56 protein-coding genes (1 of these 56 only partly in view) are annotated in these 54,735 nt (G+C 63.8%); 28 read left to right on the plus strand and 28 right to left on the minus strand.

The window, feature by feature from the left end; genetic code table 11:
* On the minus strand, positions 1-762 hold the 5' portion of the coding sequence (locus ACYG9Y_RS24655; RefSeq protein WP_023701969.1) for a cation diffusion facilitator family transporter. The gene continues 192 nt to the left of window position 1, outside the view; only the first 762 of its 954 coding nucleotides appear in the window; it begins with the start codon at positions 760-762; the stop codon falls past the left edge of the window.
* Between the two features lie 110 nt (positions 763-872).
* Positions 873-1,682: a transglutaminase-like domain-containing protein gene (locus ACYG9Y_RS24660; RefSeq protein ID WP_023739792.1), complete on the minus strand. Its 810-nt coding sequence runs from the start codon at positions 1,680-1,682 to the stop codon at positions 873-875.
* Positions 1,683-1,895: 213 nt separating this feature from the next.
* Here ACYG9Y_RS24660 and ACYG9Y_RS24665 point away from each other — a divergent pair, with 213 nt between their 5' ends.
* Complete coding sequence (locus ACYG9Y_RS24665) at positions 1,896-2,021, plus strand: hypothetical protein (protein WP_006200611.1); 126 nt, start codon at positions 1,896-1,898, stop codon at positions 2,019-2,021.
* A 206-nt stretch (positions 2,022-2,227) separates the two neighbouring features.
* On the plus strand, positions 2,228-2,542 hold the full coding sequence (gene sugE / locus ACYG9Y_RS24670; RefSeq protein WP_023681326.1) for a quaternary ammonium compound efflux SMR transporter SugE: 315 nt from the start codon (positions 2,228-2,230) through the stop codon (positions 2,540-2,542).
* 86 nt (positions 2,543-2,628) lie between these two features.
* On the opposite strand, the gene ACYG9Y_RS24675 is transcribed toward sugE, so the two are convergent.
* Positions 2,629-3,057, minus strand: a complete 429-nt coding sequence (locus ACYG9Y_RS24675) for a DUF6481 family protein (RefSeq protein WP_023673205.1) — start codon at positions 3,055-3,057, stop codon at positions 2,629-2,631.
* A 236-nt stretch (positions 3,058-3,293) separates the two neighbouring features.
* On the opposite strand from ACYG9Y_RS24675, the gene ACYG9Y_RS24680 reads away from it, so the two are divergent.
* From ACYG9Y_RS24680 to pmtA, 7 genes are all read left to right on the plus strand, one after another.
* Positions 3,294-4,355 carry an LLM class flavin-dependent oxidoreductase gene (locus ACYG9Y_RS24680; protein ID WP_023739793.1) on the plus strand — a complete coding sequence of 354 codons (1,062 nt, stop codon included), beginning with the start codon at positions 3,294-3,296 and terminating at the stop codon, positions 4,353-4,355.
* 110 nt (positions 4,356-4,465) lie between these two features.
* Entirely contained in the window at positions 4,466-5,635 is a 1,170-nt protein-coding gene (locus ACYG9Y_RS24685; RefSeq protein ID WP_023739794.1) for an AI-2E family transporter, read from the plus strand.
* 82 nt (positions 5,636-5,717) lie between these two features.
* A complete protein-coding gene (locus tag ACYG9Y_RS24690) occupies positions 5,718-5,921 on the plus strand; it encodes an arylamine N-acetyltransferase (RefSeq protein ID WP_023739795.1) in 204 nt (67 codons plus the stop codon).
* 22 nt (positions 5,922-5,943) lie between these two features.
* Complete coding sequence (locus tag ACYG9Y_RS24695; protein WP_023673201.1) at positions 5,944-6,942, plus strand: LLM class flavin-dependent oxidoreductase; 999 nt, start codon at positions 5,944-5,946, stop codon at positions 6,940-6,942.
* Between the two features lie 371 nt (positions 6,943-7,313).
* Complete coding sequence (gene dnaK, locus ACYG9Y_RS24700; protein WP_023673200.1) at positions 7,314-9,230, plus strand: molecular chaperone DnaK; 1,917 nt, start codon at positions 7,314-7,316, stop codon at positions 9,228-9,230.
* Positions 9,231-9,449: 219 nt separating this feature from the next.
* Positions 9,450-10,580 carry a molecular chaperone DnaJ gene (gene dnaJ / locus ACYG9Y_RS24705; RefSeq protein ID WP_023681322.1) on the plus strand — a complete coding sequence of 377 codons (1,131 nt, stop codon included), beginning with the start codon at positions 9,450-9,452 and terminating at the stop codon, positions 10,578-10,580.
* Positions 10,581-10,697: 117 nt separating this feature from the next.
* A complete protein-coding gene (gene pmtA / locus ACYG9Y_RS24710) occupies positions 10,698-11,303 on the plus strand; it encodes a phospholipid N-methyltransferase PmtA (RefSeq protein WP_023681321.1) in 606 nt (201 codons plus the stop codon).
* 96 nt (positions 11,304-11,399) lie between these two features.
* Here the strand turns inward: pmtA and ACYG9Y_RS24715 are convergent, their stop codons facing one another.
* Positions 11,400-12,308: a LysR family transcriptional regulator gene (locus ACYG9Y_RS24715; RefSeq protein WP_023739796.1), complete on the minus strand. Its 909-nt coding sequence runs from the start codon at positions 12,306-12,308 to the stop codon at positions 11,400-11,402.
* A gap of 122 nt (positions 12,309-12,430) precedes the next feature.
* Between ACYG9Y_RS24715 and ACYG9Y_RS24720 the strand changes: the two genes are divergently transcribed.
* The 4 genes from ACYG9Y_RS24720 (at position 12,431) to ACYG9Y_RS24735 (ending at position 14,770) form a co-directional block, all read left to right on the plus strand.
* Positions 12,431-13,042: a LysE family translocator gene (locus tag ACYG9Y_RS24720; protein ID WP_023739797.1), complete on the plus strand. Its 612-nt coding sequence runs from the start codon at positions 12,431-12,433 to the stop codon at positions 13,040-13,042.
* Between the two features lie 120 nt (positions 13,043-13,162).
* Entirely contained in the window at positions 13,163-13,759 is a 597-nt protein-coding gene (locus ACYG9Y_RS24725) for an NADPH-dependent FMN reductase (RefSeq protein WP_023739798.1), read from the plus strand.
* A complete protein-coding gene (pyrF, locus tag ACYG9Y_RS24730) occupies positions 13,756-14,469 on the plus strand; it encodes an orotidine-5'-phosphate decarboxylase (protein ID WP_023739799.1) in 714 nt (237 codons plus the stop codon). The genes ACYG9Y_RS24725 and pyrF overlap by 4 nt, the downstream gene beginning before the upstream one ends.
* Before the next feature lie 13 nt (positions 14,470-14,482).
* On the plus strand, positions 14,483-14,770 hold the full coding sequence (locus ACYG9Y_RS24735; RefSeq protein WP_023739800.1) for a DUF1330 domain-containing protein: 288 nt from the start codon (positions 14,483-14,485) through the stop codon (positions 14,768-14,770).
* A gap of 18 nt (positions 14,771-14,788) precedes the next feature.
* Here ACYG9Y_RS24735 and ACYG9Y_RS24740 read toward each other — a convergent pair whose 3' ends face one another.
* The 8 genes from ACYG9Y_RS24740 to ACYG9Y_RS24775 form a co-directional block, all read right to left on the minus strand.
* Complete coding sequence (locus tag ACYG9Y_RS24740; RefSeq protein ID WP_031253429.1) at positions 14,789-16,042, minus strand: low temperature requirement protein A; 1,254 nt, start codon at positions 16,040-16,042, stop codon at positions 14,789-14,791.
* A 90-nt stretch (positions 16,043-16,132) separates the two neighbouring features.
* Positions 16,133-17,194, minus strand: coding sequence for a D-alanine--D-alanine ligase family protein (locus tag ACYG9Y_RS24745; protein ID WP_023739802.1), 1,062 nt, complete (start codon positions 17,192-17,194; stop codon positions 16,133-16,135).
* 95 nt (positions 17,195-17,289) lie between these two features.
* Positions 17,290-18,165, minus strand: coding sequence for an SMP-30/gluconolactonase/LRE family protein (locus ACYG9Y_RS24750; RefSeq protein WP_031253428.1), 876 nt, complete (start codon positions 18,163-18,165; stop codon positions 17,290-17,292).
* A complete protein-coding gene (locus ACYG9Y_RS24755; protein WP_023739804.1) occupies positions 18,165-18,806 on the minus strand; it encodes a 2-dehydro-3-deoxy-6-phosphogalactonate aldolase in 642 nt (213 codons plus the stop codon). The genes ACYG9Y_RS24750 and ACYG9Y_RS24755 overlap by 1 nt, the downstream gene beginning before the upstream one ends.
* 22 nt (positions 18,807-18,828) lie before the next feature.
* Positions 18,829-19,773 (minus strand): 2-dehydro-3-deoxygalactonokinase, encoded by a 945-nt coding sequence (locus ACYG9Y_RS24760; RefSeq protein ID WP_031253427.1) that lies wholly within the window; start codon positions 19,771-19,773, stop codon positions 18,829-18,831.
* Positions 19,774-19,778: 5 nt separating this feature from the next.
* Complete coding sequence (locus ACYG9Y_RS24765) at positions 19,779-20,546, minus strand: SDR family NAD(P)-dependent oxidoreductase (RefSeq protein ID WP_023739806.1); 768 nt, start codon at positions 20,544-20,546, stop codon at positions 19,779-19,781.
* A gap of 169 nt (positions 20,547-20,715) precedes the next feature.
* Entirely contained in the window at positions 20,716-22,065 is a 1,350-nt protein-coding gene (locus ACYG9Y_RS24770; protein WP_023681311.1) for a putative bifunctional diguanylate cyclase/phosphodiesterase, read from the minus strand.
* A 100-nt stretch (positions 22,066-22,165) separates the two neighbouring features.
* The gene (locus tag ACYG9Y_RS24775) at positions 22,166-23,962 is read right to left on the minus strand and encodes a GtrA family protein (RefSeq protein ID WP_460223142.1); all 1,797 of its coding nucleotides are present in this window, start codon (positions 23,960-23,962) and stop codon (positions 22,166-22,168) included.
* A gap of 127 nt (positions 23,963-24,089) precedes the next feature.
* Here ACYG9Y_RS24775 and ACYG9Y_RS24780 point away from each other — a divergent pair, with 127 nt between their 5' ends.
* The 3 genes from ACYG9Y_RS24780 to gshB all read left to right on the plus strand — a co-directional run bounded on the left by ACYG9Y_RS24780 (position 24,090) and on the right by gshB (position 26,562).
* Entirely contained in the window at positions 24,090-25,094 is a 1,005-nt protein-coding gene (locus ACYG9Y_RS24780; RefSeq protein ID WP_023710382.1) for a glycosyltransferase, read from the plus strand.
* A 4-nt stretch (positions 25,095-25,098) separates the two neighbouring features.
* Positions 25,099-25,473 carry a GtrA family protein gene (locus ACYG9Y_RS24785; protein ID WP_023739808.1) on the plus strand — a complete coding sequence of 125 codons (375 nt, stop codon included), beginning with the start codon at positions 25,099-25,101 and terminating at the stop codon, positions 25,471-25,473.
* 135 nt (positions 25,474-25,608) lie between these two features.
* Positions 25,609-26,562 carry a glutathione synthase gene (gene gshB, locus ACYG9Y_RS24790; RefSeq protein WP_023739809.1) on the plus strand — a complete coding sequence of 318 codons (954 nt, stop codon included), beginning with the start codon at positions 25,609-25,611 and terminating at the stop codon, positions 26,560-26,562.
* 92 nt (positions 26,563-26,654) lie between these two features.
* Here gshB and ACYG9Y_RS24795 read toward each other — a convergent pair whose 3' ends face one another.
* Positions 26,655-27,728: a glycosyltransferase family 2 protein gene (locus ACYG9Y_RS24795; RefSeq protein WP_023739810.1), complete on the minus strand. Its 1,074-nt coding sequence runs from the start codon at positions 27,726-27,728 to the stop codon at positions 26,655-26,657.
* Positions 27,729-27,912: 184 nt separating this feature from the next.
* On the opposite strand from ACYG9Y_RS24795, the gene ACYG9Y_RS24800 reads away from it, so the two are divergent.
* Positions 27,913-28,977 carry a glycosyltransferase gene (locus ACYG9Y_RS24800; protein WP_155924238.1) on the plus strand — a complete coding sequence of 355 codons (1,065 nt, stop codon included), beginning with the start codon at positions 27,913-27,915 and terminating at the stop codon, positions 28,975-28,977.
* Positions 28,978-29,227: 250 nt separating this feature from the next.
* On the plus strand, positions 29,228-30,760 hold the full coding sequence (locus tag ACYG9Y_RS24805) for a YifB family Mg chelatase-like AAA ATPase (protein WP_023701949.1): 1,533 nt from the start codon (positions 29,228-29,230) through the stop codon (positions 30,758-30,760).
* Positions 30,761-30,965: 205 nt separating this feature from the next.
* Here the strand turns inward: ACYG9Y_RS24805 and ACYG9Y_RS24810 are convergent, their stop codons facing one another.
* Both ACYG9Y_RS24810 and ACYG9Y_RS24815 read right to left on the minus strand, forming a co-directional pair.
* Positions 30,966-33,137 (minus strand): malate synthase G, encoded by a 2,172-nt coding sequence (locus ACYG9Y_RS24810; RefSeq protein ID WP_023739813.1) that lies wholly within the window; start codon positions 33,135-33,137, stop codon positions 30,966-30,968.
* 133 nt (positions 33,138-33,270) lie between these two features.
* Positions 33,271-35,292 (minus strand): hydantoinase/oxoprolinase N-terminal domain-containing protein, encoded by a 2,022-nt coding sequence (locus ACYG9Y_RS24815; protein WP_023739814.1) that lies wholly within the window; start codon positions 35,290-35,292, stop codon positions 33,271-33,273.
* Between the two features lie 195 nt (positions 35,293-35,487).
* On the opposite strand from ACYG9Y_RS24815, the gene ACYG9Y_RS24820 reads away from it, so the two are divergent.
* From ACYG9Y_RS24820 to ACYG9Y_RS24830, 3 genes are read left to right on the plus strand one after another with little or no spacing between them, the layout of a single operon-like run.
* Positions 35,488-36,465 carry a threonine ammonia-lyase gene (locus ACYG9Y_RS24820; RefSeq protein WP_023739815.1) on the plus strand — a complete coding sequence of 326 codons (978 nt, stop codon included), beginning with the start codon at positions 35,488-35,490 and terminating at the stop codon, positions 36,463-36,465.
* A gap of 8 nt (positions 36,466-36,473) precedes the next feature.
* A complete protein-coding gene (locus ACYG9Y_RS24825) occupies positions 36,474-36,854 on the plus strand; it encodes a nuclear transport factor 2 family protein (protein WP_023739816.1) in 381 nt (126 codons plus the stop codon).
* Between the two features lie 14 nt (positions 36,855-36,868).
* Entirely contained in the window at positions 36,869-37,468 is a 600-nt protein-coding gene (locus ACYG9Y_RS24830; protein WP_023739817.1) for a DNA-3-methyladenine glycosylase, read from the plus strand.
* A gap of 4 nt (positions 37,469-37,472) precedes the next feature.
* On the opposite strand, the gene ACYG9Y_RS24835 is transcribed toward ACYG9Y_RS24830, so the two are convergent.
* From ACYG9Y_RS24835 to ACYG9Y_RS24850, 4 genes are read right to left on the minus strand one after another with little or no spacing between them, the layout of a single operon-like run.
* Positions 37,473-38,609 carry an ABC transporter permease gene (locus ACYG9Y_RS24835; protein ID WP_023681282.1) on the minus strand — a complete coding sequence of 379 codons (1,137 nt, stop codon included), beginning with the start codon at positions 38,607-38,609 and terminating at the stop codon, positions 37,473-37,475.
* The gene (locus ACYG9Y_RS24840) at positions 38,606-39,526 is read right to left on the minus strand and encodes an ABC transporter ATP-binding protein (protein ID WP_023673289.1); all 921 of its coding nucleotides are present in this window, start codon (positions 39,524-39,526) and stop codon (positions 38,606-38,608) included. The genes ACYG9Y_RS24835 and ACYG9Y_RS24840 overlap by 4 nt, the downstream gene beginning before the upstream one ends.
* Complete coding sequence (locus ACYG9Y_RS24845; RefSeq protein WP_023739818.1) at positions 39,523-40,476, minus strand: HlyD family secretion protein; 954 nt, start codon at positions 40,474-40,476, stop codon at positions 39,523-39,525. The genes ACYG9Y_RS24840 and ACYG9Y_RS24845 overlap by 4 nt, the downstream gene beginning before the upstream one ends.
* Entirely contained in the window at positions 40,473-41,177 is a 705-nt protein-coding gene (locus tag ACYG9Y_RS24850; RefSeq protein WP_023739819.1) for a CerR family C-terminal domain-containing protein, read from the minus strand. Before ACYG9Y_RS24850 ends, ACYG9Y_RS24845 begins: the two co-directional genes overlap by 4 nt.
* Positions 41,178-41,269: 92 nt before the next feature.
* Between ACYG9Y_RS24850 and ACYG9Y_RS24855 the strand changes: the two genes are divergently transcribed.
* From ACYG9Y_RS24855 to ACYG9Y_RS24865, 3 genes are all read left to right on the plus strand, one after another.
* Entirely contained in the window at positions 41,270-41,767 is a 498-nt protein-coding gene (locus ACYG9Y_RS24855; protein ID WP_023739820.1) for a CYTH domain-containing protein, read from the plus strand.
* Between the two features lie 86 nt (positions 41,768-41,853).
* On the plus strand, positions 41,854-42,789 hold the full coding sequence (locus tag ACYG9Y_RS24860; protein WP_023739821.1) for a CHAD domain-containing protein: 936 nt from the start codon (positions 41,854-41,856) through the stop codon (positions 42,787-42,789).
* A gap of 41 nt (positions 42,790-42,830) precedes the next feature.
* Positions 42,831-43,658, plus strand: coding sequence for a C40 family peptidase (locus ACYG9Y_RS24865; RefSeq protein ID WP_023696064.1), 828 nt, complete (start codon positions 42,831-42,833; stop codon positions 43,656-43,658).
* A 50-nt stretch (positions 43,659-43,708) separates the two neighbouring features.
* Here ACYG9Y_RS24865 and ACYG9Y_RS24870 read toward each other — a convergent pair whose 3' ends face one another.
* Positions 43,709-45,085: an adenylate/guanylate cyclase domain-containing protein gene (locus ACYG9Y_RS24870; protein WP_023739822.1), complete on the minus strand. Its 1,377-nt coding sequence runs from the start codon at positions 45,083-45,085 to the stop codon at positions 43,709-43,711.
* A gap of 116 nt (positions 45,086-45,201) precedes the next feature.
* Entirely contained in the window at positions 45,202-46,002 is an 801-nt protein-coding gene (locus ACYG9Y_RS24875; RefSeq protein WP_023739823.1) for a helix-turn-helix domain-containing protein, read from the minus strand.
* Between the two features lie 115 nt (positions 46,003-46,117).
* On the opposite strand from ACYG9Y_RS24875, the gene ACYG9Y_RS24880 reads away from it, so the two are divergent.
* On the plus strand, positions 46,118-46,975 hold the full coding sequence (locus ACYG9Y_RS24880) for an NHL repeat-containing protein (protein WP_023739824.1): 858 nt from the start codon (positions 46,118-46,120) through the stop codon (positions 46,973-46,975).
* A gap of 18 nt (positions 46,976-46,993) precedes the next feature.
* On the opposite strand, the gene ACYG9Y_RS24885 is transcribed toward ACYG9Y_RS24880, so the two are convergent.
* Positions 46,994-48,715 (minus strand): SulP family inorganic anion transporter, encoded by a 1,722-nt coding sequence (locus ACYG9Y_RS24885; protein WP_023739825.1) that lies wholly within the window; start codon positions 48,713-48,715, stop codon positions 46,994-46,996.
* Between the two features lie 79 nt (positions 48,716-48,794).
* A complete protein-coding gene (locus ACYG9Y_RS24890) occupies positions 48,795-49,064 on the minus strand; it encodes a helix-turn-helix domain-containing protein (protein ID WP_023687514.1) in 270 nt (89 codons plus the stop codon).
* 79 nt (positions 49,065-49,143) lie between these two features.
* Between ACYG9Y_RS24890 and ACYG9Y_RS24895 the strand changes: the two genes are divergently transcribed.
* Positions 49,144-49,335: a hypothetical protein gene (locus ACYG9Y_RS24895; RefSeq protein ID WP_155923589.1), complete on the plus strand. Its 192-nt coding sequence runs from the start codon at positions 49,144-49,146 to the stop codon at positions 49,333-49,335.
* 16 nt (positions 49,336-49,351) lie between these two features.
* Here the strand turns inward: ACYG9Y_RS24895 and ACYG9Y_RS24900 are convergent, their stop codons facing one another.
* Positions 49,352-50,062 (minus strand): phosphatase PAP2 family protein, encoded by a 711-nt coding sequence (locus ACYG9Y_RS24900; protein WP_023687516.1) that lies wholly within the window; start codon positions 50,060-50,062, stop codon positions 49,352-49,354.
* A gap of 4 nt (positions 50,063-50,066) precedes the next feature.
* Positions 50,067-50,408, minus strand: a complete 342-nt coding sequence (locus tag ACYG9Y_RS24905) for a hypothetical protein (RefSeq protein WP_023681268.1) — start codon at positions 50,406-50,408, stop codon at positions 50,067-50,069.
* Between the two features lie 230 nt (positions 50,409-50,638).
* On the opposite strand from ACYG9Y_RS24905, the gene ACYG9Y_RS24910 reads away from it, so the two are divergent.
* A complete protein-coding gene (locus tag ACYG9Y_RS24910; RefSeq protein WP_023739826.1) occupies positions 50,639-50,863 on the plus strand; it encodes a hypothetical protein in 225 nt (74 codons plus the stop codon).
* A gap of 79 nt (positions 50,864-50,942) precedes the next feature.
* Here the strand turns inward: ACYG9Y_RS24910 and ACYG9Y_RS24915 are convergent, their stop codons facing one another.
* The 3 genes from ACYG9Y_RS24915 to ACYG9Y_RS24925 form a co-directional block, all read right to left on the minus strand.
* Positions 50,943-51,623, minus strand: a complete 681-nt coding sequence (locus tag ACYG9Y_RS24915; protein WP_023739827.1) for a GNAT family N-acetyltransferase — start codon at positions 51,621-51,623, stop codon at positions 50,943-50,945.
* The gene (locus tag ACYG9Y_RS24920; protein WP_023673270.1) at positions 51,620-52,105 is read right to left on the minus strand and encodes a MarR family winged helix-turn-helix transcriptional regulator; all 486 of its coding nucleotides are present in this window, start codon (positions 52,103-52,105) and stop codon (positions 51,620-51,622) included. The genes ACYG9Y_RS24915 and ACYG9Y_RS24920 overlap by 4 nt, the downstream gene beginning before the upstream one ends.
* Before the next feature lie 232 nt (positions 52,106-52,337).
* Complete coding sequence (locus ACYG9Y_RS24925; protein WP_023750799.1) at positions 52,338-53,540, minus strand: flavin-containing monooxygenase; 1,203 nt, start codon at positions 53,538-53,540, stop codon at positions 52,338-52,340.
* A 133-nt stretch (positions 53,541-53,673) separates the two neighbouring features.
* On the opposite strand from ACYG9Y_RS24925, the gene ACYG9Y_RS24930 reads away from it, so the two are divergent.
* Positions 53,674-54,705, plus strand: a complete 1,032-nt coding sequence (locus tag ACYG9Y_RS24930; RefSeq protein WP_023739828.1) for a phosphatidylglycerol lysyltransferase domain-containing protein — start codon at positions 53,674-53,676, stop codon at positions 54,703-54,705.
* Positions 54,706-54,735: the final 30 nt, after the last annotated feature.

Raw genomic sequence — 54,735 nt, forward strand, 5'->3', positions numbered from 1 at the left:
CGGGCCGAGATGGACGGTGAGAACGCCGTTGGCCCGCTGCACTGCCGGATCCTGCTGGGCGATGGCCAGCACCTTGGCCTGCACTTCCGGCGAGGCCGGCTCACCGATGAGCAATCCCTTGCTTTCGCGCGCCAGAAAGATGGCGGTGGCGCCGAGGATCATCGCGATGCCGATCGAGGCGACGCCGTCGAGCTCGGGCATGTCGAGGAGTTCGGCCGCCAATATGCCGGCGAAGGCGACGAACAGACCGAGCAGGGCGGCGCTGTCCTCGAACAGGATCGTGTAGACGCTCGGATCCTTGCTCGATTGCACGGCCTGCAGCCAGCCTTGCTTGCCCTTCTGCTGGCGGAACTCCTTCAGCGCCACGTACCAGGAGCTGCCCTCGAACAGCATCGAGAGGCCAAGCACAATGTAGTTGATTTTGGGATTGGCGACCGGCTCAGGCGCCATGATGTGGACGACGCCTTCATAGAAGGACACGCCAGCGCCGAGCGCAAAGACGAGCAGGGCGACAATGAAGCTCCAGAAATACAGCTCGCGGCCATGGCCGAGCGGATGCGTGCGGTCCGGCGGACGGGCGGCGCGGTGCATGCCGTAGAGCAGCAGCCCGCCATTGCCGGTATCCACCAGCGAGTGCACGCCTTCCGACAGCATCGCCGAGCTGCCGGTGAAGAAGGCGGCGACGAATTTGGTCACAGCAATAGCGAGATTACCGGCGAGCGCCGCGTAGATGACCGTCTTCGACCCGCCATGTGCTGCCATGCTGTCCCTCCAAGGAACCTGATGTAACGCCCCTGAGCTCCACAGGCATCACAACGCACGAATCGTCCGGTCGTTCAGGGTCTTGTAGGCCAGCTTGCGGAAAGACGCCCCTATTCGATGATCTCGTCCGTCCACACCTTGAAACCAGCCAGCGTGCCCGGTCCGAAGATGTGGGTCAGCGGCACGTCGGCGGCGTCGCGGCCGGAGGCGATCAGGATGCGGCCGATGCGTGGCGAATTGTTGCGCGGGTCAAAGACATGCCAGCGGCCACCGAGATAGACCTCCATCCAGGCTGCGAAATCCATGCTCGCCCAAGGTTTGGGCAGGCCGATGTCGCTGATGTAGCCGGTGCAGTAGCGGGTCGGGATGTTGAGCGCACGGCAGAAGGTGACGGCGAGGTGGGCAAAGTCACGGCAGACGCCGCTTTGCTGGCGATAGGCTTCCGCCGCGGTGCGGGTCGGCCGCGCATTGCCGTAGCTGAAGACGATGTGGTTGTGGACGAAGTCACAGACCGCCTGGACGCGCGCAATGCCAAGCGGCGTATGCCCGAACAGCCGCCAGGCTTCGCTGGCCAGCAGATCGCTCTCGCAAAAGCGGCTCGGCAACAGGAAGAGCAATGTGTCCGACGGCAGATCGCGCACCTCGTGCTGCCAGGCCATCAGGTCGCCCATCTCGAACGTGCCGGGGTCGCGGATTACCGAATCGGTGCCGAAGGTGAAGCGACCGGGCGGGGCGACGAAGCGGTTGCACCAATTGCCGAAACTGTCGCGGTAGCTCTGGATCGGCACCGGCGGGTTGGAGGTCAGGAAATCCGGGCGCTCGAGATCGGAGGCCCTGGAGTAGTGGACGTTGAGCATCGCGATCAGCGGCGTTTCCTGCGGAAAATCGAAACTCATCTCGCTGCCGATGCGGATTCGCATTGTCGTCCTGACCGCACTGCCTGATCATCGCCGGGCGAAGGCATGGCCGATGCTGCAGTGCGAAGGCAACCATGGCACGGACCGGAATGGTTTACGAGCAAATTAGAAACCGGTTGAAAGCGGCCCGACGGCGCCGGCGACAGACGCCCGCCCCCTTGCAGTCCGGCGTTTCTCTTGTTTCACTTGGCCTCCCAGCAACTGGAGGAACGAATCATGGCTAAAGGTGCGATGAAGGCGGGCAAGGAAGCTCGGAAGCCGAAAAAAGACGCCAAGAAGCCCGCAGCGGCTCCGGCACTCAAGGCGCCGCCCGTCAAGGCGATGAGGCTCAAGGAAAAGTAAGCCCGCCTCGGAAGATCTTGGACGGTTGAAATCCGGACAAACCGTTTCGGCGCAGATTTTGACACCGGCGGCATGAACGATGCGGCCGGTGTTTTTGTTGATCGCACCGGCGCAGCCGCTTGTGTCGAAGCGGCGAGGACGACCTCGCGCCTTCCCATAAATCGGCCGGGACGGCCCGCCATGCTCATGGAATGGAGTGCATCCCGATGTCGTGGATTTTTCTGTTTTTCGCCGGCCTGTTCGAAATCGGCTGGGCGATCGGCCTCAAATACACCGACGGCTTCTCGAAGCCGCTGCCGACGGTGCTCACTGTCGCCTCGATGATCATCAGCCTCGGGTTGCTCGGCCTGGCGCTCAAGACGCTGCCTGTCGGGACGGCCTATGCGGTGTGGACCGGCATCGGCACGGTCGGCACGGCGCTTCTTGGCATCTGGCTGCTGGGCGAGCCTGCGACGGCCATCCGGCTCGCCTGCATTGCGCTCATCGTCTGCGGCATTATGGGGCTGAAGCTCGCCGCCTGAGCAAAGCAACCAAGGAAATCGACGCACAAACACATTCAGGGCCGCTGGAAGGCGACCCTGAATGTCCGATCGTTTCGATCGAAGCGTTAGCGGGCGGAGAAGCCCGGAGGCGTCCTGCCGGTACGCTGCTTGCGCGCCGCATAGCGTGCGTCGCGCTTGGCCTTGCGTTCGGCTTCGTCGGCCAGCAAACGGGCGATGCGCTCGTTTTCTTCGGCTTCCTTGATCTTCGCTTCAGCCTGCGCTGCCTCTTCGGCCGCAATACGCGCCGCTTCGGCTGCTGCCTCGCGCTCGGCCTTCTCGACCGCCTCGCGTGCCAGCTTTTCCTGCTTCAGCCTGGCCTTTTCGGCCTCGCGTATTTCGCGAGCCTCAAGAATCGCCTTGCGTTCGGCCTGTTTGGCCAGAACCGCAGGATCATCAGCCGCCGGCTTCGACTTGAAGCGCTCCAGAAGCGCCTTCTTTGCCTCGTTCGCGGCATTGCGCCGCTCGAAAATGTCTTTTTCCCTGTAGATAGCCAAGTCCACTTCCCTGAAGTCAATTCGCGACGCTTACATACGCGCGAAAACCGAGAGTTCAAGCGCCAAAACGGTATGCCAGCCATGAAAGTTTAGGCTGTTGCAGCCGGGAGACGCGTTTTCCCTGAAACAAAGCCGGCCGAAAAACCGACATGCACTGTTCACTATCCGCCCCTCTGGCGGCCGGGGCGGCTCGCCGCTACCTCTAGCGGCAAATCAGAACATTTGGATGACATGCCATGGAACTCGGTCTCTACACTTTCGCCGACGTCAGCCCGGAGCCCGGCCCCGGCGCGATCGGCCCGCATCAGCGGCTGCGCAATCTGATCGAGGAGGTCGAGCTGGCTGACCAGGTTGGCCTCGACGTCTTTGGTCTGGGCGAACATCACCGCCCCGACTATGCCGCGTCCGCGCCGGTGGTGGCGCTGGCCGCTGCCGCCGAACGCACCAAGCGCATCAAGCTGACCAGCGCGGTCACCGTGCTGTCCTCCGACGATCCGGTTCGCGTCTTCCAGCAGTTCGCAACGCTCGACCTTTTGTCGGGCGGCCGGGCCGAGATCATGGCCGGGCGCGGCTCGTTCATCGAATCCTTCCCGCTGTTCGGCTACAATCTCGAGGACTATGACGAGCTGTTCGCCGAAAAGCTCGATTTGCTGCTGGCCATACGCGACAGCGTCAAAGTTACCTGGTCCGGCAATCTGCGCGCGCCGATCAACGACCGCGGCGTCTATCCGCGGCCGCTGCAGGACAAATTGCCGATCTGGATCGCAATAGGTGGAACGCCGCAATCTGCGGCGCGCGCGGGCGTGCTCGGCCTGCCGCTGGCGCTGGCCATCATCGGCGGTGAGCCGGCGCGGTTTGCACCGCTGTTCGACATTTATCGCGATGCCGCCAGGCGGGCCGGTACCGACCCCTCGGGCCTTGCCACCAGCATCAATGTGCACGGCTTCATCGCCGGGACCACTGAACAGGCGGCCGACGATTTCTACGGCCCGCAGGCCGAAGTGATGAACCGCATCGGCCGCGAGCGCGGCTGGGGCCCGACCTCGCGGGCGCATTTCGATCAGTCGCGTGGTCCGAACGGCGCGCTGTTTGTCGGTAATCCGGAGCAGGTGGCGGAAAAGATCGTCGCCCAGCACAAGATCTTCAACAATGACCGCTTTCTGCTGCAGATGGCGATCGGCGCCATGCCGCACGCCAAGATCATGAAGGCGATCGAACTCTACGGCACCAAGGTGGCGCCGATCGTGCGCAAGGAGACCGCCAAGCCCGGCGTCGCCGTCGCAGCGCCAGCCGCCTGAGCGACGGGCGGCCCGGATTGAGGGCCTTGCCGGCTAACGGAACCTTGGGCTTGCAGAGGCGTTTCCGTCAGGGGAATGCACCAATTGCGGTGCGCCGCTGAGGGAAAATCATGAAAGCCGAACCCGCCGCTTTGGGTGCTGGCCTTGCCGAGACCGAAGAGGCGAGAGTTGTGGCGCGTGCCGACACGCATCTGATGCGTTCGCTGCTCATCGGGATCTTCCTGTTCATGGCCATCTACGCGCTGTATTTTGCGCGTGCTTTCTTCATGCCGGTCATTCTCGCCTTCCTGCTGACGCTGACGCTGACACCGATCGTGCGCTTCCTGCGCAAGCGCGGCATTCCGGAAGTGATTTCGGCGACAATGTTGGTCGTGCTGTCGATCTGCCTCTTCGGCGTTGCCGGGTATCTGCTCAGCGGCCCGGTCATCGACCTTCTCAACAACACCTCGTCGATCGGCCAACAACTCACCGAGCGGCTGGCGCAATTGCGGCGTCCGCTCGAGAGGATCATGCAGATCTCGCATCAGATCGAACAGATGACGGAGACCTCGCAGGAGCCGGGCATCCAGAAGGTGGCGATGGCACAGTCCGGCGTCCTGTCGGCCGCCGCCAGCAACGTCCTGTCGGCGGGGACAAGCCTGACCATCATCTTTGTGCTGTCGCTGTTCCTGCTGGCGTCGGGCACGATGTTCTATGAGAAGATCATCCAGTCCTTCGCCAGCCTCAGCGAGAAGAAGCGGGCCTTGCGCGTCGTCTATGACGTCGAGCGCGAAATCTCGCATTATCTGCTCACCGTCACCGTCATCAATGCCGGTCTCGGCGCGGTTATCGGCCTTGGCCTGTGGGCGCTCGGCATGCCCAACCCGCTGGTCTGGGGAACGATGGCGGCGCTGCTCAACTTCCTGCCCTATGTCGGCGCGCTGATTACCATCGTGCTGGTCAGCGTCATTGCGATGATCAGCTTCGACTCGATTACCTACGCCCTCTTGGCGCCGGGCTTCGTGCTTTTGTGCGACATCGCCGAAGGCCAGTTCGTTACACCGATGGTTGTCGGCCGACGCCTCGAGATCAACGCCGTGGCGATCTTCATCGCCATCGCCTTCTGGTCCTGGCTTTGGGGCTTTGTCGGCGCGCTGATGGCGGTGCCGCTGCTGGTCGTCGTCAAGGTGTTCTGCGATCATTTCGATGGCCTCAGCCATGTCGGCAATTTTCTCGCCGCACAGCAGACGGCCGTGGTGGAGGAGGAAGCGGCCGAAGAGAACGGAAAGGCCGCAGCATAAGCTTGCCGCGCCTGTCCGTCATCGCGCATTTGTTGTCTTCAGGCGGAGTGCCTATATCGAGCCGGTCAAGCCGGACCCTGCGATGAACGATGCCTCCTTCGACCTCGATTCCTATTTCGACCGCATTGGCTATCGCGGTCCGATCGATGCGTCGCTCTACAAGCTGAGCGCGCTGCATCGCCAGCGTCCGCAGGCGATCCCGTTCGAGAATATGGACCCGTTGCTTGGCACCAGCTCGACATCGTCATTCCCGACCGCGCCTTCGAAACCAGGGTCAGGCAGTTGAACATCGTAAAGGCTTGAGGCCCATGACCGCACTTTCCGTTCTCGACCTGTCGCCGATCGTCGAAGGCAGCGACGCCTCGCAATCGCTGGCAAATTCGCTCGACCTGGCCCGCCATGCCGAGCGGCTCGGCTACAGGCGCTATTGGCTGGCCGAGCACCACAACATGCCGGGCATCGCCAGCGCGGCGACCGCCGTGGTCATCGCCCATGTCGCCGGCGGCACCAAGACGATCCGCGTCGGCGCCGGTGGCATCATGCTGCCCAACCATGCGCCGCTGGTGATTGCCGAGCAGTTCGGCACGCTGGCGGCACTGCACCCCGGCCGCATCGACCTCGGCCTCGGCCGCGCGCCCGGCACCGATATGGGAACAGCGCGCGCGCTGCGCCGCAATCTCGAGGCGTCAGACAATTTCCCCCAGGATGTCGTCGAGCTGATGGGCTATTTCCAGCCGGCCGCGGAAGGCCAGCGTATCCACGCCGTGCCCGGCGAAGGCCAGAAGGTGCCGGTCTGGATCCTCGGTTCCAGCCTCTATGGCGCGCAGCTCGCCGCCATGCTCGGCCTGCCCTATGCGTTTGCCTCGCATTTCGCGCCGGCCGAACTCGACCATGCGCTGGAGATCTACCGTTCGCGCTTCCAGCCTTCGGAACAGCTGGACAAGCCCTATGTCATGCTCGGCCTCAACGTTTTCGCCGCACCGACCGATGGAGAGGCCAAACTGCTGTTCACCTCGTTGCAGCAGGCCTTCGTCAATCTGCGCACCGGGCGGGCCGGCCGCCTGCCGCCGCCGGTCGAGGGCTATGACCAGACGCTCGAGCCGATGGCAAAAACCATGATTTCGCAGGCGCTGTCCTGCGCCGTCGTCGGCTCTCCCGAAACGGTCCGGCAAGGCATAGACGCGTTCGTGCGCCGCACCGGCGCAGACGAGCTGATGGTGACCGCGCAGATCTTCGACCATGCGGCACGCGTGCGCTCGTTCGAAATCCTGGCCGAGGCGCATAAATCGCTGTCGCAGGCCGCGTGACGCTTTTGCCTGTGTCTGCTGTGGGCAGGCGCCTTCCTCAGCCAGGAGCCGCCTCTCTCACGCATAGGTGACGTTTTCTTGTGGTTTCGAAGCCCTGACTGGGCGCTTCGCCGGGGGATCGCGCAGATCCTGGGGGTTTGAGCGCGGTTTGAGCACATCCGGGCCGCCGGGCGGCTGTTCAAAGGCGCCAAGCGCGGCGCGGTGGATGCCATGCGCAGAATGCTTGCGCCCGATGCCGCCTGTTCTTATATACGCGCCAAGCCGCCCAGTGCCGGAATGCCGGTTGCCGGAGCGGAATTTCTTGTGAACAGGGGCTTTCGTCGGAACGCCTTACGGGTCCTGAGAGCCTGCTTAGCGGAGAGACTAGAAAAATGGCAAAAGTAATCGGTATCGATCTCGGCACCACCAACTCCTGCATCGCCATCATGGATGGCAAGGAGCCCAAGGTCATTGAAAATGCGGAAGGCGCGCGCACGACGCCTTCCATCGTCGCCATCTCGGGCGACGGCGAACGTCTCGTCGGCCAGCCGGCCAAGCGCCAGGCGGTCACCAATCCTGAAAACACCATCTTCGCGGTCAAGCGCCTGATCGGCCGCCGCTATGACGACCCGGTGACGGAGAAGGACAAGAAGCTTGTCCCCTACAAGATCGTCAAGGGCGACAATGGCGATGCCTGGGTCGAGGCCGGCGGCAAGAAGCAGTCGCCCAGCCAAATCTCGGCCATGATCCTGCAGAAGATGAAGGAAACGGCGGAGGCCTATCTCGGCGAGAAGGTCGAGAAGGCGGTCATCACCGTTCCGGCCTATTTCAATGACGCCCAGCGCCAGGCCACCAAGGACGCCGGCAAGATCGCCGGCCTTGAGGTGCTGCGCATCATCAACGAGCCGACGGCTGCAGCACTTGCCTACGGCCTCGACAAGAAGGATGGCAAGACCATTGCCGTCTATGACCTTGGCGGCGGCACGTTCGACATTTCGGTGCTCGAAATCGGCGACGGCGTGTTCGAAGTGAAGTCGACCAATGGCGACACCTTCCTCGGCGGCGAGGATTTCGACATGCGTCTCGTCGAATACCTGGCGGCCGAGTTCAAGAAGGAACAGGGCATCGACCTGAAGAACGACAAGCTTGCGCTGCAGCGCCTCAAGGAGGCGGCTGAAAAGGCCAAGATCGAGCTGTCGTCGACGACGCAGACCGAAATCAACCTGCCCTTCATCACCGCCGACGCGACCGGCCCCAAGCACCTGACGCTGAAGCTGACCCGCGCCAAGTTCGAGCAGCTGGTCGACGATCTCGTCCAGCGCACCATCGAGCCCTGCAAGGCGGCGCTCAAGGATGCCGGGCTGAAGGCTGGCGAGATCGACGAAGTGGTCCTGGTCGGCGGCATGACCCGCATGCCCAAGATCCAGGAGATCGTGAAGCAGTTCTTCGGCAAGGAGCCGCACAAGGGCGTCAACCCGGATGAAGTCGTCGCTTTGGGCGCCGCCATCCAGGCCGGCGTGCTGCAGGGCGACGTGAAGGACGTGCTGCTGCTCGACGTGACGCCGCTGTCGCTCGGCATCGAGACGCTGGGTGGCGTGTTCACCCGCCTGATCGAACGCAACACGACGATCCCGACCAAGAAGAGCCAGGTGTTCTCGACCGCTGAAGACAGTCAGTCGGCCGTGACCATCCGCGTCTTCCAGGGCGAGCGTGAAATGGCCGCCGACAACAAGGCGCTCGGCCAGTTCGACCTGGTCGGCATTCCGCCGGCGCCGCGCGGCGTGCCGCAGATCGAGGTCACTTTCGACATCGACGCCAACGGCATCGTCAACGTTTCGGCCAAGGACAAGGGCACCGGCAAGGAGCACCAGATCCGCATCCAGGCCTCTGGTGGCCTTTCGGACGCCGACATCGAGAAGATGGTCAAGGACGCCGAAGCCAATGCCGAGACCGACAAGCAGCGGCGTGCTTTGGTCGAGGCCCGCAACCAGGCCGAGGCGCTGGTGCACTCCTCCGAGAAGTCGCTGAAGGAATATGGCGACAAGGTTTCGGAAACCGAGCGCACGGCGATATCGGAGGCTATCACGGCGCTGAAGGCTGCTGCCGAAGGCGACGATGCCGCCGACATCGAGGCCAAGTCGCAGACGCTTGCCGAAGCATCCATGAAGCTCGGCCAGGCCATGTACGAAGCTTCGCAGAAGGAAGCGGCGGAAGCCGACGCCAAGGCGGACGCGGCCAAGGATAGCGATGTGGTCGACGCCGATTTCGAGGAAATCGACGAAAACGACGAGAAGAAGAAGTCGGCCTGACCGGTTGACGGCAAATAAAGCGGAAAGCCCGGCGCAAAGCCGGGCTTTTTTGCAACCCTCGCTGAAAAAGTGCGGGCCTTGCCGAAAAAGTCACTGAAAAACACAGGCACAAGCGCGCCGGCCCTAGCATCCGGGCAGCACCGCTCCTAAATCGAGACAACGTGCCGGCAAACGACGCAACATGCATCAAGACGTTGAGCATCCGGACTGCGGGAAAAGATGAAAGCTGATTTCTACGAGACGCTGGGCGTGCAAAAAGGCGCCGACGAGAAGGAGCTCAAGAGTGCTTTCCGCAAGCTTGCCATGCAGTTCCATCCCGACCGCAATCCCGGCGATCACTCCTGCGAGCACAAGTTCAAGGAAATCAACGAAGCCTACGAAACGCTGAAGGACCCGCAGAAGCGCGCGGCCTATGACCGTTTCGGTCACGCCGCCTTCGAGCAGGGCGGCATGAATGGCGGCGCGCAAGGTTTTGGCGCCGGCGGCTTCGCCGACATTTTCGAAGATATTTTCGGCGACATGATGGGCGGGCGCCAGCGCCGCTCGTCGGGCGGCCGCGAACGCGGCGCCGATTTGCGCTACAATATGGAAATCACGCTGGAAGAAGCGTTTGCCGGCAAGACCGCGCAAATCCGCGTGCCGGCCTCGATCTCATGCACGGAATGCTCCGGGACCGGCGCCAAGCCCGGCACCCAGCCGGTGACCTGCTCGATGTGCCATGGCCACGGCAAGGTACGAGCGACGCAAGGCTTCTTCTCGATCGAGCGTACCTGCCCGCAATGCCAAGGCCGCGGCCAGACGATCAAGGACCCGTGCCCGAAATGCGCCGGCCAGGGCCGCGTCACCGAGGAACGCTCGCTGTCGGTCAATATCCCGGCCGGCATCGAGGACGGCACCCGCATCCGGCTTGCCAATGAGGGCGAGGCGGGCCTGCGCGGCGGCCCATCGGGCGACCTCTATATTTTCCTGGCGGTGAAGCCGCATGAATTCTTCCAGCGCGACGGCGCCGATCTCTACTGCAAGGTGCCGATATCGATGACGACGGCCGCCCTTGGCGGCTCGTTCGAGGTGACTACGCTGGACGGCAGTCAGACCAAGGTGAAAGTGACCGAAGGCACGCAGAACGGCCGCCAGTTCCGCCTCAAGGGCAAGGGCATGCCGGTGCTGCGTCAGCCCAATGTCGGCGACCTCTATATCCAGACCGCGGTCGAAACGCCGCAAAACCTGTCGCGCCGCCAGCGCGAGCTGCTGGAAGAGTTCGAGCAGCTGTCGTCGAAGGACAATTCGCCCCAGTCGAGCGGCTTTTTCGCCCGCATGAAGGACTTTTTTGAATCCTTCGGCGAGCACTGAACCCAAACTAAGGCCGCCACGCTTCCCGAACGTCATCAACATCTTATGCCAGATCGCGCCTTGCCTTGGACCTGTTAGCTGCTAAGTAGCGTTCGGGGAGTGTTGAGGAGAACTTGCATGGCACGTGGTCCGGGATTGCGGAAGGCGCTGGCGGAAAAGTTCGACGACGAACTCAAATTCTTCAAAGGCTGGATCGACAAGCCGAAGTCGGTCGGTTCGATCGTGCCGACAAGCTCCGTCACCGCCCGCAAGATGGCTTCCATCGTCAATCCGAAGTCCGGCCTGCCGGTGCTTGAAGTCGGCCCCGGCACAGGCGTCATCACGCGTGCAATCCTCGCCCAGGGCGTTAAGCCCGAAAACCTCTACGCGGTCGAATATTCCACCGATTTCGTGCGCCATCTGCGCCAGCTCTATCCCGGCGTCAACGTCATCGAGGGCGATGCCTTCAATCTCAACGCCACGCTTGGCGAGAAGAGCGGTATGGTTTTCGATTCCGTCGTCTCCGGCGTGCCGCTGCTCAATTTCCCGGTCGCACAGCGGATCGCCTATATTGAAAGCCTGCTAGACCGCATCCCGGTTGGACGGCCGATCGTACAGCTGACCTATGGGCCGTTGTCGCCGATCCCGCCCGGCCGCGGCAATTACACGGTCAAGCATTTCGACTTCATCTTCCGCAACATCCCGCCGACGCAGCTGTGGATCTACCGGCGCGAAGCGCATTAGCTTGGTATCGAGAGCCGAAGAAGTCTCTGGCGCCTTGTAGAGGATCGACGTCTCCCGAAGGAAGCTCGATTGAGGGTCGATCCACATCCTTGACTGTTATCCGCCTCGCAAACTCGTGGCGACCTCTCTGATCGCCGCGCACATGGCCCGCACGGCCGTTGCTTCGGCGCTGCTGGAGAACAGAAGCAGCAGAGGCCGACGCGCACGCGGCTCAAGAGGACGCCTCGCGACGGTTCGCTGCCAATCGGCCGGAAACGCCAGGCCTGGCGCAACCGACAAACCGCGCCCGGCCCCAACCAGAGCAAGCAGCGCCGCCATATCGCTCGCCGACAGGATGACAACTGGCGCAACGCCAAAATCCTGGAACAATTCGGCAAGCATTGGTCCGCAGCCGCCGCTCGACATGATGAATGGCTGGCCGTCGAGAGCGCGGATCGGAAATGACCCGCCTTGGACTGAGTTCTTTTGCGGTGACGCCACAAAGAGTTCGTCGTCGACAAGTTCCTCGGCTTGGCAATTGCCGGCGATGTAGGACAGTCCAATATCGGCGGCACCGCGATCGACCCACTCCGCCACCTCGGTATCCGTGCCCAAGAGCAGTTCGACAGCAAGCTCCGGGTGCCGGACGGAAGTAATGTTCAACGCATATGGAGCAATCTTTACCGAGGCGCTGCTGACCAGCGCGAGCCGTACTCTGCCTTTGATGGAGTGTTCCCGTAGGCCGGCAAGACGGCCTAAAGCATGCAAAGCGGCGCGCGCCGCATCCAAAGCCGCCTCGCCGGTTGCGGTGAAAGCGACACCGCGCCGATCACGTATGACGAGGGGCGCGCCAACGATCTCCTCCAGCGCCTTCATTGCATGGCTTATGGCCGATTGAGAAAGACAGAGCCGCTCGGCGGTTTTCGTGAAGCTGCGCGTCTCGCTGAGCGATGTCAGGACGCGCACCATTGTGATGTTGATATTAGCTTTGTTCATGGCTGCCGAAATATCTTTCATTTCGCTCATATTAGAGAGCGCTGTAGGTTTGTGAAGATGAGGGAAACGACCCTCGAAATCGCGGCGAGCGGCTTCCTGGCCTCTCTGGCATGCAGGCGTGCGGTACGACGAGCCTGAAATTGGAGCTTCGCATGAGCTACCTTCCGCAATTCCTGACACTTGCTTCAGTGTTCCTGCTCGGCGCGATGAGCCCGGGACCCGATTTTGTAGCCGTGACTTCCCATGCGCTGATCAGCCGTCGCGCGGGGTTCCATGTGGCGCTTGGCATTGCCGCAGCGATCATGGTGTGGGCGGCTCTCGCGATGTTTGGCCTGGGCCTCGTACTGACGCAGGTTGCATGGGCTCACCTTGCCGTCCGGATCGCCGGCGCCGTGTATCTCGGTTACCTGGGCAGCAAGATCCTTTTGTCGGCTTGGCAGGCGCAGCCACCGCTGGCCGTCAGTGGCGCAGAGACTACGGCTCCTTGGCGAAGCGGCTTCGTTGTCGGAATTACAAATCCGAAGACGGCCGCCTTCTTCGCGAGCCTGTTCATATCGGTATTGCCGATGCAGGCTCCGATCTGGGTCCAGGCAGTATCGCTGGCCATAATCGGGCTGGTCGCGATGGCGTGGTTTGGGCTTGTCGCGCTGATGTTCTCCACTAGAAGGGTTCGGGCGGCATATGGCAGCGTCCGCAGGCCGATAGATGCCTTGCTCGGAGTTGCACTCATCGCGCTGAGTGCAAGAATTGCGGTCACCCACTAGCAATAGCCCAGCTGCTCGGCACACCTTCGCGCGCTTGCCCCCCGATCGTTTCCGTTTTTTGAGCCAGTGCGTTGATTTGCGCGGCCTCTGGCTGTACCTGTCCGGGAACAAGAGTGGCCAATGGCTGTGATCGCGAAAATCCTCGTCTTCGCCGGCTCGGTGCGCAGCGGCGCCTTCAGCGGCAGGACCGCCGATGTGGCGCAGAAGGAGCTGGCCATGCAAGGCGCCGAGGTGACGCGCATTTCGCTGGCCGACTATCCGCTGCCGATCATCGACGAGGACCTCGAAAAGGAAAAAGGCGTTCCCGACAACGCCGTGAAGCTCGGCCGGCTGATCGCCGCCCATGACGGGCTGCTGATCGCGACGCCGGAATATAATGGCTCGATCCCGCCACTGCTCAAGAACACGATCGACTGGGTAAGCCGGGTGCGCCTGGATGGCGGCCGGCCGGTGAGGCCATTTGTCGGCAAGGTCGCCGGCCTGTGCTCGTCTTCGAACGGACATTTCGCCGGGATCCGCTGCATCAACCATCTGCGCGCCGTGCTGGTGCGCTGCCAGCTGGAGATGGTGACGCCGGAATGCTCGGTATCCGATGGCGGCAGTGCCTTCGACGGCGACGGCAATTTCAGGGATGATAGACTGACCAAATCGATGGAGCACCTATGCCGCACGCTGATCGAAACCTCGCGCATGCTAGCGACCCGGACCGGGGCATGATTTCCACAGCCATGCAGGCCCATACCATGAGAGACAGGCTGATCGTCGGCCTCGACGTGCCGACGGTGAAAGAGGCCGAACAGGCGGTGCGCGAACTCGACGGCGTCGTCTCCTTCTACAAGATCGGCTATCAGCTGGCCTTCGCCGGCGGGCTCGACTTCGCCAGGGAGTTGGCCAGCGGCGGCACCAGAATCTTCCTCGACATGAAGCTGCTCGACATCGACCACACGGTGGCCAAGGGTGTCGAGAACATCGTGCGCATGGGCATGACCATGCTGACCATCCACGCCTATCCCAAGGCTATGCGGGCCGCGGTGGAGGTCGCCAGGGGCAGCGACCTGTGCCTGCTGGCGGTCAGCGTGCTGACCTCGATGGACGAGCAGGACGTGATCGACGCCGGCTATGAATATGACCCGCACACGCTGGTGCTGAGGCGCGCCGAACAGGCGCTGCATGCAGGCATGGGCGGCGTCGTCTGCTCGGCCGAGGAGGCGGAAGCGGTGCGCCGCATCGTCGGACCCGACCTGGCGGTGGTGACGCCGGGGATACGGCCCAAGGGCAGCGACCATGGCGACCAGAAACGCGTGGTGACGCCCGGCCAGGCGATCCGCAACGGGTCCAGCCACCTTGTTGTGGGCCGGCCAATCGTGGCGGCAAGCGACAGGCGCGCGGCGGCGGAAGCCATACTGGAAGAGATGCGCGCCGCGTAACGAGGAGAAGAAAATGCCAAAGGGATACTGGATCGCCCGCGTCGATGTGCGCGACGCCGAAGGTTACAAGGACTATGTCGCTGCCGCCAAGCTCGCTTTCGACCGTTTCGACGTGAAGTTCCTTGCCCGTGGCGGTGAGCATGAAAAGGCCGAGGGGCCTAGCCGCGCCCGCAATGTCATTATCGAGTTCGAATCGCTGGCGATGGCGCATGACTGCTACCACTCGCCGGAATACCAACGCGCCGTCGCCATCCGTCAGAAAGTGGCCGATGGCGAGATCGTGCTGGTCGAGGGTATCTGACGCGCGAAGCTGCTCTGCTCAGTGCGGCGCTTCCTCCTGCGCCAGCACCTCCAGTTGATGGCGGTGCCCCGACAGCTCATAGCCGACAACGGTGACGGCCGGCGCTAGCGTGAGTAAGATGAGGCAGACCGCCATGTCGACGCCGGCAAGGGCGGCGATGATGGCAAGTGCGACGACCGCAGCCGTTCCCGCCAGCAGCCAGACGTGGAGGGGATCGAAGCGCTGGACGAGATAATAATACAGCGCATAGATCGCCCCCAGGAACACGCCTAGCGGAATGGCGACTGACAGCAGGGTCGCTACCGGGCCGTTATGGGTCTTGTGCTCGATGAAATAGGCCGCGACATGCAGCCCGGCGCCGGTGGCGACGATGGCAGCGACGATCACCATCTGGCCATAGCCCCAGACGAAGGAACGGCTGCGGTGCTGGTGCAGCACCGTCCCCGAGGGCAGCATGTAATAGACCCACCACATGCCGAAGGTGAGACCCATTCCGGCAATGCCAATCAAGGCGGCATCGAGGTTCCAGCCCTGCTCCTCGACCACGGCCGACAGCGTCGCCAGCGTGCCGACCACCCCTTCGCCCAGCGCGATAATGGCGAACAGGCTGTAGCGCTCGGCGACGTGATGCGCGTGCCAGGGCGTGCCGCCATCCCGGCGTTCGGCGATGACCGGTCCGGCAAGCTCGATGAGAAGCAGGACCGCGCCGAAAGCCAGGCTCGTCGCCAGCGAGAAATCGACCAGGATCTGCACCACCCAGCCGATCTGGGCGATCGCGATGGCGATGGCATAGGTGAGACAGGCACGCCGCCGCCCAAGGTCCTGCCGCGCCGCGCGCAGCCATTGGAAGATCATGGCGACGCGCATGATGACGTAGCCCAGCACCATGACCGAATTGTTGAGGTGTTCGCCATGCTCGATCGAGGCGAACATGCGCGGCAGGCCGATGGCCAGCACCAGCACGCCGATCATCTGCACCATGGTGACGAGGCGGAAGATCCAATCGTCGGTGTCATAGGCGGAGGAAAACCAGGAGAAATTGATCCACGCCCAGCAGATGGCGAAGCTGGCAAAGCCGAAGCCGATCAGCGCCGCCGCGTAGTTGCCCTCGGCAAGGGCGTGCGCCAGTTGCGCGGCGGCAAGGCTGAAGGCGGTGACGAAGGTCAGATCGAACAGCAGCTCGAGCGGCGTGGCGACGCGATGCGCCTCGTGCGGATCGCGCCCGGCCATGCGCCTGATGTGATGGTGGAGGGAGCTTGCTGGTGTGCTCATCGCGCGGCCTTGCCTGAGGACTGTCCCGCGACACTAAAGGTGGAGCAAAAGCCGTCAAGGCGCGGTAGGTCGCGCTGGTCCCTCGACCGTTCAGATCGCCTGTCGGTTCAGTCGGTTCGCCGCCGTCTCGGCAACCGCATCGGCCAGCGTCATGCCCCATTGCATCAGGCAATAGGCGCGGAAATCGAAGCAGGGCAGGCCGGGACAGACCTCGAACTCGATGAGGTGGACATGGTCGTTAGCCTCGACCCTGAAATCGAGGGAAAACACGTCTCGCAGGCCGAGCCCGCTGACCAGCCGCTCGGCGATGCGGCGGATGGTTGCCGCGGCTGCCGGCTGGGTGTCGGCAACCGCCTCCAGCACCGGCTCGCTGTATAGTCCAGCCGCCTTGGCGGCCTCGCCGGTGTCGCCGTAAAGCGCCATCGAGTCCGCCATGGTCTGGAAATCGCCGCCGGAGTCGACGAATGCAACGCCGAGCGCTTCCGCCCCGGCATCCGTTTGCAGCCCAAGGAAGCTGGCGCGGACATTGCGACCGCCGACATAGGGCTGGACGACGACATCGTCGCGATAAGCGGCATAGACCCGCCGGCTAAGCTCCAGCGCATGGGCCAGGTCGTTGCAGCGTGAATCCGGCCAGATGCCTACCTTGGAGCCGAGCCGGTTCGGCTTGACGAACCAGCCGGCTTCCGAAGCTGGCGGGTCGGCCAGCCAGCGGCCGTCGCGGGCCAGGCCTGCCTGCGGCGCCGGCAGGCCGAGCGCGCAAAGCACGGCGCCGGAACGGAACTTGTCCTGGCAAAGCGCGAACAGCGCATCGTCGGCTCCGATGGTTCTAAGCCCATTCAGCCTGGCAAGTGCGGGCGCTGCAGCACCGCGGAAATAGGCAATGCCGTCGGTCAGCGTCCAGACCAGCGTGGTTGCGGGATCGGCCTTCGCCAGCGCGCTTGCCGCATCGTCGAGTGCAACCGGCATAAAGGCGAGGCCGCGCCGCCCGCAAGTGGCGGTGATTTCATCGAATTCGGGCGCGAGATCGGTCGATTGCGCCAGATAGGACGAGATTTCCAGGGCGCGCTCGGCGGGAAAGCCGTCGGCGACCAGCCGGTCGAGACAGGCCTTTTCCGGCTCATGGACGAGGATCAGGGTCGGGCGCGGCATGGATCAGGACCTTCGGTGGTGTTGTCCCACCATGGCATGGCCCCTGCTTCAGACTTGCGCGAAACCGACCGAGGCGGACGCCTGCGCGACAGCGCTCAGGCGATGACCACGCGCGGCTCGAAGCGGCCGTTGACGGGGATGTCGAGCAGGAAGGTCATGCCGGCCTGTGGGTCGAGCTTGCGCTGCTTGTCGTCCTTGCCTTTCCAGGCCGAGGTCACCGCCAGCCGATCGGCCTTGGCCCCGACAAAGGCCGGGCACGAGGACTGCCCCGCCGGCACGGCAATTTCGCGCAACAATGTGCCATCTGGCGAATAGGCCTTGACCGCCTTGCCGCCCCAGACGGCGTTCCACAGCACGCCGTCGCGATCAACGACCGAGCCGTCGACAAAGCCCTTGGACGAGCGATGGTCAACGAACACTTTGGACTCGCCGATCGGCAGACCCGTTGCCGGATCGCAGGCGACGCGCATCAACAGGCCGGTCGAGGTATCGGTGTAGTAGGCGATCGTTCCATCCTGCGAGAAACAGATCGAGTTCGACACGGTGATGCCGGTGTAAAGCGTGCGCAATTCTCCCTTGAAGAACCAGTAGATGGCGCCCGCGCCCTTCTCCTCACCCTTGCCCATCGTGCCGACCCAGAAGGCGCCACAAGGGTGGACGCGCGAATCGTTGGAGCGGGTCAGCGCATTGTCGGCCTCGATAGGCGTATGCAGCGTCAGCTTGCCGGTCGAGACGTCGCGGACATGCAGGCCGGTCTCGGTGGCGATGAGCTGGCGATTGTCGTCGATAATGGCGATGGCGCTGGCCATCTGGCCGAGCTCATGGACCTTCCGCGCGCTGGACGTGACACCCTGCTCCACCAAAAGCCCGTTGACGATGTCGAACCAGAACAGCGTGTCGGTGGCGGGATCGTAGCTCGGCCCCTCGCCGAGTTCACAGACATGGTCCGAAAAAACCGAAACCTTGTCCATCATGCCGCTCCGCCGAAGGCCGCATCCCAGGCCGTCACCGCCGCCTGCGCGCGCGAGGCCACCTCGTCGACGCTCATGCCGGGTTTGAACAGGCTGGAGCCAAGACCAAAAGCAGTCACCCCAGCGGCTTTGTAGCCGGCAAAGTCTTTGTCGGAAACGCCGCCGACGGCGCCGACCACGGTATCGGCCGGCAGCACGGCCCGCATCGCCGAAATGCCGCTAGGCCCGAGCACGCTTGCCGGGAAGAATTTGAGCGCCGAAGCCCCAAGCCTAATCGCCTGAAAAGCTTCGGTGGGGGTGAACACGCCTGGCATCGTCACCATGCCATGGTGCATGGCGCGGGCCATGACTTCGGCATCGATGTTGGGGCTGACCAGCAGCCTCCCGCCGGCCTTGGCCAGGGCGTCGACATCGGCTGAAGTCAGCACCGTGCCGGCGCCGACCAGCGTTGTCTTGGGCAATGCGGTGACAATGCTGGCGATCGATGAAAACGGCTCCGGCGAATTGAGCGGCACCTCGATGGCTTCGATGCCGGCGTCAAACAGCGCCTGGCAGATGGCAACCGCCTCGCTGGGTTTGAGGCCGCGCAGAATGGCGACAAGACCACGCTTGAGCTTCGGGAAGGGGGCGGTCTGGGTCACGCTGTCACTCCACTCTGGTGAGTCATTTGGCGATCATGCCATTTTCCCGCGCTGCCTCGATAAGGCCGGCACGCACCGCCTCGTCGGCGTCGACCGTCCTGACGGCAAGCCCTGCAAGGTCGAGCGCCTGGCGGTAGAGGGCTGCTAGCGACCCCGAGGCGACCAGCACGATTGCGGTGGTGCTTTCGCCATAGCGGCGGCCCGCCGAGGCGATCTCGCCGCCGATCAGCAGGCCGGACAGGCAAGCGGCGGCATCGTCGGCCTTGAGGTCCTGCAGCAGGCCGGCGGCGCGGATCGAGAACAGCCGCGAGGTGACATCGCCGCCCTCGGCCAAAGCCTTGCGGCACCATTCCTGGAAGAACGGATTGTCCGGAATGACCGGCTTCGGGCTCTCGCCCAGCGAATGGCGCAGGATCGAGTGAGTGGCCAGCACCGAAAACAGCTCGCCGGTCGGCCAGGTGCAGAAGCCGTCGACCGCGCCGTCTTCGACCAGAACCCATTTCGAATGGGTGCCGGGCATGCAGACGAGATGGCGACCTTTTGCCGGCAAACCGGCGCCGGCAAGCTGGGTTTCCTCGCCGCGCATTACGTCCGGCGCATCTTCCAGGCGCTGCGCCAGGCCAGGCACGATGCGGATGTCGCGGCTCTGGCCGGGAATGCGGGCGGCCCCCGCGAGGATGGCACTGAGCGGCGCCGGCACGGTGATGTAAGGCGCTTCCAGCCAACCCTGGCGCGAGCCGGCCATGCCGCAGATGATGACCGGCAGTGTGTCAGGCGCGCCGAGCGCCGCGAGATGGCCTTCGAGGATGGTCGAAAAGCCTTTTTGCTGCGCGGTGATCAGCCCATCATCGCCGCGACGCTCGGCAAGCACCCCGCCCGCCTCGTCGACCAGCCAGACCCGCATGCGGGTCGTGCCCCAGTCGACGGCGGCGACTGCCGGCGTGCCTTTTGCCGGATTTTGATTCACCGGGCTCACAGGAAACCCCCGTCGACGATCAACATCTGCGCCGTCAGCATACGCGAGGCGTCGGAGGCCAGGAACAGCACCGTGCCGACGATGTCGTCGGGCTGCATGACCTGCTTGATGCTTTGCTTGGCGACATGGGCGGCGAGCCCCTGCTCGGTGACCCAGAGTTCCCGCTGCCGCTCGGTGATCACCCAGCCCGGCGCAATCGCATTGACGCGGATGCCATCGACCCCAAGCTTGCCGGCGAGACCTTTGGTGAGGCCGAGTATGCCGGCCTTGGCGGCGGTGTAGGCCGGCATATCGGGGTGGTTGATGAGATAGGAGGTTGAGGTGAAGTTGATGATCGAACCGCCGCCGGCCCGCTTCATGCCCGGCGCCACCGCCTGTGCGGTGAAGAAATGCGGGCGCAGATTGACGGCGAGATTGTTGTCCCAGAACTCGACGGTGACGTCGGCGACATCGTGGCGTTCGTCACAGGCGGCATTGTTGACCAGCACGGTGACGTCGCCATGCGCCTCAGCCGCTTTTGCGGCCGAAGCGCGCAACGCCTCGACGTCGCGCAAATCGGTCTTGAGGTAGAGCGGTCGCCGGCCAAGTTCTTTTTCGACGCGGTCGGCAAGCAGCGTGCTTGGGCCATCGGCGATGTCGATGAAGGCGACATGGGCGCCCTGGCGAACGAAGCCCTCGGTCAGTGCCGCGCCAATTCCGGAACCGCCGCCGGTGATCAGCACCGAGGCTCCCCTGAGGTCGGCAAAATCCGCCGATGGCATCATATCTTCATCTCCCGGTCCGGTCGGCGCGCATCCTATCCAGCCAAGTCCGGGGAGCAAGGGCGAAAACGGCGATTTGATTGGCTTATGTCAGACAAAAGGCCGCAAGATGGCGGCCACAGTCGATCTTTGCTCGCGCCGCTGACTTGCTCGACGCAGGCAAGACCGCCGGTCAGACTGCCTTGGCGTAGAGGGCGCCGCGATAGGAATCGCGGAGGTAGCCGAGCGTGGCGTCGGCGTCGACCGGTTTGCCGAAGAGATAGCCCTGGCCGCCGGCGCAGCCGAACTGGACGAGGCGGTCGGCCTGCGCCTCCTCCTCGATGCCTTCGGCGACGACATCCATGCCGAGCCCTTCGCACATGGCCAGAATGGCGCGGATGATGTGTTCCGACGGGCGGTCGTCGAGGATCGAGGAGACGAAGGCGCGGTCGATCTTGAGCTTGTCGAAATGGAATTCGCGCAAGCGGCCGAGCGAGGACTGGCCGGTGCCGAAATCGTCGAGCGAGACTCGGATGCCGACGCGACGCAGGTCCTCGACGATCTTCTCGGCCGAGGCCGGATCGTTCATCAGGCCGGTTTCGGTGATCTCGATCTCCAGCCGTCGCGGATCGAAGCCGGTGCGGTCGAGGATCGACAATATGTGCAGGCCGGTGTTCTGGTCGACGAGTTGCGAGGGCGACAGGTTGAAGGACAGGAACAGGTCCTTCGGCCAGCTGCGCGCCGCTTCGGTCGCCTTGCGCAGCACCAGCTGCGACAGCGGGCCGATGATGCCGCGCTCTTCGGCGATCGGGATGAACACGGTCGGCGGCACCACGCCGAGGTCGCGATCGGTCCAGCGCGCCAGCGTCTCGAAGCCGATGGTGCGGCGGGTGGTCAGATCGACGATGGGCTGGAAATGCGGTTCGACCTCACCGGCCGAGACGGCACGGCGCAGCGCCTGTTCGATGCGGGTGACGCGCTTGGCCGCCTCTTCCATTTCGCGGGTGTAGACGACGACCCGGCCACGGCCCGAACGCTTGGCGTGGTAGAGCGCCGTTTCGGCCTTGTTGACGAGGATTTCCGTGGTTTCGTCGCCGGAATAAAAGAGCGAGCAGCCGACCGAGGCCGAAAGCCTGGCGGTGCGTTCGCCGACATCGTAGGGCGCCGACAGGATTTCGATCATCATGCGCGACTTCTCGGCCGCCGCTTCCTCCGAGAACACCATCGGATACAGGAAGGCGAATTCGTCGGCGCCGATGCGGCAAACGGTGGAGTGGCTGTCCATCGAAGCGCGCAGCCGCATTGCCACCTGGATCAATATGTCGTCGCCGGCCTTGTGGCCGAACAGATCGTTGATCGGCTTGAAGCCGTCGAGGTCGAGAATGCCGACCGTGAACGGCGCGGGATCGTCTGCACGGTCGCTGATCAGGCGATCGACCTTGTCGAAGAAGCGGCGATGGTTGCCAAGCCCGGTCAGCGCATCGGTGAACGCCAGATCCGAGTTTTCCCTGCTTGCCTGCCCGGTGCCAAACGTCGTTTGCATCGGTATCCCTGTTTGTGACGCCCGAAATTTAGGCTGAGACTGGCAGCAAAGCGTTTAGGAAGCGTATCGCGAAATCGATTTTTCGCTGGCGAATGATGCTTTAGCGGACGCGGTAGAGTTCGACCGGGGTTCCGCGCGTTTCGGCCACCGGTTCGAGCCAATCGGGGACGCTTCCCTGCATCAGCCTGGCCAGGAAGCCTTGCGGCGCCTTGGCGGCAAGCATCTTGCTTTCGGCGCTGCCGCGGCAGAGCGCCATCAGGCCGACGTGGTGAGCCGCCGCGATCATCCTCGCCTGGTCCGCCGATCCGAGGAAGGCATCGAGCGCAAGCAGGTCGCCGGCGATGTTGCGATGATAGGGGCCGGCAAAGACGCGGTGCCCGGAATAGGCAAGGATGGGCGAGCCGAGATTGGAAATGGCAAGCACCGTGGTGTCCGGCAGCCGGGCCAACGCCGCGAAGGAGGCCTTGCGCTCGCAGGACGGATCGCTGTCGGTGTCCTGTGCCTCGACCGAGACCTTGCTGGCCTCGAATACGCTCGACGTCGCGGCGGCAGCGCCGGCCCAGACGGCATTCGCCGACACCAGCCAGACCGCCGCCATGCGCAGCGATACGCTGCGCGCAGGGCTGATCCTCGCCCGTTCGCGCCAGCTTGCGATCCAGGCCGACAGCGGGATGACGGCAAAGGCGATCGAGAATGTCGAGCCGCGGACCTGCCAGGCGCTGACGATGAAGGCGCCGACCAGCAAGGCGCCGACGAGGCTGTCCTGGCGGCGCCATGGTCCGCGCAGGCGAAGCGCCATCAGCGCGATCGCCACCAGCGGCGTGACATAGCGCGCCGCCAGCGACGCCGGCTCATTGACGGCAATACTGAACAGCGACTGCGCCTCGTCGATGTGATCGAGCCACAATTCCTTGAGGCGCGGATCGAGGTTTGCGTAGGGAGCCGCAAGGCATTGCGGAAACAGCGCCACGATGACGGCGCCCAGCCCAAGCGCGAGCAGGCTAAGCGAGATCAGGCGGCGGCTGGCCGTGCCATTGGACACCGTGAGCGACGTCACGGCGGCAAGCCCCAGTCCGGCGATTGCCGCCACCACGAACTGCACAGCCGAGAAGGCATCGCACTGCGGCTGGCCCATGGCCGATGGCGGGATGGTGGTGACGAAGACGAGGGCTGAAACCCCGGCAAAGCCGAGACCGAAATCCCTGGCGATCCGGCGTTCGCCGCCGGGATCGACGACGAACAGCAAAGCGATGCAGGCGCCGATGGTGGCGACATAGGGCGCGGTTTCCATGCCGACGGCCAGCGTCAGGGCCGCACACAGCCCGGAAATCAGCGCCGCCCAGCGACGCGCCGGCGCCTCGAGCAGCAGGCTGAGGCTGGCCATGGTCAGCGTCAGCTGGACATTGTGATGATCGAGCGCACCCGGCAAGAAAATGCCGATGAAATGCAGCGCCGCCGCGCCGATGACGATAGCGGGCAGCACGGCGCCGACGCCGGCGAAGCTGCGTGCCGCACGGGCTGTAAAAAACACCGCCAGGCAGAACAGCAGCGACGGCCACAGCACCTGTGCGATCGCTTCGGCCATGGCCATGCTGCCGGTCAGCGCCGAGGCGGCGAGGATGATGACGGCGAGCGGTGCGTCGACCAGCCGCGACCAGTGCATGACGAAACCGCCTTCCGGCCCCATCCTGTACTGATGCAGGTCGAACCAGCCCTGGCCGGCCAGCATGTCGCGAACCTCGACCAGCCGCAGCAGGCTGTCATTGTCGCCGCCGGCATTGCTCAATTCGCGAAAGCCCGTGGCGGCATTGACGGCCAGCACCACCAGCATGGCAAGCAGCGCCAGCGTCATATCGGACTTCCAGGAGGAAGCACCCGCCTTGGCTGCGTTCATCATCATGACCTTCGTCGGAAAGACTGCGGCCTTAAACCTAGCCTTAACAGCTTCAATAAATAGTAAAGTCGCCTGAGCGAGGCCGCATATGAGCGCGGCCGGAGGCTCCGCCGGGTGTCGGGAGACGGAAATGCCGCACGAAGTCCGCCATGAGCCGGCCATTGCCGTGCTCCTGCCTTGCTACAATGAGGAACTGACCATCGCCGAGGTGGTGCGGCGCTTTCGCGAGACGCTGCCATCGGCCGAGATCTATGTCTATGACAACAATTCCAGGGATTTGACCGCGCTCAAGGCGCGCGCAGCGGGCGCCATCGTCGTCCGCGAGCCGCGCCAGGGCAAGGGCAATGTCGTGCGGCGCATGTTCGCCGACATCGATGCGGACATCTATCTGATGGCCGATGGCGACGGCACCTATGCGCCGGAAGATGCCTCGCTGCTGATCAACATCCTGCAGACCGAGCGCTGCGACATGGTGGTTGGCACCAGGCGCGGCGTCACCGACGATGCCGGCCGTTCCGGCCATGCCTTCGGCAACCGCATCTTCAACAGCCTCTACAAGCGGCTGTTCGGCGCCGACTTCACCGACATCTTCTCCGGCTACCGCGTCTTCTCGAGGCGTTTCGTCAAGAGCTTTCCCGCGGTTTCCGGCGGCTTCGAGATCGAGACCGAAATGTCGGTGCATGCCTCGCAGCTCAAACTGCCGGTGAGCGAGATCGCGCTCGATTATGGCCGCCGGCCTGAGGGATCGTCGTCGAAGCTGTCGACCTATCGCGACGGCGCCAGGATCCTGTGGATGTTCGCCATGCTGATGAAGGAAACGCAGCCGCTGCGCTTCTTCGGCGCCTTCGCGATTTTCTTCCTGGCGTCGAGCCTTGCCCTGATGACGCCGGTGCTGATCGAATTCGCCCAGACCGGCCTCGTGCCGCGCATGCCGACCTGGGTGCTGTCGGTCGGCCTGCTGCTGCTCTCGATGCTTGCGATGGTGACCGGATTGATCCTCGATTCGGTATCGCGCGGACGCGCCGAGCAGAAGCGCATTTTTTATCTCTCGGTGCCGTCAGGCCGGGTCGAACGGCGCGAACGCACTGGTGAAATCCCGAAGGCCGAACCGGGCAAGACGCCCCGGGCCGCCTGAGGCCGTGAGCCGGCTCGTCCGCTTCGTCCTGGCCGGCGGCGTTGGTTTCGTCGCCGATGCCGCGGCGCTCTGGCTGCTCTTGGCGGTGACGCCGCTCGGTCCCTTCGTCGCCCGTGTCCTGTCGATCGGCTTTGCGCTGTGCGTCACCTGGCAGATCAACCGGCACCTGACCTTTTCGCCGTCGAGCCGCGGCGTGGCGCAGGAGGGCGCACGCTATGGCGGCGTCGGCATCGCCACCAGCATCGTCAACTATCTCGTCTACTGCGCCATCCTGTTCGCGCTGCCGGCAATGCCGCCGCTGGCGGCACTTGCGATCGCCTCGCTGGTAGCGATGGCGCTGTCGTTCCTCGGTTACTCCCGGCTGGTCTTCGACCGTTAGGGGGTCTGGGCCAAGCAAGCGCGATTGGCAGAAGCCGCCAAGTTCCGTATATCGGCGACTTGCCTTGCCGCAATTCCGGACGGAAAACCGCTACGCACTTTTCCTGGACTTGCTCGACCCGCTGGAGACCAGAAGATGACCCTGAAGATCGCCGTCCAGATGGACCATGTCTCCACCGTCTCGATCGCCGGCGACACGTCGTTTGCGCTGTCGCTGGAGGCGCAGCGGCGCGGGCACCAATTGTTCCACTATACGCCGGACCGGCTGTCGATGCTGGGCGGCAAGGTGTTTGCCCGCATCGAGGAGATGAAGCTCCGCGACGAGAAGGGCAATCATTTTTCGCTGGGCGACAAGGTGCGCACCGACCTGTCGGAGATGGATGTGATCCTGCTGCGCCAGGATCCACCCTTCGACATGAACTACATCACCACGACGCATATTCTGGAGCGCATTCACCCGAAGACATTGGTCGTCAACGACCCGGCCTGGGTGCGCAACAGCCCGGAAAAGATCTTCGTCACCGAATTCCCCGATCTGATGCCCGAAACGCTGATCACCAAGGATCCCCAGGAGGTCGCGGCCTTCCGCAAGGAATTCGGCGACATCATCGTCAAGCCGCTCTATGGCAATGGCGGCGCCGGCATCTTCCATCTCAAGGAGGGCGACCGCAACCTCGCCTCACTGCTCGAAATGTTCGCCCAGCTGTCACGCGAGCCCTATATCGTCCAGCGCTATCTCAAGGATGTGCGCAAGGGGGACAAGCGCATCATCCTGATCGACGGCGAGGCGGTCGGCGCCATCAACCGCGTGCCGGCCGACCACGATTCCCGCTCCAACATGCATGTCGGCGGCCGCGCCGAAAAGACCGAGCTGACGCAACGCGAACGCGAAATCTGCGCCCGCATCGGCCCGTCCCTGAAAGAACGCGGCTTCATCCTCGTCGGCATCGACGTTATCGGCGACTACATGACCGAGATCAACGTGACCTCGCCGACCGGCGTGCGCGAAGTGCAGCGTTTTGGCGGCGCCGATATCGCCAGCCTGTTCTGGGACGCGGTAGAGGCGAAGCGGCGGAATTTGGCCGCGTAGTGTGCGTTGCTACGGAGGACTTTGGTGGGTCCAGAGAAGCATCGAAAGATGCTCTTTATCGGGTAAGACTGCCGAGCAAGCGGCTCATCAAATCAAACTATGTCCCGGAAGCGCCGAGGCCTCAGTTTCGGAGGAAGGAGACCGATAAGTCTGGTCTGCAATTTTCGCTGTGGTGTTGCCCAGTCTTTCAGCAGAAAACCCGCATCGGAGTTCTTTTCCAGCAATGCAAAAGCCGCAGACAGTCCGATCAGGTCGACCAAGGTCCTGCGCATTGAGTGGCGGGAGATTAAATGCGCCAGTCCCGGCGCCACTTCGCACCAACGATTGGCCAGTGCCCGCCGTATCGCTATTTCAGTATCAGGCGACATCCTGCCGAGGCCAACTCCGGTACCCAGGATGCGCCCGTCCGCCCAGCCATTGCCGCCGTGAAGCCGATAACTGCCAAGAGCCCGCCCAATCCTCACGGTTCCGCCGATCATATGGGCGGCACGAGCCATATAACCATCGGCACATATCTTTATTTCGTCCGGATCGGATGGACGCATGATTTCAAGCGGAGCTCGACGAAACATCATCCCCGATGTGGTTGACCAAAACCAACCCACGGTACCCCGATCAATAAATAATAATGTCGGGTCAGCTTCAGTGTCGACATGCAGGTAGCCGCTCATTTTCGGCATCGATCGCGGGTCGTTCAGGTGGAATACGGGATGACCGCCCGCAAGCAGGTTGCCGGCCGTATCTATCACCACCTCATCGGAGCTCGACATTGCCGCGATACGAGTGTGGCTGAGATGCGCTCTCACATGGCATTCTATGAAGTCAGGATGCCATGCATCGTCACCGTCAAGAAAGGAGATCAGGGGTCCGGCTGTCGCGTCAAGCCCGGTCATCATTGTTGCCAACTGCCCGCCATTTTGCAGTCGGGGCAGAAGGCGGAAACGACTGTCGCCAAGCTGAGACAGACACTCTTCAATCCTTCGGCGGGAAGCGTCGGTCGAAAAATCATCGACCACCACGCACTCGAACGCAGTGTATGTCTGCGCCGCTACGGATCGGATCGCAGTGTCGATGAATGCCTCTTGATTGAAACAGCCTACGCAAACGGATACGGTTGGTAGCGCGATGTGAGAACCAGCCCCGCTTGGGACGATGTTTTCTTTCAAGAGGCGCTTCTCCGTACACCAGATTTGATCGCCTGAGATATTCCGTCGATCAACTGGCGATGTTTCTTTGCCAAATTTCTCTCTGTCGAAGCGAGTTTTGCCCCGCACTCAAGATCGCAATTGCCGCATGTTGACCCTACAGCACGGGTATCGCCCTCCTACCAAATTCGAGATTGTCAGAGCCATGCTGCGTCATGGCCACAAAGTCAGAAAGGGGCACCCTTCCGCGAAGTCGCAACCTGCTCTTCAGGCCAGTTTGCTGTCTGACGATCCGTTCATATCCTATTCGGGAATGTCCGGTACGCCGCTCGGATTAGCAAGTCATATGCCTTTCCTTCCACGCGGCCACCGCGCCTGGTTTCTCATCTCGCCAACCTGGTCCATCGAAAACAGTGCTAGCGTCAAAACCATCCGGACCTATGCCGTTCTGCATAGACTCAAGAACCCCCGTCACTCGCTAATCTTCCTATCCAACACTCAGGCCGAGGCTGATCTGTTGAATCAGTCCGGCGAGGCCGCCGTCCTGCACAACAAGACGTCAACAACCTCCGAACACATATTCAGGCCTCTCGATGACGTCCCTGTAGAATTTGATGCAATCTACAATGCGCAGCTGGCTCCGTGGAAGCGCCATGACTTGTCGCTTGGCATCCAGCGTTGCGCATTTGTCTTCTATCGAGATTCAAGCGGATCCTCCACGACGGAGTCGGAAAGAGCGCGAATAAATCGGCATAGGGAGCTCGCGCCGCATCACGTCTTTATCAACGAGTTTGACGGCACCGGCAAGCCTGTCCGATTGGCACCGGCTCAGGTGAACACGCATCTAAATCGTGCAGCCGTGGGAATCTGTCTCTCTCACCTGGAAGGACCAATGTTCGCCAGCACGGAATATCTTCTCGCGGGCCTTCCAGTGGTCACGACGCCGAACCATGGCGGCCGAGACCTTTATCTGGATGACGACTATTCGCTCACAGTTCCACCCGATCCTCGATCCATCGCGGAGGCTGTCTTAGCGCTGAAGGAGCGACGAATTCCCCGGGATTACATTCGTTCGCAAACTTTGAAACGAATCGAACGAGACCGCGGGCGGTTCATAGACCTTGTAAACGAGATTTTTCTGGAGAGCGGCTCTTCGCGCCGGATCGCCCTGCCTTGGCCTTTCAGATATCCTGTCATGGAGTGGCTTCCACCGCAGGTCGCGATCGATCGATCGCTTTCAGGTTCGGTCGATGCCTTCATCACCGCTTAGAAGCAACACCCTCAGATCGCCGAAGGGCCTAGTCGCCCTTGTTAAACGCGGTCGAGGAGGCGGAGCAGCCGTTCCATTTTGCTTGGCCATCTTCCTTTTTTGCAACCGGCACAGCGCGCTGCAGCCACCACGAATGCATGTTCCTGTAATGTTCTTGCCTTGGCCTGAAATCTATGGTTGTCTTGTCCTGACGTCGCTCGCGGTCTGAACCACAAGGCCGAGGCGAGCCGATATCCGGGGGCAGAGCAAGATGGTGGCGCGGGTTCGCACGGTTGCTTTCCAGGGCATCGAGGCCGTACCGGTCGATGTCCAGGTGATGATCGCGCCGGGCAAGGTCGGCATGCAGATTGTCGGCCTGGCCGACAAGGCGGTGGCCGAAAGCCGCGAGCGGGTGCAGGCGGCGCTGCACGCTTCGGGCCTGTCGATGCCGTCGAAGAAGGTGACGGTCAACCTGGCGCCTGCCGACCTGCCCAAGGAAGGGAGCCATTACGACCTGCCGATCGCGCTCGGCCTGATGGCGGCACTCGGCGCCATTCCGGGCGATATGCTGGCGTCTTATGTCGTGCTGGGTGAATTGTCGCTCGACGGCACCATTGCCGCGGTGGCCGGCGCGCTGCCGGCGGCGATCGGCGCCAATGCCGAGGGAAAGGGCCTGATCTGCCCGTTCGGCTGCGGGCCGGAAGCGGCCTGGGCGGGCAAGGATTTCGACATATTGGCGCCGCGCAGCCTGATTGCCATCGCCAATCATTTTCGCGGCACGCAGGTGCTGTCGCGGCCCGAGCCCGGCATCCATGTCTCGGCCCGCGACCTGCCCGACCTTTCAGACATCAAGGGCCAGGAAAGCGCCAAGCGGGCGCTGGAAGTGGCGGCGGCCGGCGGCCACAATCTGTTGATGGTCGGGCCTCCCGGCTCGGGAAAATCGATGCTGGCGCAGAGGCTGCCTTCAATTCTGCCGCCACTGGCACCGAAGGAACTTCTTGAAGTCTCGATGATCGCCTCGGTGGCCGGCGAGCTCGGCGAAGGCAAGCTCACCGACCGGCGGCCGTTCCGCGCCCCGCACCATTCGGCCTCGATGGCGGCAATGGTCGGCGGCGGCATCAGGGCGCGGCCGGGCGAAGTATCGCTTGCCCATAACGGCGTCCTGTTCCTCGACGAGTTTCCCGAATTCACGCCGCAGACCTTGGATGCGCTGCGCCAGCCGCTGGAGACCGGCGACTGCATGATCGCGCGCGCCAACCACCGCGTCACCTATCCAGCGCGCATCCAGCTGGTGGCGGCGATGAACCCGTGCCGTTGCGGCATGGCCGGCGAGCCCGGCTATCGCTGCCTGCGCGGCGAACGCTGCCGCACCGATTACCAGGCGCGCATCTCAGGCCCGTTGCTCGACCGCATCGACCTCAGGATCGAGGTACCGGCGGTCTCGGCCGCCGACCTGATCCGGCCCGACCGAGCGGAGAAAAGCGCAGCCGTCGCCCAGCGCGTGGCGCGCGCCCGCACCATCCAGCGCGAACGTTTCGAGCGGCTGGGCGTTACCAGCGCCACCACCAACGCCCATTGCTCGCCTTCTGTTATCGAGGACATCGCCGCGCCGGACGCAGCAGGCCTGTCGCTGCTGAAAGACGCCAGCGAGAAACTCGGCTTTTCTGCGCGCGCCTATCACCGCGTGCTCAAAGTGGCGCGCACACTGGCTGACCTCGACGCCAGCGAAACCGTCGGCCGAATTCACCTGGCCGAGGCGATTTCCTACCGCATGATGTCGGAGCGGGTAGCGCAGGCGGCGTAACGCTCCTCCTTGAGGGGAAGGTGACCGCGAAGCGGCCGGGTGGGGTCGCCGAAGAATGCTCGATCTTTTTTGAAGCCGAGCCGAGAAAGGGCCTCTGCGATGACATTGCTTGTAGTGTCGTCCGAAGGGAGTCGGCGCACTTCACGCAGGACCCCACCCGGCCCTTCGGGCCACCCTCCCCTCAAGGGGGAGGGAAACGCAGGCGCTAATTCGCCCGCGCTTTCGCCTTCAGCTCCAGCCGCCGCCTGTGCAGCACCGGCTCCGTGTAGCCGTTCGGCTGCTCGCGGCCCTTGAACACCAGATCGCAGGCGGCCTGGAAGGCGATGGACTTGTCGAAGTCGGTGGCCATCGGGCGGTAGAGCGGGTCGCCGGCGTTCTGCAGGTCGACGATCGCCGCCATGCGCCGCAGCGAATCCATCACCTGGATCTGCGAGCACACCTTGTGGTGCAGCCAGTTGGCGATGTGCTGCGAGGAGATGCGCAGCGTGGCACGGTCCTCCATCAGGCCGACATCGTTGATGTCCGGCACTTTCGAGCAGCCGACGCCCTGATCGATCCAGCGCACGACATAGCCCAGAATGCCTTGCGCATTGTTGTCGAGCTCGCGCTGGATCTCGTCGGGGGTCCAGTTCGGCCGCACCGCCACCGGCACCGACAATATATCATCGAGCTTCGCCTTCGGCCGGCTCTTGAGCGCCGCCTGGACGGCATGGACATCGACCTTGTGATAGTGCGTGGCGTGCAACGTCGCCGCCGTCGGCGACGGCACCCAGGCGGTGTTGGCGCCGGCCTTGGGATGTGCGATCTTCTGTTCCAGCATCGCCGCCATCAGATCGGGCATCGCCCACATGCCCTTGCCGATCTGGGCATGACCGGCCAGCCCGCATTCGAGCCCGGCGTCGACATTCCACGCCTCATAGGCGGAAATCCAGGCGGCCTGCTTCATGTCGCCCTTGCGGATCATCGGGCCGGCTTCCATCGAGGTGTGGATCTCGTCGCCGGTGCGGTCGAGGAAGCCGGTGTTGATGAACACGACGCGTTCCCTGGCGGCGCGGATCGCCTCCTTGAGGTTGACGGTGGTGCGCCGCTCCTCGTCCATGATGCCCATCTTGATAGTGTTTTTGGCCATACCGAGCAGCGCTTCGACGCGGTCGAAAATCTCGACTGCGAAGGCGACTTCCTCCGGCCCATGCATCTTCGGCTTCACCACATACATCGAGCCCGCGCGGGAATTCATCCGACGCCCGTTGGCGCCGACATCGTGCAGCGCGATCAGCGCCGTCATCGCCGCATCCAAGATGCCTTCCGGCACCTCGTTGCCATCGCGGTCGAGGATGGCCGGATTGGTCATGAGGTGACCGACGTTTCGCACCAGCATCAGCGAGCGGCCAGGCAAGCTCAGCGCGCCACCACTGGGCGCGGTCCAGGCGCGGTCCGGATTGAGTTTGCGCGTGAAGGTTTTGCCGCCCTTGCTGATTTCCTCCGCCAGATCGCCCTTCATCAAGCCGAGCCAGTTGCGGTAGACGATAACCTTGTCCTCGGCATCCACCGCCGCGACCGAATCCTCGCAGTCCTGGATGGTGGTCAGCGCCGATTCCAGGATCACGTCGGCAATGCCGGCCGGGTCGGTGCGGCCGATCTGGTTGGTGCGGTCGATGAGGATCTCGATGTGCAGGCCGTTCTGGACCAGCAGGATGGCTTCCGGGTTGGCGCCGTCGCCGCGATAGCCGGCAAATTGTTTCGGGTTGGCCAGCGTGGTGCCGCCGGCGCCGGCGCCGAGCCGCAAGGTGCCACCCGAAGCCGTCAGCCCGTTCACGCCGGCCCATTTGCCCGAGGTGAGCGGCACGGACTCGTCCAGAAAACTCTTCGCCCAGGCAACCACCTTGGCGCCGCGCACGGGGTTGAAGCTTTTACCCTTCTCGGCGCCACCGGTCTCGGCAATGGCGTCGGTGCCGTAGAGCGCATCATAGAGCGAACCCCAGCGGGCATTGGCGGCGTTGATCGCATAACGCGCATTCATCACCGGCACCACCAGCTGCGGCCCGGCAACGGTGGCGATCTCGGGGTCGACATTGTCGGTCGACACGGAAAAGGCCGGCCCTTCGGGCACGAGATAGCCGATCTCACGCAAGAAGCTTTTGTAGGCCTCCATATCGATGGGCGCGCCATTGGCGCGGTGCCAGGCGTCGATCTGTTCCTGCATGGCGTCGCGTTTGGCCAACAGCGCCCGGTTCTTCGGCGCGAGATCATGGACGATGGCCGAAAAGCCGTTCCAGAAGGCGTCGGCGGCAATGCCGGTACCCGGCAGCGCTTCGCCGACAAAGTCATGCAGTTCGCGGGCAATCCGCAATCCGGCGATCTCGACGCGATCGGTCATCAGGTCTTCTCCAGATGAAAGGCTTTGCGGCCTTTGGCATGTCGGGGGTGAGGGGTCAATTCAGCTTAGGGTGAAGGCGGGGATTTTGAAGCTGCTGATCTCCCCCCAAGGGGACCCCAAGGGGGGAGATTACCTAAACCGCAATCCTCGGCCGACCCGATGCAACCGCCACCACATGCGCTTCGATAAACATCCGTTGGGCCTCAACGGTAGACACCTTGAACTCGGTCGAAACGTCGATCTCGGCATTATCCGTGCCGGCATCCTTCGCCCGCTCGGCTACGATCGCCCGCACATCAGCCTCCGCTGCCGCGATCGCCTTGGCCTCGTCCGTGAAGTCGCGCACCGTTTGCCCCGACGCGACCCGGAACAAACCTTCCTTGGGCTGGCTGACGCGGGCTTCGGCCGAGACGCGGACCTGGCCGACGACGGCGCCGAGCGCGTTGGCGACGTCGGTATCCTCCGGCACCACGCACTCATTACCGACCAGCTCGGCCAAGCCGGCATAGTGCAGCGGCGCCGAGGCGCCGAGGCCAATGACCGGACGATCGAGCGCGACGCTGAGCCTTGCGATGCCGGGATGTGAATCGACGGCGCGCTGCACCAGCGCGTGCGCGACGGTGGCGGCGCCATCCAGCCCATCCTCGGCAAAGGCTGTCTCCAGAATGTATTCGGCCGACCAGCGCGTGAGCGTCAGCAGCACGCGTTCGGAAATCACCTCCGGAGACGGCGCGATGTACTGGCCTCGCCCATCACGCTTGCGGGCAAACAGTTCGGCGCCGAGCCGGGCCGCAAGCGGGTCCCAGTTGGCCTGCTTGCCGAGCACATGGGCGGCGTCCGAGGGGGTGAAGCCCGAGATATGCACAAGACCGCGCGAGACCAGCCGGTTCAGCGTGGCGTTCTGGGCGTTCGAGGTGAGCAGCCTGTCGATGGCGAGCGGCACGGCACCAATCAGTTCATACAGTTTCGCCTCGGGCGAGGTCAGGCCGGCGGCGAGCCTGTCCGGCACGCCGGTGCGCAACGCAAAGCGGCCGTCCATGCGGCCGGGGTTGGGCGCCCTGAGCTGGCGCTCGAGCTCCGATGTCACGGAAACACCATGCATCATGCCGGCCAGCGCCAGCGGCACCAGGCGGCGCGGCCCGAGCAGGATTTTCGGGTTGAGCGCGCCATCTTCCAGTGCCACCTCGGAATCGCCGCCGAGGCCGAAAGTGCGCATGGCGACCGCCTCGACCATGGTGCGGAAGCCGCCGACAGTGGCGCCTTCGGGATCGAGTCGAGGACGGCCGCCGTCGAGCACGGCGACATCGGTGGTGGTGCCGCCAATGTCGGATACCATGGCGTTGTCCAGGCCCGTCATGTGGCGGGCGCCGACCAGGCTGGCGGCCGGGCCGGACAGGATGGTCTCGATCGGCCGCTGGCGGGCAAACGCCGCCGAAACCAGCGCGCCATCGCCGCGCACCACCATCAGGGGGGCTACGATGTTGCGGGCCTCCAAAAATCCTTCGGTTGCCGCCACCAGCCGGTCGATCATCGAGATCAGCCTGGCGTTGAGCAAGGTGGTGAGCGCGCGGCGCGGGCCGCCGAGCTTGGCCGACAATTCGTGGCTGGCGGTGACCGGCAGGCCGGTCTTTTCGCGGATGAAGTCGCGCGCGGCGAGTTCATGCGCCGGGTTGCGGGTGGCGAAATAGGCGCAGACGGCAAAGCCCGACACCGAGGCGCCGAGTTCAGGGATCGCCGCTTCCAGCCCCGACAGATCGAGCTTGGCCGCATTGCCGTGCACGTCATGGCCGCCCGGACAAAACACCACCGGATCGGTGCCGAGCGCCGTCTTCAGCCCGTCGCGCGCAAGGTCGGCCCCGGTAAAGCCGATCATGATGAGCGCCACACGCCCACCCTGGCCCTCGACCAGCGCATTGGTGGCGAGCGTCGTCGACATCGACACGAGTTTGATCGCGGCCGGATCGGTGGCCGATTTTCCCAGCACCGCATCGACCGCGCCGGAAATGCCGACGGCAAGATCGTGCCGCGTGGTCAGCGCCTTGGCCTTGGCCAGCACCTTGCCTTTTGGCCCGCCTTGTTCCGACCACAGCACGGCATCGGTATAGGTGCCACCGGTGTCGATACCGAGGAACAGGGGTTTTGGCTTGGCGGTCATGTCTGGGGGTCCGGGATTCTGCTCCCCCGCCCTTAGCCGATACGGCCCGGCGGATAAAGGCGGGAGAGGTGGGCCAGTTTGACCCTCGTCGCCGCTCATGCCCGCCAAACTTTGTAACGGTCACATTTTTTCATTGGTGCGTGGCCTGCCTTTGCGTGCACCATGCGCCGATCTCATCCCTTTCAGGACTTCGCCATGACCACGCTTCCCGGCATCGCCGACATCCATGCCGCCGCCGCGCGGCTCTCCGGCCTGATCGCCGAAACGACCTTGATCGAATCGCTGGAACTCAACAAACGCTTCGGCGGCCGCATCCTGTTCAAGCCGGAGACGCTGCAGCGCACCGGCTCGTTCAAGTTCCGCGGCGCCTACAACAAACTGTCTTCGCTGAGCGAAGAAGAGCGCAGCCGCGGCGTCGTCGCCTTCTCCTCAGGCAACCATGCTCAGGGCGTCGCCGCGGCGGCTGCCATGTTCGGCGTCAAGGCGGTCATTGCCATGCCGGCCGACGCGCCGGCGATGAAGATCGCCAATGTCCGCAAGATGGGCGCCGAAGTGGTGCCGTTCGACCGCTTTCGCGACGACCGCATGACGGTGGTGCGACCCTACATGGACAAGGGCATGGTGCTGGTGCCTCCTTTCGACGATCCGGCCATCATCGCCGGCCAGGGCACGATCGGTCTCGAACTGATGTGCCAGGCAAAAGCGCTCGGCGTCAGCCTCGATGCGGTCGTCATTCCCTGTGGAGGCGGCGGCCTGACGAGCGGCATTTCGATCGCCGTCAAGGATGCCTCGCCGGCCACAGCAGTCTGGGCCGTTGAGCCCGAGCATTTCGACGACACCCGCCGCTCGCTGATCGAAGGAAAAAGGGTTTCCAACGAGCCCGGCCACAGTTCGATCTGCGATGCCATCCTCACCGCAGAGCCCGGCGCGATCACCTTCGAGATCAACCGCAAGAACCTCGCCGGCGCCATCGCCGTCTCCGACAAGGCGGCCGCACAGGCGGTGCGCGACGCCATGGCCCATCTCAAGCTGGTGGTCGAACCCGGCGGCTGCGTGGCGCTGGCGGCGCTCTCGTCAGGCGAGATCGAACTGTCGGGCAAATGCGTCGCCGTCGTGCTGTCAGGCGGCAATGTCGATTTCACCACCTATGCCGAGATCATGGCCGCGGCCTGAGAACCGATATGGCAGACGCTGAGATAAGGGCGGCTCTCGATCGCCATTGGGCTGCCTCCGATGCCGATGATCTCGAGACGGAGCATCAGATCTATCGCGAGGACGCGGTGCTCGATTATCCGCAATCAGGCGAGCGCATCAGCGGACGGCACAACATCCAGTCGTCGCGCGCCACGCAGCCCAACCGGAAGCGCTTTGCCGTGCGGCGGATCACCGGGTCAGGCGACCTCTGGATCACCGAATATGTCCTGACCTATGACGGGATTCCGTCCTATACGGTGAGCATCATGGAGTTCGTCGATGGCAAGGTGGTTCGCGAGACCCAGTATTTCGGCGATCCGTTCGAGCCGGGACAGTCGCGCGCGCAAGGGGTCGAACGGATACCTTGAAAGACGGCGGTAGCATGACCAGCCACCATCCGCTCGATCGTGCCGAACTGCCTGACGATACGGCCGATCTCGCCCGCTATCTCATCGGCAAGCTCGTGGTGCGGGAGCTGCCGGAAGGCATCGTCAGCGGCCGTATCGTCGAGACCGAGGCCTATGTCACCGGCGACGCCGCCGGGCACGGCTATCGCGGCATGACGCCGCGCAACCGTTCGCTGTTCCTCGGGCCCGGACACGCCTACGTCTACCTCGCCTATGGGGTCTCCTGGATGCTCAATGTCTCGAGCGAGGGGCCGGGCACCGGCACCGGCGTGCTGATCCGGGCGCTGGAGCCGCTCGAAGGCATCGCCATCATGCGGCTGAACCGGGGCGTGGAGCGCCTGCGCGACCTGGCGCGCGGGCCGGGGCGGCTCGCCCAGGCATTGCGCATCGACCGTTCGCTGGACGGCCTCGATCTGTGCCGCCAAGGCCCGCTATGGCTGGCAGCCGACGAGCATCAGGCCGGCGACATCGGCCAAGGCATCCGCATCGGCATCACGAAGGATGCTGACCGCCCGCTGCGGTTCTATGTCAGGGGCAGTCCGTTCGTCAGCGGTCCGCGATCGCTCAATTCCTGAACGCTCAGTCGAGCGTGCGCCTGAACCGCACCAATGCGACGCCGGCAAACAAGGCCACGAACCCGACCAGCCAGGCGATCTCGCCCGCAACCGCCGGCAGTTCGGCGCCCTTCAGCATCACCGCGCGGGTGATGCGCAGAAAATGCGTCAGCGGAAAAATCTCGCCGAAGGTCTGCGCCCAGCCCGGCATGCCGCGATAGGGGAACATGAAGCCGGACAGCAGGATCGACGGCAGGAAGAAGAAGAAGGTCAGCTGCAGCGCCTGCATCTGCGTGCGGGCGATGGTCGAGATGGTGTAGCCAAGCAGCACCAGCGCCAGCACGAACACCAATACGGCTGTAAGCAGCAGCGACATGGAACCGGTGAAGGGGATGGCGAACAAGAGCTTCGACGCCGCCAGCACCACCACCACCTGGACGCCACCGACCACAAGATAGGGCAGCACCTTGCCCAGCATGATCTCGAACGGGCTGGACGGCATGGCGAGCAGGTTTTCCATCGTGCCGCGCTCGGTCTCGCGGGTCAGCGCGATCGAGGTCATCATCACCAGGGTCATCTGCAGGATGACGCCGAGCAGGCCGGGCACGATGTTGTATTGCGAGATGCCTTCCGGATTGTAGCGCTGGTGCACCACCACATCGAGCTGGCCCCTGGCGGCCTCACTCGCCGCCTCCTGCATGCCTTGCGCCCGAAGCAGCGCCTGGCTGGCCACTTTGCTTAGCGTCGAGATGGCGCCGCTGGCGGCGGCCGGGTCGGTGGCGTCGGCCTCGATGAGTATCTGCGGATTGTCGCCGCGCTCCACCCGGCGGCCGAAATCGGCCGGGATGGTGACGACGAAGGCAACATCGCCGCGCGCCATCAGGAATTCGGCAGCCTCGGCACTTTGCGCAACATGGTCGAAGCGGTAGTAGCCGGTCGTCTGCAGGGCCGCGACAATGGCGCGGGTGTAGGGGTCGTTGCTGGTCGCCACCAGTGCGGCAGGCAGGCTTTTGGGATCGTTGTTGATGGCGTAGCCGAACAGCACCAGCTGCAAAAGCGGCACGCCCAGCATCATGGCGAAGGTGATGCGGTCGCGCCGCATCTGGATGAATTCCTTGATCAGCAGCGCACCTAGCCTGGCGAAGGAGAAGACGCTGTTCATGCCATATTGTCCTTCGAGCCGGACATGAACTGGATGAAGACGTCCTCGAGGCTGGTCTCGCCGGGTTTTACGCTGACGCCCTTGTGCTCCTTCTCGACATCGGCGAGCGCCTTTTCGAGCTTTGCCTTGTCGGAGCCGACGACATGCAGCGTCGCGCCGAACGGCGCCACCTGGTCGACGCCGGGCCGGTCCCTGAGTGCATCGGCGACCTGGTCGAGGCGCGGTCCCTGCAGCACGAAGGTGGTCAGACCGGCATTCGTCACCACCTCGTCCACCGTGCCGGTGGCCAGCATCTTGCCGTAGGAGATGTAGCTGATTCGGTGGCAGCGCTCGGCTTCGTCCATGTAGTGGGTGGACACCAGCACGGTCAGACCGCCGCTCGCCAGCCGGTGGATCTCGTCCCAGAATTCGCGCCGCGCCTTCGGATCGACGCCGGCGGTCGGCTCGTCGAGCAGCAGCAGCTTCGGCTTGTGCATGATGCAGGCGGCCAGTGCCAGCCGCTGCTTCCAGCCGCCCGACAGCGTGCCGGCGAGCTGGTTGCGGCGGCTCGTCAGGCCAAGCTCTTCCAGCGTTTTCGACACATGCTCCTCGACCGGCTTCAGCCGGTAGAGCCGCGCCACGAATTCGAGATTCTCGCCGATCGTCAAATCCTCGTAGAACGAGAATTTCTGCGTCATGTAGCCGACTTCGCGCTTGATGCGGAGCGACTCGGTGCGGATGTTGAAACCCAGCACCGTACCTTCGCCCTCGTCGGGCGTCAGCAGGCCGCACATGATGCGGATGGTCGTCGTCTTGCCGGACCCGTTGGGCCCGAGAAAGCCGACGATCTCGCCCTCGGCCACCGTCATCGTCACATGGTCGACGACAGTCTTGTCGCCGAAACGCTTGACCAGGCCATGAACGTCGATGGCGTTCATTTTGCGGAGGCCGCCAGCTCGACATCGACGATCTGTCCCGGCTGCAGCGCTTGCGCCTTGCCCTCAGGCCGCGCCTCGACGAGGTAGACCAGCTTCTGCCGGTTCTCGAGCGAGTAGATCACCGGCGGGGTGAATTCCGGGTCGGGCGAGACATAGCTGACGCGCGCCTTCACCTCCGGCCCGCAGCCGTCGCAATGGACGACAAGCAGCGTGCCGACCTTGATCGACGAGAACGCACTTTCCGGGACATAGACGCTGAGCTTTACCGCACCGTCCGGCAACATCGAAATGACAGGCGCGGTCGGACCAGCGGTGTCGCCGGGATTGCGGATGACGTCATTGATGCGGCCGGGCGAGGGTGCCGCCAGCACGCGCTTCGATAGCCGCCACTCAGCCTGTTCCAACGCCGACTGTGCCTGTTTGACCTGATTGTCTGCCGCCTTGATCGTTTCGGGACGCGCAGGCAGACCGCCGACGGCGAGGTTGGCCTGCGCCTGGCCGACCTGCGCATTGGCGGTCTCCAGCGTCGCGGCGGCGGTGTCGTAGTCGGCCTGCGTGCCGGCCCCGCGCTTGAACAGGTCGGCGGCGCGGTCGTATTTGCGCTTGGCATCCGTGGCCTGGGCCTTGGCCATGTCGACCTCGGCCTTCAGCACCGCGATCTCCTCCGGCCGCTTGCCGATCTGCAGGTCGGCCAGCTGCGCCTGCGCCTGGGCGAGCGCGGCCTCTGCCTGGGCGACGGCGATTTTTGCGTCGGCGCTTTCGAGAGTCACCACCGGCGTGCCTGATACAACACGGTCGCCGCGCTTGACCGCGACGGTCTCGACCTGCGCCACTTCGATCGGCGCCAGCAAGACATAGTCGCCCTCGACATAGCCGACGGCAAGCGGCGCTGCCGGCGCGCAGGCGCCGAACAGCTGGGCTGCGAGCGGCAGGGAACAGAGAAAACTCATCGCTTGCTCTCCTTGCGGGCGACCGGATTTCGGGCCGCCAGTATGGCGCCAAGATTGCTTGTGACCGCCGCCACCACCTTGGCGGCTTCGGTGTTACCGATCTCGCGCCAGCCCATACGACGCATCACTGCTTCGCGGCCGATGCGGAAATAGATGACCTGGCCGATCAGCGTGAAGACCACGAGCTTGGTGGCCTCGCTTTCGGCCGGCTCGCCCGTCGCCTGTTCCCAGATCTGGCAGAGGCGGCGATGCGTCGGTTCGAACACCCCGTCATAGATGCGGTCGAGGGCGGCCGTCGGATGCGACAACTCTCTAAGTACGAATTGTACGATATCGCCCGCCTCCGGCCGGGCGACGATAAATCCTACCATCCGCTCCAATGCGGTCGAGAGCTGCGCCCGCGCCGTCTCTGAACTGGCTTGACCTTGCAGCTGCATGCCGCCGAGCGCCTGGCCGGCAACCGCCTGGATAGTCTCGACGATGTGGTCGGCGGCGGCCCCGCGGAGCCCTTCCTTGCCGCCGAAATGATAGGCGATGGAGCCGATGTTGGCCTTCGCCTCCGCCGCGATCTCGCGCGTCGAGGTGCCGTCGAAGCCCTGCCGCCCGAACAGTTTGAGCGCGGCCAGCACCAGTGCGGCGCGCGTCTGCTCGGCGGGCGATGTCTCCTGGCGGGGCATTTTGTCGGGCGCGGATTTGATCATGTCGGCGTGTTTAATCAATCGATTGATTAAAGTCAAATTGATTATCTACGGCCGCTTGCCATGTCGGGCCGCAGACGCTTTAGTGCGCGGCCATGGGCAAGGAAGTCGAACGCAAGTTCCTGGTCTCCACCGCCGAATGGCTAGAAATGGCCGAGGCGAATATACGCATTCGCCAGTTCTACCTTGCCGCAGCACCTGGCCGCACCGTGCGCGTGCGCATCAGCGACGGCAGTTCGGCGAAGCTGACGCTCAAATTCGGCAGCAAGATCCGCGAGCGTGACGAATACGAATATGAAATTCCACTGGCGGACGCAGAGGAGATGCTGGCCTTCGCCATCGGACATGTCATCGAGAAGACACGCCACCATGTTAGGCATCGCGGCTATCTCTACGAAGTCGATGTTTTCGGCGGGATTCTAGCCGGCCTTGTGGTGGCCGAACTGGAGACGCCGGAGGATGTACCTGACGAAATGCTGCCTGATTGGCTCGGCCGCGAAGTGACCGGCGAGCAGAGATTTTACAACGCGTCGCTCGCCCTAGAGCCGGATGATTTTAGGTCGGGTCGACCTAAAATCGGAATCCGGCTCTAAATCAAAAGAGATGGACCATGATGTCGTCCGAAAACCGCTTCACACTTTTCGGCATCATGCTCTAGGGGGATTCCGGAGATCGCCGCATGAGCTTTCGCATCGATCCGCGCCTGCCGCTGACCGGCGAGGTCAGGCGTATCCTTGGCGAGGAGATCGGCAAGGCGCTTGCCCATCTGGCCGTCGCGCGCGACCAGCCGGAGCAGGCATTGCACAAATGCCGCAAGCGGCTGAAGAGCGCGCGCGCCTTGCTGCGGCTGGTCCGTTCCGGAAATGAAACATTCTGTCGGACTGAGAACCAATGCTACCGTCAGGTGGCGGCGCTGCTTGCCGGGCCGCGCGAGGCGACCGCGCTGGTCGAGACCGTCGACCGGCTGGCAGCCGCCTTTCCCGAGCAGGTTGCCGGCGGCCTCGACAGCGTGCGCGACCGGCTTATCGCCCGCCAGCATGAAATCCATGCCGGGGCTGGTCTCGACGCCGCCATAGGCGCGGCCACGGCCGCCTGCGAGGAAGGCCTGATCCGGATCGAGCGGCTGCTGCTCCCCGATCTGCCTGAGCATGCAGCCGATGTGCTTGCGGAAGGCGCTCGCAAGACCTTGCGCCGGGCCAGGAAGGCGCTGGACAAGGCCGGATCCCACGGAGGAGCCGAGGATTTCCACGATCTGCGTAAGGCGGCCAAGACCCACTCGATGCATCTTTCGCTGCTCGGCCGGCTGTGGCCGACGCCGATCAAGGTGCGGCGCAAGGCGGTCGACGAACTGGGTGAAAAGCTCGGCGAACTGCACGACGTCTTCGTCATGCGCGTGTTGCTCGAGGCCGACGGTGAGCCGCTCGGCGATGCGCAGGACACAAGGCTTCTTGGCAAGCTTTTGAAGCGCTCGGAAAAAAGCCTGAAGAAGAGCTGCCTCGCCGGAGCGGCCGAGCTGTTCGGCGACAGCCCCAAGCGCTCGACGAAGAAGCTCGCACGCAATGCGCGCGACGACCTCGCCGGCCCGGCATTGTCGGAAGAGGTCCCGGTCGGTTGATCATGGCCGAGGGCGTCACCTCGTGCTAGTCACACTTTGCCATGACCGCGCCGCGCGACACGATTCTCGACCGCCTTGGCCGCTGGCTTGCCGGCCGGCTGCAGGACGAATCCTCGGGCTATGAGCCCTACACGCCGTCCGATGCCGAGACGTTGCGGCGCACGCTCGAGCCCGGCGACATCCTGCTCATCGAAGGCAACCAGAAGATCTCGGCGGCGATCAAATACCTGACACAGTCGACCTGGTCGCACGCCGCCTTCTATGTCGGCGATGCCTTGTCCGAACCGGAGGACGGATCGGAACGGCGTCGGCTGATCGAAGTGACGCTCGGCGAAGGCTGTGTCGCCGTGCCGCTGTCGCGCTACCGCACCTACAACACCCGTATCTGCCGGGCGAGCGGGCTGACCCCGGAAGACCGCGACCATGTCGTCGCCTTCATGATCGGCAAGCTCGGCCTGAAATACGATCTCAAGAACATCTTCGACATGCTGCGCTTTTTCCTGCCGACGCCACCGGTGCCGGTGCGCTGGCGCCGCCGCATGCTGGCTTTCGGTTCCGGCGATCCGACGCGCGCCATCTGCTCGACGCTGATCGCCGAAGCCTATGGCGAGATCCGCTACCCGATCCTGCCCGAGATCACCCGCGCGCCCGGCCGCGCCTCGGCGCAGTCGAACTATTCGCGCCGCGAAATCCTGCACATCCGCCACCACTCGCTCTACACGCCGCGCGACTTCGACCTGTCGCCCTTCTTCCGCATCGTGAAACCGACGCTGGAATTTGGGTTCGACTACCGGGCGGTGACCTGGGAGGACAAGGCAGGCACCGACGCCGCAGCCGCGAAGGCTGGCGCAATCGCCTCAGACACGTGATGGCTTCGGCCTGAGTCATGAGGTTCAGGCGTCTCACATGGCGGCCTGCATCACGCCGAAACCGCAATAGCGCCCTGGTTTTCGGCCCTGTGTTCGACCCAGACATGGACCGGTTCGTCCCGGCCGCGGATGCTAACCGGTCCATGATCGCGCGCATTCAACCGTGTCGTTGGCGATTCCGCCTTCGCGGCCTCAATCAGTCGTGACCCAAAGCAAATATTCGCCTGAAGTTCCCGGCAGAGCGCCTGCAAACGGCTGGCGACGTTGACGGTGTCGCCCACCACCGCGAAGGACAGGTTGCGCTCGCTGCCGACCGCGCCGAGGACGACGGCGCCATATTGTGCACCGATCCGAACGTCCAGCGGCGGATATCCCCTGGACACACGCTGGACATTCCAGTCTTCGATAGCGGCGATCATCGCTTCAGCGCACCGGATGGCCCGGGTTGCGTCGTCATGGCTGGCTTGCGGAACCCCGAAGGTCGCCATGATGCAATCGCCGATATAGTTGTCGACGGTGCCATGGTGGTCGAAAACGACCTGCTCCATGCGACGGTGGAACTGACGCAGTAGTTCGAACACTGCTTCGGCCGGATGATCCTCGGAATAGTGTGTGAAGCCGACGATGTCGGCGAACAGCACCGCGATATCCTGCCGGCGGACCGGACCGAAGGGCTCGTCATCCGAGGCGAGCTGGTCGACGACATTGGGCGAAAAATGCCGGGCGAGATTGGCGCGGGCGCGCTCCGCCTTGACATAGTCTTCCGACAGATGCCGGGAACGGGAGACGACCAGCGCCATGATCGCGCCGATAATCAGGACAACCAACACATTGGTCGCCTGCGCGAACGTATCGACGAAATTGGGGTTGAGATAGAGATTCAGTCGCTCTGTCATCGGCAGCGAATAGAGGTTCGTTGCCGGAATGACGGTTCCCGCATGAAAAACCACCCATCCCACCCCGATCGTCCACGTCAAGGCCGCGAGCGCGCCGAGATAGAGCGCCAATCGCGTCGAAAGGGTCAGCGCGCCAAGGCATACGAAAATCAGCAGGAATTTGAAGCTGCCCTCGCGCAGTTGCATCGCAGCCGGCGCGACCTCGCGGGAAAACGGGTTGGGCGTTACCAGCAGAACGGTCAACAGAATGATGTCCAGCGTACCGACGAGGTAACCGATCCACCATGGCGCGTTGCGACGGCGCGCAAAGCGAAACTGGATCAGGCCGACCAGCTGGAACAGCGCTAGGCCCGCCAGCACGAAGAGCAGCGAGGCATCCCAGCGGCTGATCAAGGAAAAGAAGCAGGAGATCACGGCGAGCGATGCCGTGCGCGCCCAGAACTGCAATGCAGCACCCTGGCGTTCTGCGCGCTCCCGCAAATTTTTCAGGCGCGAATAGCGGCGAAGTTCAAGTGTTGGCGCGGTCGGCATAGGATCACTTCGATTTTGCGGGGACGGTCACGCATTCGGCAAACCCGCCCCGTACAGTCTGGCAAATCAGCGCGCGAACTCTATCATGGTTTCGGTTTTGAAACGCGGCTGGCGCGTCAAGCCGGCAACGGGCGGCGTCCCTTTGCCGGAGCGGTGGGCCGGTCGGACGCACCGGCATCCCTGGGGTGCGGGCCGATCGGCATGATCGCCGGAAACGGGGTTGCGCCAAAAGCAAATGTCCATTTGTAGCCGGTCAGCCCGTCTTCCGGCGTCGTGTGCTGGTCGTGATGGGCGAGCAGTTTGGCGCGCTCGGCCAGTTCCTCCGCCTCGCGCTTCACCATCTCCGCCGTCTCCGGCCGCATCCGCCTGGAGAAAGAGACGAAGGTCGCTTCCCGCTCCAGATGGGTGATCGCCCAGCCGATGAAATTCTTGTTTGTCATCTCGAATAGCGGCCTGAGCGGCCCTTCGAAATTCCACTGGATCGGTGTGTCGACCAGCAGCCGTGCCGACAACCCGCTGCCCAGCGCAATGAGGCCGAGCGCTTCGAGATCGCGCAGATAGAGGAACATCGACGCTTCGCTTAAGCCTTGCGAGCGCATGACGCCCTCGGGCGTGAATTTCTCCGACAGCATGACGAAGATGAACAGCAACGCCGGCCGGCCGGCAAGCTTGCGCTCGACCTCTGGCGCGATGCGGTTGACCGGTCCCGGCCCCCGGTTCATCGACCCCAGCACGTTTTCCAGCTCGACGCCGGCGGCAGCGCAGATCCCGACGAGACGGTCGAGCTTGCAGTTGCGCTCGTGGAAGATGCGCTTCACCGTCGGCTCGGAAACGCCCATCCGCCCGGCTAGCTCACGATAGGTGACGCCCTTGGCCTTCAGCGTCCGCTTCAGCGCCTCGAAGATCAGGCCGTTCATGGGATGCACCTCTTTTGCGCCATTTCGTATCGGTTTCCGATACTAGCTCGAATCGCCCTTCCGGAAAAGTATCGAAACTCCTAGCTCTCCGCCATCCACCACAGGAGACCTGGCCATGAAAACCCTCATCCCCTCCATTTGTCTCGCCGCCTTCGGTATCGCGCTTGTGCCTGCGGCCGAGGCCGCCGAACTCTGGCGCGCCTCGGGCTTCGAGCAACCCGAATCGGCGCTGTTCGATGCCGCCAACAATCGCATCATCGTCTCCAACATCGTCGGCAATCCCGGGGAGGCCGACGGCAACGGCTATCTCTCGGTGCTGTCGCTGGACGGCAAGGTCGTTAGCCGGCACTGGACCGCCGGCATGGATGCACCGAAGGGCTCGGCGATCTCTGGCGGCAAGCTCTACGTCGCCGACATCACCAAGGTGCGCATCGTCGATCTCGCCAGCGGCAAGCTGGTCTCGACCATCGATGTGCCCGGTGCCGTCTTCCTCAACGACGTCACATCGGACTCATCGGGCAAGGTCTATGTCACCGACATGCTGGCCGATGCGATCTACCGCATCGACGGCAACAAGCCGGACCTGTTCGTGAAGGATGCGAAGCTCGCCGCGCCCAACGGCATCTTTGCCGATGGCGACCGGCTGATCGTGGCCTCGTGGGGCAAGGGTATCAAGCCGGACTTCAGCACTGCCGCGCCCGGGGGCCTGCTGTCGGTCGATCTCGCGACGAAAGCCGTGACGCCGCTGCCTGGCGCACAAAACTTTGCCGACCTTGATGGCGTCGTCGCCATCGGCGACAGGATCTACGCCACCGCCTTCATGACCGGCACGCTCTATCGGTACAAAGTCGGCGAGGCGCCGGAGGCTGTAGAGCAGTTCAAGCCGGGCAGCGCCGACATCGGCACAGATGGCACGCGGATTTTCGTGCCGCTGATGAACGAAGGTGAGATCGCGGTGCTGAGCCTGGACTGACGGCGCACACTTGCCGGCTCAGCCAGCGGGCGCGGCTTTGAGTTGCGCCCGCGCATCCTTGATCGAAGCGACAAAGGTCACCAGCGGCCGCTTGACGCCGTGGTTGATCAGCATGCGCCGCGTCTGCGGCGAGGCGCCGGCGATGATGAAACGCACGCCGGCACGTTTCGCCTTGTACGCCGCGCCCTCGATGACATTGGCCGCGGTGGAATCGAAGAACGGCACCGCCGAACAATCGAGGATGAAGTTCTTGCGCTGGTCGGCGATGCGGTCGAGCACCGTGCCGACAGTCGAGGCGGCGCCGAAGAAGAAGGCGCCGGAGATGCGATAGACGACGGTGTCGGCGTCGCTTGCCTCGCTTGCATCGTAGGCGCGGCCGCTGCTGTCGGCGACATCGTCCTGCACCAGCGGCAAATCCGCCTCCACGGCGATCGACTTGGCCATACGGTCGATGAACAGGATCGAGCCTAGCGCGAAGCCGACGACGATGCCTTCGGTGAGGTCGCGGAAGACGACGATCAGGAAGGTTGCCATCAGCACCAGGGCGTCGCCGCGCGAAGCGCGCAGCAATGTGGCGAAGGCCTGCTTCTCGAACATGTTCCAGCAGACAACCGCCAGCACCCCGGCAAGGGCGGCAAGCGGGATGTAGCTGGCCAGCGGTGCGGCCACCAGCATGAAGACCAGCAGAAAAAGCGAATGCAGCATGCCGGAAACCGGCCCATGCGCGCCGGCCCGCACATTGGTGGCGGTGCGGGCGATGGTGCCGGTGGTGCAGATGCCGCCGAACAGGGCAGACGCGATGTTGGCAAAGCCTTGCGCCACCAGTTCGCAATTGGAACGGTGACGCCGCCCGGTCATGCCATCGGCGACCACGGCCGAGAGCAGCGATTCGATGGCACCGAGCAGCGCAAAAGCCACCGAATCCGGCAGCACCGCAATCGCCTTGTCGAGGTTGAGTCCCGGCAGTGCCGGCAACGGCAGGCTGCGCGGAATGCCGCCATAGCGCGTGCCGATCGTTTCCGCCGGCAGCGAAAGCAGCGCCACGACAAGGGAGGCCAGTCCGACGGCGATCAGCATGCCCGGCCAGCCGGGCCGCCAGCGCTTCACCCCGACGATGGTGGCGATGGTCAGCGCCGCCACCAGCGTTGCCGAGATATTGAGCGTGCCGGCCGCGTGGCCGATCGCCATCAGCTTCGGCAGCAGCGGCCCGGGCTCCGGCCCGGCAAGCCTCAGCCCGAACAGTTCGACGATCTGGCCGGAGAAGATGATGACTGCGATGCCGGCGGTGAAGCCGACCGTCACCGGGTAAGGGATGAATTTGATATAGGTTCCGAGCCGGAGATAGCCGATGGCGAGCAGGAAGATGCCGGCCATCATCGTCGCCAGCAGCAGTCCGTCGACGCCTTCGCGCTGCACCGTCGCCGCCACCAGCACGATGAAGGCGCCGGCCGGGCCGCCGATCTGGAAGCGGCTGCCGCCGAGCGCCGAGACGATGAAGCCGCCGACAATGGCCGTGAACAGGCCGCGCTCCGGCGTCACGCCCGAAGCAATCGCAATCGCCATCGACAGCGGCAACGCGACAATGGCGACGGTCAGCCCGGCCATGAAGTCGGCCTTGAACCGCGGCAGGCGGTAACCTTCGCGCCAGACCGTCACCAGCTTGGGCGTGAACAGCTCTGAAAATGTCGGCTTTGCCGACTTCTGGGCCGGTTGATGCACTGCCCGCCGGATCTGATCCATGGACTGCCTTCCGCTTGCGTGAAGGCGGCGGGATCGTCGGCAGGACTGTCGGCGGTCGCCGTCGCGACTATATGCCGGCTCAGCCTTGCGGGTTCGGCGGCGCGACCGGCTTGAGGCGCACGCCCCGGCCGCCGCGCTCGCTGGTCTGGTTCTCGCCGATGAGCTCCACCCCGGCCTCGTCGAGAGCCTGGACAACCTTCATCAGCGTATCGACCACACCCCTGACCACGCCGTCACTCGCTTCCATGCGCTGGATTGTCGGAAGCGAAACGCCGGCACGCTCGGCGAGTGTCTTCTGATCGATGCCGGCCAGCGCCCTCGCGGCGCGCATCTGCGCGGCAGTGATCATCGGTCGGAACCCCCGTCTGAGTCTGCGGAGACGACGTGTAATACAATCATAGTGATGTTTCAACCATCATAAAGCATACATGAAACATGATCTCTCCACAAAGCCGGATGGCGGGATACGGGATGAGCATGCTACGCTACCGCCTTGGCTCTTACTGGCGGGGAAATATCAGTTGAAGATTTTCAGGACCTTGACGACGTCGGCAGCCTTGCTGTCGGCGGTTTTTCTGCTGGCAGGCTGCGGACACGGGCTGATCAACCGGCTGATTTGAATGTCGCTCCGGATCGTCAGTCTTCGGGCTCGTTGCCATCGGCCACCGCCTTGTTCCGCTGCAGCATTCGCGCCGCCAGCCAGCACAGCGTCGCCCAGGTGAAGCCGGCGCACCATCCCGCCAGCACGTCGGAAGGCCAGTGGACGCCGAGATAGACGCGGCTGACGCCGACCAGCAGCGTTACTAGCACCGCCAGGCTGAGGACATAGATTTTCGTCGTTCGTCCCGGCAGGAAGCGCGCTGCCAGCGAGCCCAGCGTGAGATAGGTCACCGCCGACAGCATGGCGTGGCCGCTGGGAAACGACAGCGACGTCTCGTTGGCCAGGTGCGAGACAAGATCGGGGCGCGGCCGGTCGATGCCGGCCTTGAGCAAGGTCGACAGCAGCTGCCCGCCAGCCACCGCGACAAAGATCAGCAGCGCCGTCCTCGGCCTGCGGATCAGCAGGAGGTAGACGATCACCGCCGTTACGATCAGCACCAGCACGCTGGAGCTGCCGAGGCTGGTGATGTCGCGCATCGCGCCTTCCAGCCATGCCGGGCCGACGGGAACATCCGGCTGACCCACTTTTCGGAAAGCGAGCAGGATCTCAGTATCGAAAGCGTGCGGCGTGGTGGCCCGCGCCACCTCCATCAGTTCCTCGAAGCCCCACAGCCCGGCGGCTATCACCAGCCCGGCCAGCAGCACCGGAAATTCAAGCCAGTTGGTGAACGCACGCGGAGTCTTCATCGGATTACAGTCGCCCCTGCAGGTAAGGCCCGAGCGAGATCAGCACCACCGCCGCGATGGCCAGCACGATGCCGGTCGCCTGCAAGGCATTGACGCGTTCGCCGAAGAACACCAGCGCCACCACATTGACCGCCACCAGCTGGATCACCGCCGACAGGCTGAACGACACCGACATGCCGAACTCACGAACCAGCCGCAGCATCATCAGATTGCCCGCCGTATAGAGCGCCAGTGTCAGCACGATCTTGCCAAGGCTTGGCGCCAGCCCCCATTGCTTGGCCGCGATGGCCGCCAGCAGGAAGATCACCGTCGAAATGACGAGCTGCGCCAGTCCCCAGAAACTCACTTTTGTGCCTCGCTGTCCTTTGTGGCAGCTCTTGTTTCGCAAGCGTGGCGGCACGTCAAGCAGACTGCGGCGGAACAGGCCACGGCCGAGGTGCTGACTGAATGGCAGCGTGATCGCGGTCTGACTGCCACGCTCGGTCGGATTCGTGCAAACCCAGGCAGCTGCGCTCAAGCATTGGAAAAGAATGGACTTTTAAACATGGCGTCCTACGTCTTCTGGAGGAGACTGCGATGCCAAAGTCCGTCTATGCCCGTGGCCTGCTGAAACCCGACGACATCGCCAGGCTGCAACGCGTGTTCGACGAAGCCTGCCGCAGGCGCGACGTGCATCCCGATTCCGCGGATGCGCGGGAGATCGCGCTGAACCTGCTTGCGCTGCACAATGCCGGCATGGTCGAGGAAGATATGCTTATGGAAACCGTGGGTTTCCGCCGGTTGGAGCCGAAATCAGCCTGAGGCCTGCAAGGCGGCCTGGAGCAATTCCAGAAAAGTGTGAAGCGGTTTCCGTCCGGAATTGGGTAAAAAACAAAGCCCTCTAGCCGGCGCGCTGCACGACGGCCACATTCATCTCTGCCCTCAGCCTGAAGCCGATGGACTCGTACAACCGGACCGCGCCGGCATTGCTGGCATAGGCATGCAGGTAGGGAACTTCGCCGCGCGCAAAAATTCGGTTGGCCACGAACACCGACAGCAGCCGGCCGAGGCCGCTGCCGCGAAATTCGGGATGCGAGCAGACGCCGCTGAGTTCGCTGTAGCCGGGCTGCTTCATGCGCTCGCCGGCCATCGCCGCCAGCCGGCCGCCGATCTTCACGCCCCAGAACTCGCCGAGGCTCAGCGCCTTGAGCGTGAACGGGCCGGGCTTGGTCAGTGACGCCAAAGCAAGCATCTCGGCCGCGTCGTCCTGCGTCAGCTGCTGCACACGCTCGTCCGACACGGAAGGCAATGGCGCCTCGGCAACCATCTGAACGCCGAAGGCGGTCACGGTCGCGGTCAGTTCCGGCGGCAAGGCAATGGGGTCCGCCTGGAGCATGAACACGCTCTCACCTGCAGGAATGAGGCTTGCGAGCGCCTGCAGGCTCTCAGCGCCGTCTGCCCCGGAAGCCGCGAAGGGGACGATTGAGGAGGGATAGCGCCTGGCGAGCCTGTCGCCATACGCAAAGATCCGATGCCGCGTGTCGAGCGCGCTCCAGACCGGACGATCGAGGACATGGCTCATGGCGCAGCATCCTGTTTCACACGACGGTCGAGCGGGGCCGCGGCCAGGCCGTCCTCTATTGCCGAGAGTTGTTCGAGAAGCGGCCCTGCAAGGCCTTTGCACAAGTCGGCAACGGCGTTCTCGATGCGCGGCCAAACGTCCCTCTTCGCCTTATCGACCAGGCGCTGGCCCTTCGCGGTCAGCGAGATCATCCTGCGGCGCTGGTCGTCGTTCGATGGCGCGGCCTCGACCAGCCCCAACTCGGCCAGCAGCGCCACGCTGCGCGTCACCCCCGGCTGGGTGATCCCCAGTGACTGCGCCAGCTCGCCGACAGGCAGCGGCCCGAGCCGGTCCAGCGCGGCCAGCAGAGGATACTGGCTGGACTGCACCGGCACCTCCAGCCCATCGAGCATGCGCTGCGTATCGGCCTGCAACTGCTCGCCGATACGCTTCAGCCTGCTGCCGAGGGTGAGATAGCCAAGGGATCGAATGATGTCTTCCATGGTCGGTTTGTCCAATTTTGATAACATGTTATATAACAAGACATGAAGTGGATTCAAGCGCCTGCGTTGGGAGATTGGCCGCAAGCTCTCAGCTTCGTCATCCCACGGGCGAAGCAGCCGCGCAGCGGCGTCGCGAAGACCCGAGAATGACGAAGGGACAGGGCGCTTCGGCTAACCGCCAAAATATACGATCCCGCCATGCAGATGTGTCGGACCAAGCGCACCGCAGCGTCTACAACCCCTTGGCGATCTGACGGGCAATCGCTTCGGCCTGCAGGCCGGCGCTGTGAAAATAGCTGGTCAGGCTTGGCCGCATGCCGATGAACCACAGGCCGGGCTGGCCGCTCGGGGTGCCGCCATTGGCCTTCGGCACGCCCTTGGCGTCGAGCACGCCGAGATCGCCCAGCATGGCCTCCAGGCCGGTGCGATAGCCGGTTGCCGCGATCACCACATCCGGCTCGAGCACCGTGCCGTCGTTCAGCCGCACGCCGGCGCCTTCGAAAGCCGCCACCGGCGCCACCACCGAAATCCGTCCGGCCTTCAGCGCTGCGACGGCGCCGTCGTCGACGGCGATAGCGATCTGCTCGACGCCGAGCCGGCTGGCGCCGCCTTTCGGCGCCGGCGGCAGGCCGAAGCGGGCGAGGTCGCCGAACACCAGCCGCTGCGTCGCGGCAATCGCGGCATCGGCAATCCACGTCGGCAGCATCGCCATGAAACCGCCGAAGCGCGCCACGGCGACCTTGCCGATCCGTTTCGGCATCAGCGACGGACCCTGCCTGGCTGACAAGCAGATGGCCTTGGTGTCGGCGCGGGCGAGGTGGTTGAGCACGTCGAAGCCGGAATTTCCGGCTCCGACCACCAGCACGCTTTTGCCCACATAGTCCTGTGCTGTGCCGAAATCGGCGGCGTGGACAAGTTTGCCGGTGAAAGTCGCCTTGCCTTGCCAGTCCGGCGTCCATGGCAAGCGGTCGCGGCCGGTGGCGACGATGACATTGCGGGCGCTCAGCGTTTCCCGGCCCGTATGGACGAGCCAGCCATTGCCTCTGCGTTCGATCCGCTCGACGGCGGTGCCGAATTCGACCCTTATGCCGCGCGCGCGGGCAAAATCCTCGAGATAACCGACGATGGCATCCTTGTTCGGAAAGGCGGCGGTGCGTGGCGGATAGGCAAGGCCGGGCAGGGCCGATAGCGCGCGATGCGTGTTGAGGGTCAGCTTCTCGTGCCGCCGTCGCCACGGTTCGGCGATCCGCGGCTCCTTTTCAAGCACGACGACCCGCACGCCGCGCCGGCCAAGCGCGTCGGCGGCCGCCAGCCCCGCCGCTCCGGCGCCGATGACGATAACCGTATAGTCGGGTCCTTTCGGCCCCAGGACGATAGGCATCGTTTCGCTTGTCGTAGCCGCCATTCGGTCGAGATTTCCTTTCAGGTGCGCCATGGGGACCCGTCCTATATGGCACGTCCCATATGGCACAGGGGCGATATGATCGATAATGAGGTCGCGTCAATGCGACTGATTCGAGGCCTTGGGGGCAAGCCTCTGTTTATCATCGGCACGCGGAAGCTCGACCATGCCCTCCTTGCGCATCTTTCTCGACAGACTGCTGGAGGGCGCCGCAGCCAAGGTGCCGCGCCAGGATTTTTCGCATGTCGAGCGGCTGGCGCTTGTCCGCCAGCACGGCGACTTCTCGCTGGCCTATTCGACCGCCGTGCAGCAAAAACTGTCCTATTTCGGCGACGCCGACGGCTACATCGCCTTCGGCACCAAGATGAAGCACCATTTCGCGCTCGGTGACCCGGCCGCCCATCCGGCCGATCGGCCCGACTATATCAGGCGCTTTGTCGAAGCCGCCGACAGCCCGTGGTTCGTGCAGATCGGCGAACCGACGGCGCGCGTTCTGGCAGGGCTCGGCTACCAGGTCAACCGCCTCGGCGTCGACACGCGGCTGGAGCTGCCGGCTCACGATTTTTCCGGCAAGCGCAACGAAACCGTGCGCTATTCCGAACGCTGGCTCTTGAAGAAGGGGTTTTCCTTTGGCGAAGGAGCGGTCTATCTCGACGAGGTCCAGCGCCTGTCACAGAACTGGCGGGCCGACCGCATCGTCAAGCGCTGGGAGATGGCGTTCCTCAACCGCCCCTTTGCCGATCATCTCGGCATCGATATGCGCCGTTTCGTGCTCTACAGCCCGGAAGGCGAGCTCGTCGCTCTGCTCGATTTCGATCCGATGTTCCGGGATGGCAAGGTGATCGGCTATACCACCTCGTTCAAGCGCAAGCACATCGATGCCTCGCCGCATGCCGAAATCGGGCTGACCAAATTCGCCGTCGACCGGTTTCGCAATGAGGGCATTTCGGTCGTCACGCTCGGCCTGTCGCCGATGCTCGATGTCGGAGCCAACAGCTTTGCCGAATCGAGCTTCTGGCGCAACGCCTTCGAGCGGGCCTATGAGTCGCCCTGGGTCAACCGCAGCAAGTTCAACCTCAAGGGCCAGGCGGCGTTCAAGCGCCGCTTCCATGGCGTCGAAGAACCGACCTACATCGCCTTCCGCGAGGGCAGGCTGATCGAGATGCTGGGGTTGCTGCGCCTCATCAAGGCGATCTAGCAAGAAGCGTGGCGGCCAACGTGGCCAATT

The organism is Mesorhizobium sp. W050, assembly GCF_054719535.1.

Bases quoted from the DNA above. Each gene is read 5' to 3' on its own strand.
- ACYG9Y_RS24660 (WP_023739792.1), bottom strand. From the start codon at position 1,682: ATGCGAATCCGCATCGGCAGCGAGATGAGTTTCGATTTTCCGCAGGAA.
- ACYG9Y_RS24665 (WP_006200611.1), top strand. From the start codon at position 1,896: ATGGCTAAAGGTGCGATGAAGGCGGGCAAGGAAGCTCGGAAGCCGAAA.
- sugE (WP_023681326.1), top strand. From the start codon at position 2,228: ATGTCGTGGATTTTTCTGTTTTTCGCCGGCCTGTTCGAAATCGGCTGG.
- ACYG9Y_RS24680 (WP_023739793.1), top strand. From the start codon at position 3,294: ATGGAACTCGGTCTCTACACTTTCGCCGACGTCAGCCCGGAGCCCGGC.
- ACYG9Y_RS24685 (WP_023739794.1), top strand. From the start codon at position 4,466: ATGAAAGCCGAACCCGCCGCTTTGGGTGCTGGCCTTGCCGAGACCGAA.
- ACYG9Y_RS24690 (WP_023739795.1), top strand. From the start codon at position 5,718: ATGAACGATGCCTCCTTCGACCTCGATTCCTATTTCGACCGCATTGGC.
- ACYG9Y_RS24695 (WP_023673201.1), top strand. From the start codon at position 5,944: ATGACCGCACTTTCCGTTCTCGACCTGTCGCCGATCGTCGAAGGCAGC.
- dnaK (WP_023673200.1), top strand. From the start codon at position 7,314: ATGGCAAAAGTAATCGGTATCGATCTCGGCACCACCAACTCCTGCATC.
- dnaJ (WP_023681322.1), top strand. From the start codon at position 9,450: ATGAAAGCTGATTTCTACGAGACGCTGGGCGTGCAAAAAGGCGCCGAC.
- pmtA (WP_023681321.1), top strand. From the start codon at position 10,698: ATGGCACGTGGTCCGGGATTGCGGAAGGCGCTGGCGGAAAAGTTCGAC.
- ACYG9Y_RS24715 (WP_023739796.1), bottom strand. From the start codon at position 12,308: ATGAGCGAAATGAAAGATATTTCGGCAGCCATGAACAAAGCTAATATC.
- ACYG9Y_RS24720 (WP_023739797.1), top strand. From the start codon at position 12,431: ATGAGCTACCTTCCGCAATTCCTGACACTTGCTTCAGTGTTCCTGCTC.
- ACYG9Y_RS24725 (WP_023739798.1), top strand. From the start codon at position 13,163: ATGGCTGTGATCGCGAAAATCCTCGTCTTCGCCGGCTCGGTGCGCAGC.
- pyrF (WP_023739799.1), top strand. From the start codon at position 13,756: ATGATTTCCACAGCCATGCAGGCCCATACCATGAGAGACAGGCTGATC.
- ACYG9Y_RS24735 (WP_023739800.1), top strand. From the start codon at position 14,483: ATGCCAAAGGGATACTGGATCGCCCGCGTCGATGTGCGCGACGCCGAA.
- ACYG9Y_RS24740 (WP_031253429.1), bottom strand. From the start codon at position 16,042: ATGAGCACACCAGCAAGCTCCCTCCACCATCACATCAGGCGCATGGCC.
- ACYG9Y_RS24745 (WP_023739802.1), bottom strand. From the start codon at position 17,194: ATGCCGCGCCCGACCCTGATCCTCGTCCATGAGCCGGAAAAGGCCTGT.
- ACYG9Y_RS24750 (WP_031253428.1), bottom strand. From the start codon at position 18,165: ATGGACAAGGTTTCGGTTTTTTCGGACCATGTCTGTGAACTCGGCGAG.
- ACYG9Y_RS24765 (WP_023739806.1), bottom strand. From the start codon at position 20,546: ATGATGCCATCGGCGGATTTTGCCGACCTCAGGGGAGCCTCGGTGCTG.
- ACYG9Y_RS24770 (WP_023681311.1), bottom strand. From the start codon at position 22,065: ATGCAAACGACGTTTGGCACCGGGCAGGCAAGCAGGGAAAACTCGGAT.
- ACYG9Y_RS24775 (WP_460223142.1), bottom strand. From the start codon at position 23,962: ATGATGAACGCAGCCAAGGCGGGTGCTTCCTCCTGGAAGTCCGATATG.
- ACYG9Y_RS24780 (WP_023710382.1), top strand. From the start codon at position 24,090: ATGCCGCACGAAGTCCGCCATGAGCCGGCCATTGCCGTGCTCCTGCCT.
- gshB (WP_023739809.1), top strand. From the start codon at position 25,609: ATGACCCTGAAGATCGCCGTCCAGATGGACCATGTCTCCACCGTCTCG.
- ACYG9Y_RS24800 (WP_155924238.1), top strand. From the start codon at position 27,913: ATGCTGCGTCATGGCCACAAAGTCAGAAAGGGGCACCCTTCCGCGAAG.
- ACYG9Y_RS24805 (WP_023701949.1), top strand. From the start codon at position 29,228: ATGGTGGCGCGGGTTCGCACGGTTGCTTTCCAGGGCATCGAGGCCGTA.
- ACYG9Y_RS24810 (WP_023739813.1), bottom strand. From the start codon at position 33,137: ATGACCGATCGCGTCGAGATCGCCGGATTGCGGATTGCCCGCGAACTG.
- ACYG9Y_RS24815 (WP_023739814.1), bottom strand. From the start codon at position 35,292: ATGACCGCCAAGCCAAAACCCCTGTTCCTCGGTATCGACACCGGTGGC.
- ACYG9Y_RS24820 (WP_023739815.1), top strand. From the start codon at position 35,488: ATGACCACGCTTCCCGGCATCGCCGACATCCATGCCGCCGCCGCGCGG.
- ACYG9Y_RS24825 (WP_023739816.1), top strand. From the start codon at position 36,474: ATGGCAGACGCTGAGATAAGGGCGGCTCTCGATCGCCATTGGGCTGCC.
- ACYG9Y_RS24830 (WP_023739817.1), top strand. From the start codon at position 36,869: ATGACCAGCCACCATCCGCTCGATCGTGCCGAACTGCCTGACGATACG.
- ACYG9Y_RS24835 (WP_023681282.1), bottom strand. From the start codon at position 38,609: ATGAACAGCGTCTTCTCCTTCGCCAGGCTAGGTGCGCTGCTGATCAAG.
- ACYG9Y_RS24840 (WP_023673289.1), bottom strand. From the start codon at position 39,526: ATGAACGCCATCGACGTTCATGGCCTGGTCAAGCGTTTCGGCGACAAG.
- ACYG9Y_RS24845 (WP_023739818.1), bottom strand. From the start codon at position 40,476: ATGAGTTTTCTCTGTTCCCTGCCGCTCGCAGCCCAGCTGTTCGGCGCC.
- ACYG9Y_RS24850 (WP_023739819.1), bottom strand. From the start codon at position 41,177: ATGATCAAATCCGCGCCCGACAAAATGCCCCGCCAGGAGACATCGCCC.
- ACYG9Y_RS24855 (WP_023739820.1), top strand. From the start codon at position 41,270: ATGGGCAAGGAAGTCGAACGCAAGTTCCTGGTCTCCACCGCCGAATGG.
- ACYG9Y_RS24860 (WP_023739821.1), top strand. From the start codon at position 41,854: ATGAGCTTTCGCATCGATCCGCGCCTGCCGCTGACCGGCGAGGTCAGG.
- ACYG9Y_RS24865 (WP_023696064.1), top strand. From the start codon at position 42,831: ATGACCGCGCCGCGCGACACGATTCTCGACCGCCTTGGCCGCTGGCTT.
- ACYG9Y_RS24870 (WP_023739822.1), bottom strand. From the start codon at position 45,085: ATGCCGACCGCGCCAACACTTGAACTTCGCCGCTATTCGCGCCTGAAA.
- ACYG9Y_RS24875 (WP_023739823.1), bottom strand. From the start codon at position 46,002: ATGAACGGCCTGATCTTCGAGGCGCTGAAGCGGACGCTGAAGGCCAAG.
- ACYG9Y_RS24880 (WP_023739824.1), top strand. From the start codon at position 46,118: ATGAAAACCCTCATCCCCTCCATTTGTCTCGCCGCCTTCGGTATCGCG.
- ACYG9Y_RS24885 (WP_023739825.1), bottom strand. From the start codon at position 48,715: ATGGATCAGATCCGGCGGGCAGTGCATCAACCGGCCCAGAAGTCGGCA.
- ACYG9Y_RS24890 (WP_023687514.1), bottom strand. From the start codon at position 49,064: ATGATCACTGCCGCGCAGATGCGCGCCGCGAGGGCGCTGGCCGGCATC.
- ACYG9Y_RS24895 (WP_155923589.1), top strand. From the start codon at position 49,144: ATGAAACATGATCTCTCCACAAAGCCGGATGGCGGGATACGGGATGAG.
- ACYG9Y_RS24900 (WP_023687516.1), bottom strand. From the start codon at position 50,062: ATGAAGACTCCGCGTGCGTTCACCAACTGGCTTGAATTTCCGGTGCTG.
- ACYG9Y_RS24910 (WP_023739826.1), top strand. From the start codon at position 50,639: ATGCCAAAGTCCGTCTATGCCCGTGGCCTGCTGAAACCCGACGACATC.
- ACYG9Y_RS24915 (WP_023739827.1), bottom strand. From the start codon at position 51,623: ATGAGCCATGTCCTCGATCGTCCGGTCTGGAGCGCGCTCGACACGCGG.
- ACYG9Y_RS24920 (WP_023673270.1), bottom strand. From the start codon at position 52,105: ATGGAAGACATCATTCGATCCCTTGGCTATCTCACCCTCGGCAGCAGG.
- ACYG9Y_RS24925 (WP_023750799.1), bottom strand. From the start codon at position 53,540: ATGGCGCACCTGAAAGGAAATCTCGACCGAATGGCGGCTACGACAAGC.
- ACYG9Y_RS24930 (WP_023739828.1), top strand. From the start codon at position 53,674: ATGCCCTCCTTGCGCATCTTTCTCGACAGACTGCTGGAGGGCGCCGCA.